The sequence below is a fragment of the Exiguobacterium sp. s91 genome, assembly GCF_018618915.1.
In the GTDB taxonomy this organism is placed as follows: Bacteria; Bacillota; Bacilli; order Exiguobacteriales; family Exiguobacteriaceae; genus Exiguobacterium_A; species Exiguobacterium_A abrahamii.
This window is the reverse complement of the sequence record NZ_JACSMZ010000004.1, coordinates 115,343-172,376: the sequence shown is the minus strand read 5'-3', so window position 1 is coordinate 172,376 and position 57,034 is coordinate 115,343. Positions and strand designations below refer to the sequence as shown.

57 protein-coding genes, 2 tRNA genes and 1 riboswitch (2 of these 60 cut by a window edge) are annotated in these 57,034 nt (G+C 44.7%); of the genes, 35 read left to right on the top strand and 24 right to left on the bottom strand.

Annotation, left to right across the window (positions count from 1 at the left end; genetic code table 11):
* Positions 1-822 carry the 3' portion of an alanine racemase gene (alr, locus tag KNQ06_RS15335; RefSeq protein ID WP_215148720.1) on the top strand. The gene continues 237 nt to the left of window position 1, outside the view, so the window shows 822 of its 1,059 coding nt (coding positions 238-1,059); the start codon falls outside the window, past its left edge; the stop codon is at positions 820-822.
* A 13-nt stretch (positions 823-835) separates the two neighbouring features.
* On the top strand, positions 836-2,152 hold the full coding sequence (gene lysA / locus KNQ06_RS15330; RefSeq protein ID WP_215148718.1) for a diaminopimelate decarboxylase: 1,317 nt from the start codon (positions 836-838) through the stop codon (positions 2,150-2,152).
* Between the two features lie 127 nt (positions 2,153-2,279).
* On the opposite strand, the gene KNQ06_RS15325 is transcribed toward lysA, so the two are convergent.
* A complete protein-coding gene (locus KNQ06_RS15325) occupies positions 2,280-3,275 on the bottom strand; it encodes a LysM peptidoglycan-binding domain-containing protein (protein WP_214772470.1) in 996 nt (331 codons plus the stop codon).
* Positions 3,276-3,467: 192 nt separating this feature from the next.
* Between KNQ06_RS15325 and KNQ06_RS15320 the strand changes: the two genes are divergently transcribed.
* Positions 3,468-4,595, top strand: coding sequence for an ABC transporter ATP-binding protein (locus KNQ06_RS15320; RefSeq protein ID WP_087682099.1), 1,128 nt, complete (start codon positions 3,468-3,470; stop codon positions 4,593-4,595).
* The gene (locus KNQ06_RS15315; RefSeq protein WP_029340779.1) at positions 4,592-6,175 is read left to right on the top strand and encodes an ABC transporter permease/substrate-binding protein; all 1,584 of its coding nucleotides are present in this window, start codon (positions 4,592-4,594) and stop codon (positions 6,173-6,175) included. Before KNQ06_RS15320 ends, KNQ06_RS15315 begins: the two co-directional genes overlap by 4 nt.
* 145 nt (positions 6,176-6,320) lie before the next feature.
* Here the strand turns inward: KNQ06_RS15315 and KNQ06_RS15310 are convergent, their stop codons facing one another.
* Positions 6,321-6,506 (bottom strand): hypothetical protein, encoded by a 186-nt coding sequence (locus tag KNQ06_RS15310; protein ID WP_050678068.1) that lies wholly within the window; start codon positions 6,504-6,506, stop codon positions 6,321-6,323.
* 111 nt (positions 6,507-6,617) lie between these two features.
* Positions 6,618-7,157, bottom strand: coding sequence for a gamma carbonic anhydrase family protein (locus tag KNQ06_RS15305; protein ID WP_149426814.1), 540 nt, complete (start codon positions 7,155-7,157; stop codon positions 6,618-6,620).
* Positions 7,158-7,281: 124 nt separating this feature from the next.
* Here KNQ06_RS15305 and ade point away from each other — a divergent pair, with 124 nt between their 5' ends.
* Both ade and KNQ06_RS15295 read left to right on the top strand, forming a co-directional pair.
* Positions 7,282-9,015 carry an adenine deaminase gene (ade, locus tag KNQ06_RS15300; RefSeq protein WP_215148715.1) on the top strand — a complete coding sequence of 578 codons (1,734 nt, stop codon included), beginning with the start codon at positions 7,282-7,284 and terminating at the stop codon, positions 9,013-9,015.
* Positions 9,016-9,277: 262 nt separating this feature from the next.
* Entirely contained in the window at positions 9,278-9,535 is a 258-nt protein-coding gene (locus KNQ06_RS15295; RefSeq protein WP_023467133.1) for a hypothetical protein, read from the top strand.
* Positions 9,536-9,651: 116 nt separating this feature from the next.
* On the opposite strand, the gene KNQ06_RS15290 is transcribed toward KNQ06_RS15295, so the two are convergent.
* Positions 9,652-11,286 carry a peptide ABC transporter substrate-binding protein gene (locus KNQ06_RS15290; protein WP_029340783.1) on the bottom strand — a complete coding sequence of 545 codons (1,635 nt, stop codon included), beginning with the start codon at positions 11,284-11,286 and terminating at the stop codon, positions 9,652-9,654.
* A 109-nt stretch (positions 11,287-11,395) separates the two neighbouring features.
* On the bottom strand, positions 11,396-12,079 hold the full coding sequence (locus KNQ06_RS15285; RefSeq protein WP_149426816.1) for an MgtC/SapB family protein: 684 nt from the start codon (positions 12,077-12,079) through the stop codon (positions 11,396-11,398).
* A 110-nt stretch (positions 12,080-12,189) separates the two neighbouring features.
* Between KNQ06_RS15285 and KNQ06_RS15280 the strand changes: the two genes are divergently transcribed.
* Positions 12,190-13,587, top strand: coding sequence for a basic amino acid/polyamine antiporter (locus tag KNQ06_RS15280; protein ID WP_208796388.1), 1,398 nt, complete (start codon positions 12,190-12,192; stop codon positions 13,585-13,587).
* A gap of 57 nt (positions 13,588-13,644) precedes the next feature.
* On the opposite strand, the gene KNQ06_RS15275 is transcribed toward KNQ06_RS15280, so the two are convergent.
* The gene (locus KNQ06_RS15275) at positions 13,645-15,672 is read right to left on the bottom strand and encodes a sensor domain-containing protein (protein ID WP_149426818.1); all 2,028 of its coding nucleotides are present in this window, start codon (positions 15,670-15,672) and stop codon (positions 13,645-13,647) included.
* A gap of 186 nt (positions 15,673-15,858) precedes the next feature.
* Here KNQ06_RS15275 and KNQ06_RS15270 point away from each other — a divergent pair, with 186 nt between their 5' ends.
* The 3 genes from KNQ06_RS15270 to nagE all read left to right on the top strand — a co-directional run bounded on the left by KNQ06_RS15270 (position 15,859) and on the right by nagE (position 19,132).
* The gene (locus KNQ06_RS15270) at positions 15,859-17,061 is read left to right on the top strand and encodes an ornithine--oxo-acid transaminase (RefSeq protein WP_029340787.1); all 1,203 of its coding nucleotides are present in this window, start codon (positions 15,859-15,861) and stop codon (positions 17,059-17,061) included.
* Positions 17,062-17,212: 151 nt separating this feature from the next.
* The gene (locus tag KNQ06_RS15265; protein ID WP_149426819.1) at positions 17,213-17,410 is read left to right on the top strand and encodes a CsbD family protein; all 198 of its coding nucleotides are present in this window, start codon (positions 17,213-17,215) and stop codon (positions 17,408-17,410) included.
* Between the two features lie 213 nt (positions 17,411-17,623).
* Complete coding sequence (gene nagE, locus KNQ06_RS15260) at positions 17,624-19,132, top strand: N-acetylglucosamine-specific PTS transporter subunit IIBC (RefSeq protein ID WP_023467140.1); 1,509 nt, start codon at positions 17,624-17,626, stop codon at positions 19,130-19,132.
* A 21-nt stretch (positions 19,133-19,153) separates the two neighbouring features.
* Here nagE and KNQ06_RS15255 read toward each other — a convergent pair whose 3' ends face one another.
* The 4 genes from KNQ06_RS15255 to yhfH all read right to left on the bottom strand — a co-directional run bounded on the left by KNQ06_RS15255 (position 19,154) and on the right by yhfH (position 21,998).
* Positions 19,154-20,056: an EamA family transporter gene (locus tag KNQ06_RS15255; RefSeq protein ID WP_214772474.1), complete on the bottom strand. Its 903-nt coding sequence runs from the start codon at positions 20,054-20,056 to the stop codon at positions 19,154-19,156.
* 100 nt (positions 20,057-20,156) lie between these two features.
* Positions 20,157-20,798, bottom strand: coding sequence for a YkyA family protein (locus tag KNQ06_RS15250; RefSeq protein ID WP_214725346.1), 642 nt, complete (start codon positions 20,796-20,798; stop codon positions 20,157-20,159).
* Between the two features lie 15 nt (positions 20,799-20,813).
* A complete protein-coding gene (locus tag KNQ06_RS15245) occupies positions 20,814-21,440 on the bottom strand; it encodes a polysaccharide deacetylase family protein (RefSeq protein WP_353049204.1) in 627 nt (208 codons plus the stop codon).
* Between the two features lie 411 nt (positions 21,441-21,851).
* Entirely contained in the window at positions 21,852-21,998 is a 147-nt protein-coding gene (gene yhfH / locus KNQ06_RS15240; RefSeq protein WP_064505459.1) for a protein YhfH, read from the bottom strand.
* 185 nt (positions 21,999-22,183) lie between these two features.
* Between yhfH and KNQ06_RS15235 the strand changes: the two genes are divergently transcribed.
* The gene (locus tag KNQ06_RS15235; RefSeq protein ID WP_215148712.1) at positions 22,184-22,810 is read left to right on the top strand and encodes a nitroreductase family protein; all 627 of its coding nucleotides are present in this window, start codon (positions 22,184-22,186) and stop codon (positions 22,808-22,810) included.
* 140 nt (positions 22,811-22,950) lie between these two features.
* A tRNA-Val gene (locus tag KNQ06_RS15230) sits at positions 22,951-23,023 on the top strand.
* Positions 23,024-23,069: 46 nt separating this feature from the next.
* On the opposite strand, the gene KNQ06_RS15225 is transcribed toward KNQ06_RS15230, so the two are convergent.
* Positions 23,070-23,621: a YdhK family protein gene (locus KNQ06_RS15225; protein WP_133208512.1), complete on the bottom strand. Its 552-nt coding sequence runs from the start codon at positions 23,619-23,621 to the stop codon at positions 23,070-23,072.
* Positions 23,622-23,768: 147 nt separating this feature from the next.
* Here KNQ06_RS15225 and KNQ06_RS15220 point away from each other — a divergent pair, with 147 nt between their 5' ends.
* The 3 genes from KNQ06_RS15220 to KNQ06_RS15210 are packed head-to-tail and all read left to right on the top strand — an operon-like array spanning position 23,769 to position 26,353.
* Positions 23,769-25,118, top strand: a complete 1,350-nt coding sequence (locus KNQ06_RS15220) for a HAMP domain-containing sensor histidine kinase (protein WP_215148710.1) — start codon at positions 23,769-23,771, stop codon at positions 25,116-25,118.
* Between the two features lies 1 nt (position 25,119).
* Positions 25,120-25,770, top strand: a complete 651-nt coding sequence (locus KNQ06_RS15215) for a response regulator transcription factor (protein WP_023467148.1) — start codon at positions 25,120-25,122, stop codon at positions 25,768-25,770.
* Between the two features lie 16 nt (positions 25,771-25,786).
* Entirely contained in the window at positions 25,787-26,353 is a 567-nt protein-coding gene (locus KNQ06_RS15210) for a histidine phosphatase family protein (protein ID WP_214725338.1), read from the top strand.
* Between the two features lie 58 nt (positions 26,354-26,411).
* Here KNQ06_RS15210 and KNQ06_RS15205 read toward each other — a convergent pair whose 3' ends face one another.
* Both KNQ06_RS15205 and KNQ06_RS15200 read right to left on the bottom strand, forming a co-directional pair.
* On the bottom strand, positions 26,412-27,899 hold the full coding sequence (locus KNQ06_RS15205) for a phytoene desaturase family protein (protein ID WP_069940308.1): 1,488 nt from the start codon (positions 27,897-27,899) through the stop codon (positions 26,412-26,414).
* Positions 27,900-27,915: 16 nt separating this feature from the next.
* Positions 27,916-28,461: a methyltransferase family protein gene (locus KNQ06_RS15200; protein ID WP_244290090.1), complete on the bottom strand. Its 546-nt coding sequence runs from the start codon at positions 28,459-28,461 to the stop codon at positions 27,916-27,918.
* Between the two features lie 217 nt (positions 28,462-28,678).
* Here KNQ06_RS15200 and KNQ06_RS15195 point away from each other — a divergent pair, with 217 nt between their 5' ends.
* Positions 28,679-29,506, top strand: coding sequence for a M15 family metallopeptidase (locus KNQ06_RS15195; protein ID WP_149426824.1), 828 nt, complete (start codon positions 28,679-28,681; stop codon positions 29,504-29,506).
* Between the two features lie 65 nt (positions 29,507-29,571).
* The gene (locus KNQ06_RS15190; protein ID WP_023467153.1) at positions 29,572-30,048 is read left to right on the top strand and encodes a hypothetical protein; all 477 of its coding nucleotides are present in this window, start codon (positions 29,572-29,574) and stop codon (positions 30,046-30,048) included.
* A 60-nt stretch (positions 30,049-30,108) separates the two neighbouring features.
* Here KNQ06_RS15190 and KNQ06_RS15185 read toward each other — a convergent pair whose 3' ends face one another.
* A complete protein-coding gene (locus KNQ06_RS15185; protein ID WP_215148708.1) occupies positions 30,109-33,249 on the bottom strand; it encodes an efflux RND transporter permease subunit in 3,141 nt (1,046 codons plus the stop codon).
* Between the two features lie 185 nt (positions 33,250-33,434).
* Between KNQ06_RS15185 and KNQ06_RS15180 the strand changes: the two genes are divergently transcribed.
* Positions 33,435-33,507 (top strand) — tRNA-Val (locus tag KNQ06_RS15180).
* A 97-nt stretch (positions 33,508-33,604) separates the two neighbouring features.
* On the opposite strand, the gene KNQ06_RS15175 is transcribed toward KNQ06_RS15180, so the two are convergent.
* Complete coding sequence (locus KNQ06_RS15175; protein ID WP_029340800.1) at positions 33,605-34,627, bottom strand: PTS sugar transporter subunit IIC; 1,023 nt, start codon at positions 34,625-34,627, stop codon at positions 33,605-33,607.
* A gap of 360 nt (positions 34,628-34,987) precedes the next feature.
* On the opposite strand from KNQ06_RS15175, the gene KNQ06_RS15170 reads away from it, so the two are divergent.
* Positions 34,988-35,722 (top strand): metallophosphoesterase family protein, encoded by a 735-nt coding sequence (locus KNQ06_RS15170; protein ID WP_215148706.1) that lies wholly within the window; start codon positions 34,988-34,990, stop codon positions 35,720-35,722.
* Between the two features lie 35 nt (positions 35,723-35,757).
* Here the strand turns inward: KNQ06_RS15170 and KNQ06_RS15165 are convergent, their stop codons facing one another.
* Positions 35,758-36,036, bottom strand: coding sequence for a hypothetical protein (locus KNQ06_RS15165; RefSeq protein ID WP_195865882.1), 279 nt, complete (start codon positions 36,034-36,036; stop codon positions 35,758-35,760).
* A gap of 127 nt (positions 36,037-36,163) precedes the next feature.
* Between KNQ06_RS15165 and KNQ06_RS15160 the strand changes: the two genes are divergently transcribed.
* On the top strand, positions 36,164-36,799 hold the full coding sequence (locus KNQ06_RS15160) for a sterol desaturase family protein (RefSeq protein ID WP_215148704.1): 636 nt from the start codon (positions 36,164-36,166) through the stop codon (positions 36,797-36,799).
* 16 nt (positions 36,800-36,815) lie between these two features.
* Here KNQ06_RS15160 and KNQ06_RS15155 read toward each other — a convergent pair whose 3' ends face one another.
* From KNQ06_RS15155 to KNQ06_RS15145, 3 genes are all read right to left on the bottom strand, one after another.
* Positions 36,816-37,370 carry a TetR/AcrR family transcriptional regulator gene (locus tag KNQ06_RS15155; RefSeq protein WP_029340803.1) on the bottom strand — a complete coding sequence of 185 codons (555 nt, stop codon included), beginning with the start codon at positions 37,368-37,370 and terminating at the stop codon, positions 36,816-36,818.
* Entirely contained in the window at positions 37,357-39,675 is a 2,319-nt protein-coding gene (locus KNQ06_RS15150) for a YhgE/Pip domain-containing protein (protein WP_029340804.1), read from the bottom strand. The genes KNQ06_RS15155 and KNQ06_RS15150 overlap by 14 nt, the downstream gene beginning before the upstream one ends.
* A gap of 151 nt (positions 39,676-39,826) precedes the next feature.
* On the bottom strand, positions 39,827-40,792 hold the full coding sequence (locus tag KNQ06_RS15145) for a quinone oxidoreductase family protein (protein WP_215148702.1): 966 nt from the start codon (positions 40,790-40,792) through the stop codon (positions 39,827-39,829).
* A 104-nt stretch (positions 40,793-40,896) separates the two neighbouring features.
* Here KNQ06_RS15145 and yidD point away from each other — a divergent pair, with 104 nt between their 5' ends.
* Positions 40,897-41,181 carry a membrane protein insertion efficiency factor YidD gene (gene yidD / locus KNQ06_RS15140; protein WP_058703741.1) on the top strand — a complete coding sequence of 95 codons (285 nt, stop codon included), beginning with the start codon at positions 40,897-40,899 and terminating at the stop codon, positions 41,179-41,181.
* Positions 41,182-41,288: 107 nt separating this feature from the next.
* Here yidD and KNQ06_RS15135 read toward each other — a convergent pair whose 3' ends face one another.
* Both KNQ06_RS15135 and KNQ06_RS15130 read right to left on the bottom strand, forming a co-directional pair.
* Positions 41,289-41,678: a tautomerase family protein gene (locus tag KNQ06_RS15135; protein ID WP_029340806.1), complete on the bottom strand. Its 390-nt coding sequence runs from the start codon at positions 41,676-41,678 to the stop codon at positions 41,289-41,291.
* Between the two features lie 55 nt (positions 41,679-41,733).
* A complete protein-coding gene (locus tag KNQ06_RS15130; protein ID WP_023467170.1) occupies positions 41,734-43,218 on the bottom strand; it encodes an aldehyde dehydrogenase family protein in 1,485 nt (494 codons plus the stop codon).
* Positions 43,219-43,399: 181 nt separating this feature from the next.
* Between KNQ06_RS15130 and KNQ06_RS15125 the strand changes: the two genes are divergently transcribed.
* The 6 genes from KNQ06_RS15125 to KNQ06_RS15100 all read left to right on the top strand — a co-directional run bounded on the left by KNQ06_RS15125 (position 43,400) and on the right by KNQ06_RS15100 (position 48,035).
* Complete coding sequence (locus tag KNQ06_RS15125; protein ID WP_149426828.1) at positions 43,400-44,629, top strand: DUF2254 domain-containing protein; 1,230 nt, start codon at positions 43,400-43,402, stop codon at positions 44,627-44,629.
* A gap of 37 nt (positions 44,630-44,666) precedes the next feature.
* Positions 44,667-45,149, top strand: a complete 483-nt coding sequence (locus KNQ06_RS15120; protein WP_023467174.1) for a DUF456 domain-containing protein — start codon at positions 44,667-44,669, stop codon at positions 45,147-45,149.
* Between the two features lie 192 nt (positions 45,150-45,341).
* Positions 45,342-46,679, top strand: a complete 1,338-nt coding sequence (locus KNQ06_RS15115; RefSeq protein WP_047395079.1) for a hemolysin family protein — start codon at positions 45,342-45,344, stop codon at positions 46,677-46,679.
* 176 nt (positions 46,680-46,855) lie between these two features.
* Positions 46,856-47,290, top strand: a complete 435-nt coding sequence (locus tag KNQ06_RS15110) for an organic hydroperoxide resistance protein (protein WP_023467178.1) — start codon at positions 46,856-46,858, stop codon at positions 47,288-47,290.
* Positions 47,291-47,322: 32 nt separating this feature from the next.
* Positions 47,323-47,496, top strand: a complete 174-nt coding sequence (locus KNQ06_RS15105) for a hypothetical protein (protein ID WP_023467179.1) — start codon at positions 47,323-47,325, stop codon at positions 47,494-47,496.
* A gap of 26 nt (positions 47,497-47,522) precedes the next feature.
* Positions 47,523-48,035 (top strand): type 1 glutamine amidotransferase domain-containing protein, encoded by a 513-nt coding sequence (locus KNQ06_RS15100; RefSeq protein ID WP_029340809.1) that lies wholly within the window; start codon positions 47,523-47,525, stop codon positions 48,033-48,035.
* A 46-nt stretch (positions 48,036-48,081) separates the two neighbouring features.
* On the opposite strand, the gene KNQ06_RS15095 is transcribed toward KNQ06_RS15100, so the two are convergent.
* Entirely contained in the window at positions 48,082-48,492 is a 411-nt protein-coding gene (locus KNQ06_RS15095; RefSeq protein WP_149426829.1) for a VOC family protein, read from the bottom strand.
* A 263-nt stretch (positions 48,493-48,755) separates the two neighbouring features.
* Here KNQ06_RS15095 and KNQ06_RS15090 point away from each other — a divergent pair, with 263 nt between their 5' ends.
* From KNQ06_RS15090 to KNQ06_RS15060, 7 genes are all read left to right on the top strand, one after another.
* Positions 48,756-50,192, top strand: a complete 1,437-nt coding sequence (locus tag KNQ06_RS15090; RefSeq protein WP_215148700.1) for a murein hydrolase activator EnvC family protein — start codon at positions 48,756-48,758, stop codon at positions 50,190-50,192.
* A gap of 202 nt (positions 50,193-50,394) precedes the next feature.
* A complete protein-coding gene (locus KNQ06_RS15085) occupies positions 50,395-51,672 on the top strand; it encodes a murein hydrolase activator EnvC family protein (RefSeq protein ID WP_215148698.1) in 1,278 nt (425 codons plus the stop codon).
* A 63-nt stretch (positions 51,673-51,735) separates the two neighbouring features.
* Positions 51,736-51,846, top strand: a riboswitch (TPP riboswitch).
* A gap of 115 nt (positions 51,847-51,961) precedes the next feature.
* Entirely contained in the window at positions 51,962-52,765 is an 804-nt protein-coding gene (thiD, locus tag KNQ06_RS15080) for a bifunctional hydroxymethylpyrimidine kinase/phosphomethylpyrimidine kinase (protein WP_087682130.1), read from the top strand.
* Positions 52,746-53,513: a hydroxyethylthiazole kinase gene (gene thiM / locus KNQ06_RS15075; RefSeq protein WP_215148696.1), complete on the top strand. Its 768-nt coding sequence runs from the start codon at positions 52,746-52,748 to the stop codon at positions 53,511-53,513. The genes thiD and thiM overlap by 20 nt, the downstream gene beginning before the upstream one ends.
* The gene (thiE, locus tag KNQ06_RS15070; protein WP_215148693.1) at positions 53,503-54,141 is read left to right on the top strand and encodes a thiamine phosphate synthase; all 639 of its coding nucleotides are present in this window, start codon (positions 53,503-53,505) and stop codon (positions 54,139-54,141) included. The genes thiM and thiE overlap by 11 nt, the downstream gene beginning before the upstream one ends.
* An 11-nt stretch (positions 54,142-54,152) precedes the next feature.
* Positions 54,153-54,596 carry a hypothetical protein gene (locus KNQ06_RS15065; protein WP_353049205.1) on the top strand — a complete coding sequence of 148 codons (444 nt, stop codon included), beginning with the start codon at positions 54,153-54,155 and terminating at the stop codon, positions 54,594-54,596.
* Between the two features lie 55 nt (positions 54,597-54,651).
* The gene (locus tag KNQ06_RS15060) at positions 54,652-55,020 is read left to right on the top strand and encodes an ArsR/SmtB family transcription factor (RefSeq protein ID WP_050678101.1); all 369 of its coding nucleotides are present in this window, start codon (positions 54,652-54,654) and stop codon (positions 55,018-55,020) included.
* Positions 55,021-55,065: 45 nt separating this feature from the next.
* Here the strand turns inward: KNQ06_RS15060 and KNQ06_RS15055 are convergent, their stop codons facing one another.
* Both KNQ06_RS15055 and KNQ06_RS15050 read right to left on the bottom strand, forming a co-directional pair.
* Entirely contained in the window at positions 55,066-55,704 is a 639-nt protein-coding gene (locus tag KNQ06_RS15055; protein WP_214725318.1) for a CHASE3 domain-containing protein, read from the bottom strand.
* A gap of 193 nt (positions 55,705-55,897) precedes the next feature.
* Positions 55,898-56,764: a YitT family protein gene (locus KNQ06_RS15050; RefSeq protein ID WP_029340819.1), complete on the bottom strand. Its 867-nt coding sequence runs from the start codon at positions 56,762-56,764 to the stop codon at positions 55,898-55,900.
* A gap of 136 nt (positions 56,765-56,900) precedes the next feature.
* Here KNQ06_RS15050 and KNQ06_RS15045 point away from each other — a divergent pair, with 136 nt between their 5' ends.
* Positions 56,901-57,034, top strand: the start of a protein-coding gene (locus KNQ06_RS15045; protein ID WP_149426838.1) for a hypothetical protein. It continues 469 nt past the right edge of the window; 134 of the gene's 603 nt are visible here — the first part of the coding sequence; the start codon lies at positions 56,901-56,903; the stop codon falls past the right edge of the window.

The following is a 57,034-nucleotide window of genomic DNA, read 5'->3' as shown; positions in this document are numbered from 1 at the left end:
ATGAATCCGACGGAGGATTTTGAGACAGCACGACGTTTCGGAATCGCACTCGGTGTCTCATCGCTAGAATGGCTCGCCCTAAACAGTAAACAGCTGCAGGGAATCGAGTTACATTTGAAGATCAACGTCGGGATGAATCGTTTTGGTGTCAGTTCGCTTCAAGAGGCGGAAGCTGTTCTTGCGCTTGCGCAAGCAGATTCGCTCGCTTTAACAGGTTTATATACACACTTTCCGCTTGCCGATGAGCCGGATGCGGATCACGATGGACAAGTCGAACGTTTCGTCGCCATTGCCGATGTGTTACGAAAGCGCCATACGTTTACGTATATGCACTCGGAAAACAGTGCGACGATCGTCAAACACGATCCGCGTCTCGCATTTTGTAACTATGTCCGCCCTGGCATCTTCTTATTCGGCTATTCACCGATTGAAAAGATGGACTGGCTCGTTCCTTCGCTACGGATGACGACGGAGGTCGTTGAAATTCGCGAAATTGGACCGGGTGAACACGTTGGGTACGGGACGAACTTTACAAGTACAGAACCGATGCGGATTGCTATCTTACCCGTCGGATATGGAGACGGTGTAGTCCGTGGGCGTGCCGCGTTGCCTGTTCATATTAAAGAAAAACCTTATCCGGTCATCAATAAATTATTCATGAGTCATACGTTCGTCGCTGTCGATGGGACGATTGAGGTCGGAGACGAGGTCGTGCTATACGGGGATGGCGTTGAAATTGACGATATCACCCGGACAGGAGCAGCGAACAATTCAGAGCAGATGTGCGCCCGGTCGTGGCGTTTGACGCATCAGTATCTATAAGGAGGAACTTATTATGTATGGAAGTCAATACCTGACAGAAGAAAACAACACGTTGCACATCGATGGTGTCGCAGCGACCGATCTTGCAGCACAGTACGGAACACCATTGTACGTGATGGCAGAGCGGGAGCTGACGGATCGATTAGCGACCGTCCGGGAACACTTCCTTGATAAGTATCCGAACACGTATGCTTCCTTTGCTTCTAAAGCTCTGACGGTCAGTGCCGTATATGAACAAGTCGTGCGTCATGGTCTCGGAATCGATGTCGTTACGGGGGGAGAACTCTTCATCGCCCGTCAATCCGGGGTTCCGGCAGAACGGATCTATTTCCATGGTTCGAATAAATCGACGGCTGATCTTCAATATGCCGTTGAGCAAGGTGTCGGACGGATCGTCATCGATCACTTTGCCGAAATTGCACAACTGGAAGCCATCGCAGCGCAAGCTGGTCAAACGGTCCATGTCCTGATCCGGATCGTGCCACAAGTCATCGGGGGAGCGCATGCGAAAATCCAGACAGGTGGCGTCGATACGAAATTCGGTTTCTCAACACATGCGTCAGATTACTTGGACGCGATCGAGGCAATTTTAGCATCGGAACATCTGTCGTTACTTGGCATCCATTGTCATGTTGGTTCGCAAATCCAAGATCCGTCACTGTTCGAACAGACAGCTCTGACGATGATGGGCTTTGTCGAAACGATTCGTGCGCACCATGGCTTCACAGTCAGCGAAGTCAATGTTGGCGGTGGCTTCGGTATTGCCTATACACAGGACGATCAGCCGCTTGATTTTGAAGCGACGATCGCACGCGTCATGGACGTGATCGAGACGGAAACGGAGCGACTCGGCATCGAACGTCCACGAATCGGGATCGAGCCAGGGCGCTGGGTCGTTGCGAATGCAGGAACGACACTGTATACGGTCGGGGCCATCAAAGAAATTGAAGGCGTCAGAACATATCTTTCGGTCGATGGCGGAATGACGGATAACATTCGCCCAGCACTTTACGGTGCGGTGTATGAAACGGTCATCGCTAACCGGATGAGTGGCGAAACGACCGAAGTGACGGTCGTTGGAGCAGCTTGTGAATCAGGGGATCTCGTCGCTGAAAAAGCACAGTTGGTTACACCGAACGGTGGCGATACACTTGCTGTCTTTGGGACAGGAGCATATAACTTTTCGATGGCAAGCAACTACAACCAGTTCTTACGTCCGGCACTCGTTTTCGTTCGGGACGGGGAATCCCGTGAAGTCGTCCGTCGACAAACGTATGCGGATTTGATTCAGTGTGATCTTGGAATCAATGGGGTCCGATCAGAGTCGTAAGAGGTGCGGGGTCAAACTAGAGGACAAAAAAACCGACGCTATCGCGCCGGTTTCATGCATACGATCTAAAGCGATTCTTCTCTTGAATAGAGAGGGATCGTTTTTTTTTGTGTTGCGATTAGCATATTCAGTTTGGAATTTTTAAGACTTGTCCAACGAGCAAGAGGTTCGGATTCGTAATGTTGTTTGCCTGCATCAATGCTGTGACGGTGACACCATATCGTGTCGCAATCGAGTAAAGTGTATCACCGGCTTTAACCGTATAAGTCGTTGTTGGAATTTTCAAGACTTGACCGACGTTCAACAGATTCCAGTTCGTGATGTTATTCGCACTCGCGAGGGCAGAGACCGAGACGTTGTATTTGCGGGCGATGGAATAGAGTGTATCGCCAGCTTTGACGGTATACGTCGTACCGGTTGAAGTCGGTGACCGTAACAGTTCTGAAATCGTGACGAACGAATAGCCTTTTGCTTTTAGTTTTGAAATCATCGTCGGCAAGGCGGTCGGTGTTCCTTTCGCACCAGCACCGGTATGCATCAGAATAATCGATCCGGGAACGACTTTTGGTAATACACGATCCAAGATGGCTGTTGAAGAGATGCCTTTCCAATCCGTCGTATCGATATTCCATTGAATCGTTTTCGTATAACCTGCCGCCCCAACGGCACTCAATACGTTACTATTACTTGCACCGAACGGCGCTCGGAAAATTGGTTTCGTCGTTTTTCCGGTCAAGGACCGGATGAGAGATTCTGTTCGGGATAATTCACTCGTCATCTGGCTTGCTGTTAAGGTCGTAAAATCCGGATGCGAATACGAGTGATTGCCGATTTGGTGTGTAGGAGAGGCGGTTGTGATGTTCTTGATCGATTGAGGATGATTGTTTGCACCACTGCCTGTCAAAAAGAAAGTCGCTTTCACTTGGTTACTTTTCAAGATACTTAAGATTTTTGCAATGTTCGTCCCATCTGAACCGTCATCAAACGTCAATGCGACGACTTTTTGTGTCGTCGTTCCTTTCGTCACAAACGTAGAGCTCGCCGCATTAACCTGTGAAGGAATCGAAAGTGGACTAAGGAGAAGTAATCCGATCATCATGATGGTAGGTTTCTTGATGTTCATCGTCTAGTACCTCCTTCATCAAAAACATGCTTTACAAGTACTCTTTATTAAGGTATTCCCTTTATTTTAAAAAAAGAACTAAGAAATTCCCGTTTTGCAAAGAAATAAAACTAAATTACAGAAAATTTGTTTAAACCGTAATCTTTTTGGGAAACCATAATATATGGAAATAGTAAAAAGGAGTGAGAAGGAATGATCGAATTCAAAAACGTCGGTAAGCAGTTTAAGGACAATGTCGTCTTGAAAGGCTTATCGCTCGAGATTCAAAAGGGTGAACTCGTTGTTTTCATCGGACCAAGTGGCTGTGGGAAAACGACGTCACTTAAGATGATCAATCGACTGATCGAACCTTCTTCAGGCACGATTTTGGTCAACGGGAAGGACATCATGAAGACGGACACGATCGAATTAAGACGTCATATGGGATATGTCATTCAGCAAACCGGCTTGTTCCCTCACATGACGGTCCGGGAAAACATTCAATTGATTGCTGGGCTTGAGGGGAAGAACCACGATGAGATGGATCAACGGACAGAACAACTGTTGACGATGGTCGGGCTTGATCCAAAGCAATTCATCGATCGTTATCCAAGCGAACTCAGTGGTGGGCAGCAACAGCGTGTCGGTTTCGCGCGTGCTCTGATGAATGATCCTGATGTCATCTTGATGGATGAGCCGTTCAGTGCACTTGATCCCGTTACTCGTAACGATTTACAGGAAGAGCTCTTTAACTTGCAAGAAGAAGTGAAAAAGACGATCGTTTTCGTCACCCATGATATGGATGAAGCGATCAAGTTAGCGGATCGGATATGTATCATGCGTGATGGGGAGATCGTTCAGTTCGATACTCCAGAAGAAATCTTACGTCATCCAAAAGATGAATATGTCGAATCGTTCATCGGAAAAAATAAGATCTGGAGTAGTCCAGAATACATCAAGGCAGAAGACATCATGATCGAGGACCCGGTTTCAATCAGTGGCAAACGAACGTTGTTGCAGGGAATTGAAATCATGCGTGGACGCAAAGTCGACAGCCTGTTGATCACCGATCGTGACCGCGTCTTACAAGGGCTGATTAAGTTGAAGAACATCCAGACGATCCCGGATAAGAGCCAACGGATCGAAGAAGTGATGGAAGGCGAAATCATCGCTGTCAATGAACATGATTCATTACTCGATGTTCTTGAAGTCATGAATCAGGAAGAGACTGGTTATCTACCAGTAACGGATGCAACAGGAAAACTCAGAGGGTTGATTACACGTAGTAGCTTACTTTCCGTCTTGAGTGAGCAATTCATTCATGAGGAGGAAGTCCAATGAACGGATTCTTTGATTATGTAAAAAATAATACCGATCAGATCGGTGATTTATTGCTAGAGCACTTACAGCTGACGGTCTTTGCCGTCGTCATCGCGGTCGTTCTCGGAATTCCGATCGGGATTTTGATCACCCGTTACCAAAAGTTCGCGAAGCCTGTCCTTGCGCTGACGAGCGTCGTGCAAGCCGTTCCGAGTCTTGCTTTACTCGGTTTCTTGATTCCGTTCATTGGTATCGGGTCGACACCAGCGATCATCATGGTCGTGCTTTATTCACTCTTGCCAATCGTTAAAAATACGTACACGGGTCTGTCGAGCATTCCAGGGGATACGCTCGAAGCAGCTAAAGGGATTGGTTTAACGGATCGACAAATCCTCAGTAAGGTTCAGATTCCACTTGCTTTGCCGATCATGATGGCAGGGATTCGAATTTCAGCCGTTACAGCTGTTGGTTTGATGACGATTTCAGCATTCATCGGTGCCGGCGGTCTTGGTTATCTCGTCTTCTCGGGTATTCAAACGGTTGATAATAACCAGATTCTCGCCGGAGCAATTCCAGCCGGTATTTTAGCTCTTGTCATCGACTTCGTCGTCAGTCGGATTGAATACTCCGTGGCGCCAAATGGGATTCCACTTGCAGATGGTCGAATCAAGAATAAGGCACGGAAGCGTCGCAAGGCGATGCCAGCTGGACGTAAGATCGCGATCGCAAGTATCGTCTTCTTGTTAATCGGTGGAACGGTCGCGTACTCTTTCCTCAAGGAAGATAAGATTGTCATCGGATCGAAGAACTTTACGGAACAATTGATTCTCGGAAATATGTTAGCGGATTTAATCGAAGATAAAACGGATTTAGAAGTCGAACGTCAATTGAACCTCGGGGGGACGAAAGTCGCTTACGGGGCGCTTGAAAAAGGGGAAATCGACGCGTATGTCGAGTACACAGGTACTTTGTTGATCGACGTGCTCAAGCAAGACGTCGAGACGGATCCAGAAACAGTTTATGCCAAAGTCGGGAAGATGATTCCTGAGAAAAGTCAGGTCGACGTCCTGGACCCAATCGGTTTCAACAATACGTATGCCCTCGCCATGACGAAAGAAGATATCGAAAAATATGACTTGAAGACGGTATCAGACATGTCAAAAGTCAGTGATCGTTTGATTCTCGGATCAACAATTGAATTTGCGAACCGGGAAGATGGTTATCTTGGTCTGAAGAAAAAGTATCCGGACATGAAATTCCAAGATGTACAACCCGTCGATGGAGGACTCCGTTATACAGCATTGACGAATGGTCGAACGAACGTCATCGATAGCTTCTCAACAGATGGTTTGTTACAAAAATTCGATTTAACAGTGCTAGAAGACGATAAAAAGTTCTTCCCACCATACTATGCGGTACCGCTTGTTCGTCAAGAAACACTTGAAGAACATCCGGAGCTGAAGAAAGTCCTCAACACGTTAAAAGATAAGATTACGGATGAGAAGATGCAAGAATTGAATTACAAAGCAGATGTCGAGAAACAGCGTCCTGAAAAAGTCGCGCGTGATTTCTTGATCGAAGAAGGATTAATTTCAAAATAAACAGATAGAGCCGAGGCGGGAATCCGCTTCGGCTCTTTTGGTATGCGCGCTGACGCGCTATATCGTTTTGGAAAATACGTAATCAAGTGATTAAATTATTTTTTGATGCGACTAGCGAGCCAAGCGCGAACAGTGCGTTGCTGAATCATACACGTTCTTCCTCTCGGTTTAATGTTCCAAGGCGGTGCTCGGCATCTTTAACGATACGTGCTTGGATCTCGACTGTCAACCAATCCGTTTCCGATTCGGGTAACGTCGGCAAACCGTAACTTGGGTTATTCGTAGATGAAAACAAATCAGACATAATGCGTTCTTCGTATACTGGAATCATGTAAAATCCCCTTTCTGTGTCTTGATTCATCTCTTACACCTTTAGTGTACGAAAGAATTGTAAAGACGGAAGAGGGGAGGTGTTAAGAACCCGTGAACTTTGTAAACGTTCTCACAAACTTGTCAAATCCTCTGTGATGGCTTCACAACTGTCAGCATACTGCTGCCCTCGTTTCACGTATTTTCGGACTGTCCGTTCCATGATGAATCGATCATGGTCACTGATATCGCGGACGATTTTTGCAGGAACACCCATGACCATCGCGCCGGCAGGTACCTTCATTTTTGGCGGCACAAGACTCCCTGCAGCAACGAATGCCCCTTCTCCGATTTCGGCTTCATCGAGGATCGTCGCCGACATTCCGATTAACGCTCCTTTTCGAATGATTCCGCCGTGAACCATCGCCATATGACCAATCGTCACTTCATCTTCAATGATGGTCGGATACCCTTCATACTGATGAATCATTGAACCATCTTGGATGTTGACGCGTTCCCCGATGTGAATCGGACCTTCATCTCCCCGGATGACCGTATTGAACCAGACAGATGAGTCTTTTCCGATCGTGACCTCTCCGATGACTTTAGATCCGTCCGCTAAATAAACGGATGGATCGATGTTTGGAACAAGTGAACCGACACGATATTTCATGCGTTTTTCCCCCTCAGGCATTAAATCGATACTCTTTCATCTTGACGTTACAAAAAATAAATTGCAACAGCTTCCAAACTAATTGTAAGATGGTAAAAATACGCTTACAACAGGAGGAGACAGGATGGAACAAACAGTGCGTGAACGATTGATCGCGATTGCTGCAAAAAAAGAGAAGGCAGCCGTCGTCTATCAGAATATTTCAGTCATTGATGTCATGACACGTGAGACATATACAGCAGATGTAGCGATTGATTCAGGTTATATTGCTGCTGTCGGAGAGGGGTATGAGGGAATCGAGAATCGTCCGGGAGAAGGACTTTTCATCGCACCAAGTTTCGTTGATGCCCACGTCCATATTGAATCATCGATGGTGCCACCGAGTGAGTATGAACAAGCGATTCTACCGTTAGGTGTCACGACGATCATCGCCGATCCGCATGAGATCGCGAATGTCAAAGGAGCAGAAGGATTATCCTTCATGCTAGACGATGCTGAAGATCTCGCGCTTGATGTCCGGATGATGCTACCGAGCTGCGTACCGGCGACTTCGTTTGAACACGCGGGAGCATCACTTGATGCGGCGGCACTTGCACCATTCGTCAATCATCCTGGTGTCCATGGTTTAGGAGAAGTCATGGATTATCCAGCGGTCGAACGAGCCGATCGCGATATGCTCCAAAAAATTAAACAGATCGAAGACGCAGGAAAACTGGTCGATGGTCATGCTGCGGGACTTGGACCACGCGAAATTAACATTTATGGTGTCGCCGGAATTCGAACGGATCATGAATCTGTCAGTAAGGAAGATGCGATCGCCCGAGCGCGTCGTGGTCTGTATGTCGAAGTGCGGGAAGGATCAGCTGCCCGAAACTTGAAGGAAGTACTCGATGCCGTGACAGAGAGCAATGCGAGCCGTTTCCTCTTCTGTACGGACGATAAACATTTGGATGACACGTTACGAGAGGGTACGATCGACTATAATATCCGCTATGCGATTCGTCATGGAATTAAACGCGAAACAGCGTATGCGATGGCATCGTTGCATGCGACGAATGCGTATCGTTTAGACGATCGGGGAGCCATCGTACCAGGACGCCGGGCGGACTTCGTCTTGTTATCCGATGCCGATAACGTCGTGATTGACGAGGTGTATATTCAGGGGAATTGCGTCGCGCGATCTGGGAAAACGATTCGACCTATTCGACGTGCTTATGTGCCGGAGTCATTACGTGGAACCTTGAATACAAAACCGATTACACCAGAAGTATTTGCCCTTCCACTTGAATCAGCACGGGCGCATGTCATCGGAGTCATTCCAAAAAGCATCGTCACCGAGCACTTGATTCTCGACGTTCCACTTCAAGACGGGCATTTCATGCCTGTGCCGGAGCAGGATCTCTTAAAGATCGCTGTCATTGAACGGCATCACGGCACATCCTTCTCGGCAGTCGGGATTGTCAAAGGTTTCAAGATGAAACGCGGAGCGATTGCGGCGACTGTTGCCCATGATTCGCACAACCTCGTCATCGTTGGCGCGTCGGATGAGGAAATGCAACTGGCTGCGGAACGTCTCGTCCAAGCGGGTGGAGGAGTCATTGCTGTCAATGGGCAAGAGGTACTTGCTGAGTTACCGCTTGAAATCGCTGGACTGATGACGAATCGTCCCTTCCAAGAAGTTGGAGATACACTCGAAGCATTGAATGATGCCCTCGATGTGTTAGAGGCGGATCGCTCCTTTAATCCCTATTTGACGATGTCATTCCTTTGCTTACCGGTCATTCCGGAGTTGAAGCTGACCGACAGTGGATTATTCGACGTAAAACACTTTCAGCATATTTCAGTACAAGCAGACTGATGTCCGTCGCGAGTCTGAGTCTCATTCCGGGACTCAGACCGTTTTTCTATCAATCGAGTTACGATAAAATCAAAAAAAGCCACTTTACAAAACAGCTAAAATTCCTTAATGAAACTTAATAGTTTGGATGTTGAATCATTTTGGAAAGCTTGTTATAGTAAGTTCTATATCGTTTGTGAGAAATCTCACTTTCTATGAAACTTTTATCTAGAAGGGTCGTAGAAAACAGTAGGACAACAAGATTAGAAAGGAGATCATCATTATGGATAAGACCTATTTTGAAGGGCATGAAGCTTTGATTGCGGATGTCTATCGTTCATTCACGCGTCAATTTCATGCCCTACCGACACATCGACGAACGAAACGTCAGTTGCGAAATCTTGCATTCTCCGTCATTCGTCAAGCTCGACCGACATATGAGGAACGCACCGTTCTTTATGCATACTTCGCTGAATTCTTCCGAGCAGTTGAGGAAGGACAGGATGAAGAGATTGCTTTTTACAAACAAATTGCACAGTAAAGACCCCCGATGGCTCCGTCAGAAGGGGTCTTTGTTGTTTTTTGAGAATGTCGTCTGGAAATAAAAAAACAAGTAGGGAACGAGGTCCGCTACTTGTTCATCAATGTTCTAAAGGGTTATTTTACTTCCATCCATTTAAAGCTCATATCGGCACCGAATGGGTGACGGTACAATTTATCAATGTTTGTCCGTTGTAAGTAAGCTTCCCCTTTTTGGTAGATTGGTGCGATGGCGTAGTCTTCTGTCAACAGCATTTTTTCAGCTTCTTGCATGTCCGACCAACGTTTCGCTTCATCTGCTTGTTGTTTTGCTCCTTTAATGAGATCATCGAACTTTTTGTTCGAGTATTCCATCCGGTTGAAGCTTCCATCCGTTAACCACATATCGAGGAACGTCATTGGATCCTGGTAGTCAGGTCCCCAACCAGCCGCAGAGATATCGTAATCTCCCTTCGATTCGAGTTCGAGGAAGTTTTTGAATGGTTGTTGTTTGATTTTGATCGTCAAACCAGGCAGGTGCTTCTCAAGATCTCCTTTTAAGTACTCAGAAACCTTCTTGAAGGCATCTTCATCTCGTGAGAGCATGCTGAGTTCAACTGTTTTCACACCAAGTTCCTTCAAGCCAGCATCCCAAGCTTTTTTCGCGGCGTCAGCATCGTAGCTTTGAAGATCTGGATATTTCGCGCGGAAGTCTTCCCCATCTGGTGTAAACGTGAAGTCTTTCGCGACGATGAAGTTTGCTGGTTTTGATCCATCGTTTAGGATGACATCTGTAATCCCTTGCTTTTCAAAACCAAGCGCGAGCGCTTTTCGGATGTTCTTATTTTTCAAAGCTTTATTCTTTTGGTTAAAGCGAAGGAAGTTGATCCGAGCATCTGGACGTGTCTTGTAATCATCTGATTTTTCATACTGCGAAACGAACTCAGACGTAATTGGTGCGAAGTCGACTTCTTTCGCTTCGAACAGGTTGACGCCAGTTGAGATTTCTTTGACGACCTTGACATCGATTTTATCCATCTTGACATTCGCTTTATCCCAGTAATCTGGATTTTTCTTGTATGTCCAGCCAGCATTTGCTTGCCACTTATCGAGGACGAAAGGTCCGTTGAAGACCATTGTATCAACACTTGTCGCGAACTTATCGCCTTTATCTTCGACGAATGATTGTTTTAATGGTAAGTAAGTTGGGAAACTTGTCAAACCAAGGAAATAAGGTGCTGGAGCTTCAAGTTGGACTTCAAGTGTTTGATCGTCGACTTTCTTGACACCGAGCTCATCAAGTTCAGCGTCGCCAGCCATGATTTTGTTGGCGTTCTTTAAATCTTGTAAAATGTACGCGTATTCTGCTGCTGTCTTCGGATCAAGTGCGCGTTTCCAAGCATAGATGAAATCATCTGCTGTGACGGCTGATCCATCTGACCACTTCGCATCTTTACGCAGTTTGAATGTGTATGTTTTTTTATCTTCCGACACTTCGACGCTTTCCGCGATTCCAGGTGTTGGTTTGTTATCTCCATCAAGACGATATAGCCCTTCAAAGACGTTGTTCGTGACGATGATGGAAGTCGAGTCCGTCGTTTTCGTCGGATCTAGCTGAGGTACATCCGTCGTCGAAACGAGTGTGACTTCCTTTTTTTTGTTTTTCGAATCTGATCCGCTTGTGTTTTCGTCATTTCCTTGCCCGCATGCAGCGACAGCAAGAAGCGCGATGCTGGAAAGTCCAGCAAAAGCGATTTTCGATGGTTTATTCATGGAACGATGACCCCCCGAGAGTTAGTGTTAAATATTTCAGAAAAATGTGAACATATTGTTAATTTAAGTGAAAGTGATTAAAAATGCAACATAAATTTTCAGATAATTCTCACTGATCAAGGTCTATATCCTCAATTCCAAGCGATTTCAAATAGTCATAAAGTAGGAATAAGGTCAGCTTATGCGGGGAATACATTCGTAACGTCAATCGAACGGGATTACCACGTAAACGCATATTCGTAATACGGACACCTTTACGCTCAAGAGCAAGAACGATGTCCGTCGGATCAAGTCCGGAAGGAAGTAAGAGATGCGCAACGAGGACATTTGCTTCGAACCGACTATTGTTGATACGTCCCATCATCCGAGTTAAACCTTCCAGTAAGAGGAAGAGAAAGAGAACGAGAAAAATCGACTCCCAGATGAAACCTGCACCGACAGCGATTCCAATCCCGCTTGCACTCCAAATAATAGCGGCAGTCGTTAATCCGCTGACGATATCATGCGGTCGACGTAAGATGACACCAGCGCCGATAAAACCGATTCCGGTAATGATTTGGGCGACGAGACGCATCGGATCCATCTGAACATTCGTCGCCATGTCATGGTAGAGTAAGACCGATTTGATGGAAACGATGGTTAACAAGCAACTGATCAGGGTAATTACGAGGCTAGTGCGTATACCAACCGGTTTATTTTTGATTTCACGCTCGAATCCGATGAAAATTCCAAGCGTAGCGGCTAACAGGAGTTTTAGAAGGTCTTCGAGCTGAAATACATGAATCCAGTTCATTTGTCTCAAATCCTTTCTTTACTTTAAAAGGTGATTTGTTATAATGACTTTTGTGTCTTTCGAATGAATATACGTAAGATGTAATAGATATACGAAAAAGGAAGTGTCTCATCATGAATCAACAAAAAATCGGATTCTTTGCGCTCGCTGCAATGGTCATCGGTTCCATGGTCGGTGGAGGAGCTTTTAACCTTCCTGGTGCAATGGCCCAAAGTGCAAGTGCAGGGCCTATCCTCATCGGGTGGAGTATAACGGGGATTGGCATGATCATGCTCGCGCTAGTATTCCAACATCTCGCCAATAGTAAACCAGAGCTTGAAGGCGGTATCTATGCCTACGCGCGTGAAGGGTTCGGACGTTTCGTCGGTTTTAACAGCGCTTGGGGATACTGGGTATCGGCGTGGATCGGAACAGTTGCGAATATCACGCTCGTGTTCAATGCGATTAGTTATTTCTTCCCGATTTTCGCAGCAGAAAATCGAATATTCCTTCTTTTGATGAGTATAGTCGTCATCTGGGGATTGTTCTGGCTCGTCTCGAGCGGAATCAAGGAAGCGACGCTGGTCAATTTGATTACGACGATCGCAAAGCTCGTTCCAATCTTGATTTTCATTCTTCTAGTAGGAATTGCTTTTAATATCAAAACGTTTAATTTGGATATCTGGGGAGAGGGAACAGAACTCGGTTCGATTTTTGATCAAGTAAAAGGAACGATGCTCGTCACGCTATGGGCGTTCGTCGGTATCGAAGGTGCTGTCGTCTTATCAAGCCGTGCCAAAAACCGAAGTGATGTCGGGAAGGCGACAGTAACAGGACTTGTTGGCGTTCTTGTCATCTATATCTTAATTTCCGTTTTATCACTCGGAGTGCTCAGTCAAGAACAACTAGCTGGATTAAAAGAACCGACGATGGCGTATGTATTAGAGGCAGCGATCGGACCGGTCGGTGCGACGATCATCATGATTGGTTTGATTATCTCACTATCCGGCGCACTTCTCGGATGGACGATTCTCGCATCGGAGATTTCGTATCTCGTTGCAAAAGACGGCGCATTTCCGAAAGCATTCGCAAAAACGAACCGGAAAGGTGCTCCAGTCGGTGCGCTGTTGATTACACAAATCGCGACACAGGTCGTCGCTGGAATCGCACTCTTCTCAGCACAAACCTATCTTGTCCTGTCGAGTATCGCTGGGATTTGTGCGTTATTGCCATATTTATTGTCAGCGTTGTATAGCATTCGGACATCGCGAGAAGAGCGCAATCAGAAAATGTTACTTTTCTCTGTCATCGCATCAGCGTATTCAATTTGGCTCGTCTATGCGTCGGGTATCTGGTACATCGTCATCGCGGCATTAGTCTATGCGCCAGGGATTCTCGCATATGCGTTAGCAGAGCGAGAACAGCAACGGACGGGCATGTCACGTTATGAGTGGATTGCCAGTATGATTCTCGTTGTCTTAGCAGGAGTAGCTGTTTACGGAATGGTTGTAGGAGAAATTCAATTGTAAGAAACGCTATGCAAAAGAAGTCACGGTGATTGTTATCCACCGTGACTTCTTTTTTGATTAAGGTGTTAAGAATCTCTTTTCGACATCCTGTACAGATAGAGGTTCAGAGAAAATAAATCCTTGCATATGCTGACATGATGTCGTTTTTAGATAATCTAACGCGTGTTCTGTCTCAACACCTTCAGCGACAAGATTCAACTCTAGATTGCGACCGAGTTGAATGATGGAATCGAGCAAAGCGTGGTCATTTGTCGCCAGACCATCAATGAATACTTTATCGATTTTTAATTCGTCGATTGGAAAAGCACTGAGATACTGTAAAGAAGAATAACCAGTACCGAAATCATCGATTGATAAACGGAAGCCGAGCGACTTGATGAGGTGCATGCGTTCGACTGTTCGTTGTGTCTGTAAGATCGCGATATTCTCTGTCATCTCCAGCGTAACGGAAGATGGTGAAACGAGTCGCTCCGTTACGATATGTTGCAGCGTTCGAATAAAGGAGTCGCTTTGGAACTGATGCGGTGAGATATTGATTGCGATCGTCAGTTCAGGGTCAATCGTCTGTTGCCATTTTGCGAGCTGTTCACATGCTTCGATGATGACCCAGTTGTTGATAGGTGTGATCAGTGAAGCTTCTTCAGCGAGTGGGATGAACTCATCTGGTGGAATGCTCCCGAGTGCCGTGTGATTCCAGCGTAATAACGCTTCGAAGCCTTTGACGGCTTGTGTCTGAAGTTCAATGATTGGTTGATAAGCAAGATAAAGGGATTGATCTTCGAGTGCTGTGAAAAGGGAGCGCTCGAGTTGGATTTTCCGTGTGAATTGTGTGTCCATCTCGTGCGTTAAATACTGGATCGTTCCAGTACCAATCGATTTTCCTGCGTATAGAGCTGTTTCCGACCGGCGATATAAATCTTCCAATGTTTTGGCTTCGGACGGATAGACCGTGATCCCGAACGTACAAGAAACGATCAATGAATGACCGTTGATATAATAAGGACGCTGCAGTGCTTGTTGTAGTTTTCGAGCATATTGGAAAAGCAGATTGCTCGACGGTGCAGGTAACAAGACACCAAATAGATCACTCGTCGGATGAAAGGCGAGTACACCTGTCGTATGTTGCAAAAGGCGTGTTGCCATCGCTTGAAGTAGTTGATCGCCGACATGTGTTCCAAACGAATCGTTGATGACTTTGAAACGATCGATATCGAACAAGATGAGCGCAATCGGATCATGCGACGCGGCAGAACGGAATAATGCTTCGCCTTCGCGTAAAAATCCTCGTTTATTTAATAAATGCGTCATCTCATGATGATGTACTAAAAAATCGAGTTCTTCTTCAAGTGCTGTTGTTTCCGTGATGTCGTTCCCGATGAACAAATGTTGGAAGCGAACGCCATTCGCATCATAGATCGGAATGAGCGTCGCTTGGAGATGTTTTCGTTCGCCCGTTTGCGAAGTGAGGCTAAGGCGACCAGACCATGCTTTTCGTTCACGAAGTTGTGCACGAATCCCCGAAACGACGGGACTGGATGGATCTAGGATGAGTGACCAAGGCTGGTTGAGAAGCATCTCAGAGCAATATCCTGTCACATCGATGAGTTGATCATTCACGTACGTGATCGTTCCTCGTGCGTCGAAGACGGCGACAGAAGCAATCTGATCGAAGGCATGACGCAAATCCATCAATCCTTGGAAGAGTGGTTTCATATTCGTTTGTTGCTCAGCTGAAGGGATACAGCAAGCAAAAGCGGCAATGACAGTTCCTGTATCATCAAGTAAAGGAGACAAAAGGAGAGTTGACGTTACAGAAGTGCCCGTCTTATGCAATAAGGAGGCATTCGGTAATTGGACGGATTGACGGCGCTCCAAGAAGGCATGCCAAATCTGCTGGCTGAATGCCATGTCTTCCCGTTCAAGAAGTGGAACAGTCTGACCCACGACTTCTTGTTGTGTCCAGCCCCATTGCTGTGCGGCTAGCTCATTCCAAGAGCGGATGGTCAAGTCAGTATTCAATATGAAAGCGGGTAAAGGGAATTCTTGAATGACGACTTCATAGGAATCAATGGTCGAACGGTCCATTACGTGCGCACGCTCCTTTATATTGAAAAGAGATGACGGTTCACTTCTCTTGTCTTTTCCCAATATATTCAATTCTTACGCATTAGAATCCTTTCGCTCGGATACTTTTTAGATGAAGATTCTGTGAAAGAATCTGCTATAATAACATTGAAAGCGTTTTCTAAAGAGTTATGAGGGGGAATTTCGATGAATCAAACAGAGAAAATCATTCAACAGACAGAACAGTTCGGAGCACATAACTACCATCCACTCCCAATCGTCATCTCAGAGGCTGAGGGTGTCTTCGTTACGGATCCTGAAGGACGTCGCTATATGGATATGCTAAGTGCCTATTCAGCCGTTAACCAAGGACATCGTCATCCAAAGATCATCGACGCCTTAAAACGTCAGGCAGACAAGATTACATTGACGTCACGTGCTTTCCACAATGATCAACTGGGCTTTTTCTATGAAAAAGTAGCACAATTGACGGGTAAAGACATGGTGTTACCAATGAATACAGGTGCGGAAGCTGTCGAGACAGCAGTAAAAGCAGCACGACGCTGGGCATATGAAGTCAAACAAATTCCAGGTGATGCTGAAATCATCGTTTGTGAAGGAAACTTCCATGGTCGGACGATGACAGCCGTCTCGATGTCGACGGAAGCAGAATACCAACGGGGATTTGGACCGCTTCTTCCTGGAATCAAGACGATTCCATATGGCGATCTTGAGGCATTAAAGCAGGCAATCACTGAAAATACAGCGGCATTCATCTTGGAACCGATTCAAGGCGAAGCGGGCATTTTAATTCCTTATGATGGTTTCTTGAAGGACGCGCAAGAAGTCTGTCGTGCGCAGAATGTTTTGCTCGTATCGGATGAGATTCAATCTGGACTCGGTCGTTCCGGTAAATGGTTTGCTTCTGATTGGGACGAGGTAACACCAGACATGTACATTCTTGGTAAAGCACTGGGTGGTGGTGTATTCCCAATCTCATGTGTTGCTGCGAATAAAGATGTCCTTTCCGTCTTCAATCCAGGTTCACACGGCTCGACGTTTGGTGGCAATCCGCTCGCTTGTGCCGTCTCGATTGCTTCACTTGAAGTATTAGAAGACGAAAAGTTACCGGAACGTTCACTCGAACTCGGTACGTATTTCATGGAAAAATTAAAACAAATCAACAACCCGATGATCAAAGAAGTACGTGGTCGTGGATTATTCATTGGTGTTGAGTTGACAGAAGCAGCGCGACCATATTGCGAAGCGTTGAAAGAAAAAGGCTTGCTCTGTAAAGAAACACATGAGACAGTCATTCGATTTGCACCACCGCTCGTCATTACAAAAGAAGAATTGGATTGGGCGTTCGAACGGATTGAACAAGTGTTAGGTGTTTCCGTCGCCCAGTAAATGAATAGATTCATCGAACAACAGTGGACGAGATGTTCACTGTTGTTTTTGTTTGGATGAGTGTTGGTTTTTCTTCAGGAAACGTTTGAAAATCAGTGACAAGGGAACAGACAACTATCGCAAAAAAAACTTTTAAACGGGGGTAATGGTTATGTCAAACAACAGTGGTCTCAATAAAAAAGCAGATGGTCTCGTCGATAAAGTAGCAGGTAAAGCGAAAGAAGCGCTCGGGAAAGCAACAGGTGATAAATCAACAGAACGCGAAGGTAAAAAAGATCAAGTAAAAGGCGAGGCGAAGAAAACAGTCGGTAACGTCCAACAAAATTTTGAAGATACAAATCGCCGCTAAGACCGTTGAAATTAAATAGAAAAACCGGACTGGAGAATGACTCTAGTCCGGTTTTTAGTGTCTGCTATAATGAATTTTTATATCAATAAAAAAAGATAATGAATAATTTGTATAAAGGTCTAGTCATTTAGATATTTATATGGAATAATTAAAAACGTAAAAGCGTTTACATTGTTCTGTCATTATCGTTTTATTCAGGAAAGGGTGAAAGGTATGTTGCAGTTTCTACAACGAATTGGTAAAGCCTTGATGCTACCAATCGCAGTATTACCGGCTGCGGGGATCGTGCTCCGGTTAGGTTCGGCGGATATGCTTGATATTCCGTTGATGGTAGCAGCAGGAGGGGCTATTTTTGATAACCTTCCACTGATTTTTGCCATTGGTGTCGCGATTGGTCTATCGATCGATGCGAGTGGGGCAGCGGGTCTTGCCGGGGCCATCGGGTATCTCGTCTTAAAGAATGGCGTCGACTCGATGAACAAGGATTATTCCAGCGCACAGATTCAGGCGAAGTATGATGCGATCGCTGCGATCGTCAATGATTCCTCGACCAAGGTCGACGGAGCGACACTTGGTTCGATCGCGAATCAGGCGACACTCGGTTCGACCGTTAATATGGCGGTATTCGGTGGAATCATCGCGGGTATCGTCGCAGGACTTCTATACAATCGGTTCTATAACATTAAGTTACCGGATTGGTTAGCATTCTTTGGTGGTCGTCGTTTCGTTCCAATCATTACATCAGCGGTCATGCTCGTACTTGCTTTCATCTTTGGTTATGTCTGGCCGTTCATCGAGCAAGGCATCAACGGTGCTGGTGAATGGATGGTTGGTCTTGGTGCAGGAGGCGCTGCTCTGTTTGGATTCTTTAACCGTCTCTTGATTCCTGTCGGCTTACACCACGTCTTAAATAATATTTTCTGGTTCGTCTTCGGTTCATATGAAAAAGCAGATGGTACGGTCGCGAACGGTGACATCGCGCGCTTCTTCGCTGGAGATCCGACAGCTGGGATTTATCAAGCAGGCTTCTTCCCAATCATGATGTTCGCCTTACCGGCTGCAGCTTTTGCGATCGTTATGGCTGCGCGTAAAGAAAATCGAAAAGCAGTTGCTGGAGCGATGATTGGTCTTGGACTGACGTCCTTCTTGACAGGGATCACGGAACCAATCGAGTTCTCGTTCATGTTCTTATCACCTGTTTTATATGTCATTCATGCGGTTTTAACTGGTCTATCGATGGCAATCGTTAACTTACTCGGTATTTTACATGGCTTCTCCTTCTCGGCTGGTTTCATTGATTACGCCTTAAACTTCGGGATTGCCACAAAACCATTACTTCTCATCCCGGTTGGTCTCGCGTTCGCGGTCGTCTATTACTTCCTGTTCTACTTCATGATCACGAAATTTGATCTGAAGACACCAGGTCGTGAAGATGAATCGCTCGTCACAGACACGGGAGTCGTTTTGACAGATTCAGACGATAAATATGAGCAACAAGCAGCACGCATCTTTGCGGGACTAAAAGGAACAGAAAATGTCACGTCGATTGACAACTGTGCGACACGTTTACGTCTTCAAGTCAAAGATCCAAGCATCATTGACGAAGCAGCGATTAAAGCGGCTGGAGCAAAAGGTGTCATGAAGATGGGGGCGACTAGCGTGCAAATCATCATCGGCACGGACGTCGAGTTCGTTGCGGATGCGATGAAACGACAGAAGTAAAGAAAACGACCTTTCCTGAGCTCAGGAAAGGTCGTTTTGCTGTACGTTCGCAACAGCTGCTGTTTTGCTTGAGCGATAGATTGGATAAAAGATTCCGATCAAGATGATGACGATCCCGATCCATTGGGAACTCATCAGATGTTCTCCTAAAATTAAGACAGAACAGATGACTGCTGTCGGTAGTTCAGCCGCTCCAAGTAAAGAAACGCTTGCTGGGGAAAGATGAGGTGCGCCAGCAGCAAATAAGAGTGGTGGTAAAATCAACGCGAACAGACCGAGCGGAATCGCGTATAACAGAAGTCCATTTTCGAAGTTCGCAGAGGACAAGAATGTCGTCGGTGGATACATGGTCATGACGAAAGCAAGACCACCTGTCATCATATAAAAACTTTTCTTGATGACGGGTAAATGATTGGCGATGCGTCCACTAGCGAGTAAGAAAATTGAGAAGCTGACAGCTGCTCCAAGACCGAATAATGTTCCACGTAAATCGAGTGGACTCGAGTAAGCGGCACTCGCAAGAATGGCTCCGCCAATCAGTAGAATCGCGGACAGGAAATGCGCGCGAGTAGGTAAACGTCTGAATGCGAGCGCATCGATGACGACACCGATCCAAGTAAATTGGAATAAGAGAATGATCGCAACGGATGCGGATACAGTCTGAAGACTTTGATAGTACAGATAACCGGTTGTACCACTTGAGATACCGATCAGCATGAGCAGACCAGCTGTCTTGAGATCGAGACGAAGATTTTTCGTAAATAAGGCAAGTCCGAAAATCATGAGCCAGCCGAAGAAAAATTGACTACCTGAAACGGCTGCTGAGTTAAATCCAGCGGCATAAGCGAGTTTGACGATCGTTGAGAGGACACCATAACTGATAGCGCCAATCAGAACGAATAAGGTTGCTTTTGAACGATGCATGAATAAATTCCCTCCATTTTTAATAAAAACCACACAAAAAAGGTTGCAACAGGGCCTTGTCCAGGTTTTTTGGACAGGGTTTGGTTGCAACCTGTGTGATTTATTGAGTTGATGTGTCGAGCAAACGATACAGCTGGGTTTTCGTTTGATTATACTGAACGGTCAGCGCATTCCACTTCTTTAATGACGCGGTAGCTTTCCGTGTTAAACGATTTAAATCCGCTGTTGACTCATCAATCTTAACGAAATCCGGTTTTTTCGTCAAGCGTGAAAGCACTTTCTTTTCAGCGTCCATCGCTTGTCGATACGTTTTCGAGAACGTTTGAAATGTCTGCTGGCGTTCCTTGATGATTGTCACTAAGGCAGTTCCTTCTGTTTTTGCTTTACCATCAAGTTGGTTGACAGCATCCTTCAATTCTTCAAGATCGAGTGCAGCGTACGTTTCCTTACGTAACGTTTCTTCTTGTTTCAATAAAGCAAGCCGTTCGTCATTTAAGGCTTCTAATTCCTCTCGTTCATTTTGAGAGCGTTTGATTTCTTCAGCACCTGCATCAAGAACGGCTTGGTACGTATTAACTGAAATTTCATCCTTACGAGCACGTTGATCAGCTAGCGTGAATGCCTTCTCTTCACCTTTCACTTGTTGCTCTAGCTGTTCATGAAGAGAGGCTGGTGAATCGTTGGAACAGGCAGCGAGTCCAAAGCTCGACAGGAACAGTACTGCTACGAATGTTTTTTTCATCTGGATAGTAACTCCTTATAAATTCGAGTGTTGCGCGAAGTTGTACGGAATATGGAAATCTTCATCATAAATCGCGAATTGATAGCCTTTTTTCTGAAGTCCGGCAACAATGGCTGGAAGTGCCTTGATGGCTTGTGGTTGTTCATGTAAGAGTATGATTTCAAACGGACGCTCTGCTCGCCGAATGACCGTATTTGCTACTTCTTTTGCACTATCTTTGTAATACCAGTCCATTGAATCGATTGACCAGTCCCACACACGGAAGTCTGCTGAATGAATGGCAGATGCCATTTTTTTCGTGATGCCGGGATCAGAGCCATAAGGTGGTCGTGTCAAATGTGGTGTTAGCTTCGTCAACTCATGGATTTTCTTCTGAACACTTTGCATCTCTGAGACATACTTTCCTTTTTCGTACAATGTATCGTAATCGTGTGTTTCCCCGTGTAATCCGATATAGTGTCCAGCTTTAGCAGCAGCTTTGACTTCTTGCGGAAAAGCATCTACTTGTGATCCGAGATAAAAGAAAGTGGCACGAGTCTGAAGTTGATCCAATGTTCGAAGTAAGTCCGGTGTTAATGCGGATGGACCATCCTCGAATGTTAAATAAGCGACTTTTTTCGTCACACCATTCCATTTTTCCACGCGTGCTTTTTCCATATTGACGACAGGTACTTCAGTAATGGATTTACCTGTCGTAATGGATTGCTGTTCAGGAGTAAAAACGTATCGATAAGCGACATATCCCCCAACTCCGAGAAAAACAAGTGTGAGAAGTAAGAAAAATCGAGGGAAAAACTTTCTTTTTTTTGTACGCGGTCGTGGACCGAGTTCGCTAGCGTGGCTTGAGGTAAATGGATCCATCGTTGTCTGTCGCTCCTTTTGTCAAAAAATATCATATACAGATAATGTAACATTCTGACTGTTTCTTTTGTAACAAACAGATGACAAAAAGATGACGGAAAATCGATTTTTCTAAAAAATATCGATTTATTTAGAAAGAGTTTAAAAGAAATAAAAAAACAACCACTAAGTAAGTGATTGTTTCATGTGTTATTAGTGTTCTGTTACAGCACACTCATCGCATTCCGTTTGATAGGATTCACATTGTTCATCCATCTCTTTTCCGCAATGGGCACACGTCTTGACGGGAAGCTCACGATAGAATGCAGCAGATGCTTCTTGGTAAAGGGGTTGTTCCATGTGTTTTTCCTCCTTCAAAGTAAACGCAATGATCTTTTTTCTTGATTTTATTGTATTAGTACAGAAATCGAATGTCAACTATTGTTTTATAACAGTTAATTCATTTGAAGTACTGATAGAGGACAATGAAAAAGAGACATGCTACGATATCTAAGTAATCTGATAATGATAAGGGGGATTTACACATGACACAGGCAACACTTGATACAATGCGTGTCTTAACAGAAAGACGTTCCGTTCGTCATTACGACGAAACGTTCAAGCTTTCAAAACAGGAAGTAGAAGAACTATTAGAATGGACGACAGCCGCGCCGAGTGCTTGGAATTTGCAACACTGGCATTTCACGGTCTTTCATTCGGAAGAAGTGAAGCAGCAGCTTGCACCGATCGCATACAATCAGCCGGCTATCACTTCGGCTTCAGCAGTCATTGCGATCTTAGGTGATGTTCAAGCTAATCGAAACTACAATCCGGTGTACGGGCCAGCAGTGGAAGCAGGTGGCATGACAGAGGATCTGTTTGATTCGATCAAGGCACAGGTAGAAGGCGCTTATCAAAGTGAGGCGTATGGACGCGACGCGGCTATGTCGAATGCGAGCCTTGCTGCGATGCAATTGATGCTTGCGGCAGAAGCGCGTGGATTATCAACACTCGCAATGGGTGGATTTGATCATCAACGTTTTGCGGAAACGTTCATCACCGAGTCACGGTATGTACCGGTCATGCTAATTGCTGTCGGAAAAGCGGTTGAAGATGCGAAAAAACGTCCGGCACTACGTTTACCGATTGATCGAGTATCAACCTTCCTGTAAGTCATTCAAAATGGGGGAAGCGGGGTTGATTCCCCCATTTTAAATTTTTTTATTTTTTTTTCGGAAAAAGACTTGTCAGCCTTTTAGTTTCTTGATATATTAATACATGTCCTAGCAAGTACATAACGTACTGCAAACATGATTCTGTAGCTCAGCTGGGAGAGCGCTACCTTGACAGGGTAGAGGTCGCTGGTTCGAGCCCAGTCAGAATCATACCGAAAGCCCGCTTTTCCTTTATAGGAAAAGCGGGCTTTTTTTATTATTTCTTTATCTCATCCTCTGTGACCCATTTATGGTTTTTCACCATCTCTCCACCGTCCGTCGGTTCATAGTTCACCATGTAGACCGTCGTTTCCTTTACTTCATCAATCGTCGCTTTTGCTCCATCCATACCTTTCATATGATCCGCTTTGACAGTCGTTTCATCACCAACTTGCAGTGGTTTAGTTGGAACGGGATCGAGTTCTTCCTGAATGACCCATTTATGATTTTTCACCATCTTTCCACCAGTAGTCGGTTTGTAACTGATCGCATAGACGACGGTATCGTAAGCTCCCGCAATCGTTGCTTTAGCTCCGTCCATACCGTCCATATGATCCGTCGTCAACGTGACGTTGCTTCCTTTCGGATAAGTCGGATCACTGGCTTCCTTTAAACCGGATGGTAGCTTTCCGTCGCTCGAATGCATCATATCTCCATGAGACATATCGTGTGAGTCACTATTACTTCCATCGTTATTGGCGGATCCACATGCACCGAGCCAAAGCGTAGAACTAAGAGCAAGTGCGGTTAATGTCAATGATTTTTTCATATAAAACCCTCCTGAAGTCACTAGTCTTCTTTACTATACCCAGCGTATATGCAAATCGTGTGCAGATGAGGTGACAGTTTCGTTTGCCTGCGTCGATCGCGTTTTTTTTAGCTATACTAAAAGTGGAGAGAAAAAGGAGGAATCGTCATGCGTCGTATTTCATACTCAGTCGGAGGAATCGTGCTTGCGGCATTTTTAATTTGTGGCAGTGTGTTGTTTGGGACATTGTATTATCAGTTGTCTCAAACACGAACGCAGGAAGTAGTAGACGGTTTACTGAACCGAGGAAATACACACCGTGATGTCCTTGTCGATTCCTATGACCAAACGACGATGCGCCATGTCAGCATGATGGAAGCAGATTCATCGTTTACTGTGGTGATCACTGATGCAGATGGAAAACAACTCGAAGCGTCACGACCTTTGTCGAATGAGATGAAGAGCATGTTAGAGCATACGGATTTTGATTACCGTCAACAAGGAAAAATCGTGACGATGCGTGACTTTTTAATGACGGACAGTCCCATCAACATTGACGGGGAACATCGTGGTCATGTCTTCATGTTCGCTTCTAAAGCAATCGTAGATCACGTACTTGATCCGTTGAAACAGCAGTTTCTCCAAGTGGGTCTGCTAGCGCTTTTATTAGCAGGTGCGGCAAGCATTTGGACGACCCGACTCATTTCTCGTCCGTTGATTCAGATGGAAAAAGCGACAGCGCGTCTATTGGATGGGGAAGGTGGAGAGTTGCCGATTGATCGAAAAGATGAACTGGGACAATTGGCGCGTTCGATTCAGCAATTAAAACAAGATCTCGATTTTTTGAATCGGGAACGATCCGAATTTTTAGCAACCGTATCTCATGAACTACGAACACCATTGACATATATAAAGGGATACGCGGATATTCTCGAACGCCAAACGTTGACGCCGGATGAACAACAACGCTACATTACGATCATTCGAGAAGAAAGTCAGCAAATGAATGAATGGATTGAGCAATTGTTTTGGCTAGCACGAATTGACGCCAATGCTTTTATGATGGAGCGAAAACCTGTCGATGTCGAAGACTTGATTCATCAAGTGATACGATTGATGCGCCTGGACATCGAACAAGAAAATGTTTCGTTCGAGATAGAAGGTGAGCGATTAGAAGTGATGGGTGACGCTCAGCAGCTCCGTCAGATGATCGTGAATATCATTGAAAATGCACGGCGACATACGACGTCGGGAAAAATTATCGTTCGTTATGGTGTCAACGCAGTAGGGGCTTTCATTCAAATCGAAGATACAGGAGAAGGGATCGCTGCAGAATCTTTACCTCATGTAACGAAACGGCTCTACCGAACGGAAGCATCTCGTTCTCGAAAACATGGAGGAACTGGAATCGGACTCTCCATCGTTGAAGCAATTGCTCAGACACATGGTGCAGAATTGAACATCAAGAGTCAACTTGGACATGGAACACAAGTGACACTGCAGTGGAAGGAGAAATAAAATGCCGCATGTACTGATCGTAGATGATGAACCAAGAATGCTTGAACTGCTCAAACTGTATATTCAGCCGTATGGGTACACGTGTCAGCTTGTGGATTCTGCGCAACAAGCTCTTGATCTCTGCCGTCAGCACGTATTCGACCTGATTTTACTAGATGTCATGATGCCGGATATGGATGGCTGGACATGTTGTCGTCTCATTCGAGAACACTCTAACATCCCGATCTTGATGGTTACGGCTCGGAATCAACGGGAAGACATCATTCGGACACGAGAAGTAGGAGCGAATGATTACATATCAAAACCGATTCAAGAAGGGGAACTGATCGGGCGAATGGAAGTTTTATTACAGCAACAGTATGATGGTCTATCCTATGACCGGGAAAGCTATCGTTGTAGTTACCTCCAACAAAAGATTTCGTTAACGAAAACGGAATTTGAGTTGTTAGGTGTATTTTTAGATTCTCCACGACGTGTTTGGACGCGCGATCAACTAACGACGATGTTATGGGGAGCGGAAGCGTCTGTAGACGAGCGGACGATCGACTCGCATATCAGACATTTAAGAGAAAAACTACGTGTTTGCGGTTTTCCGATTGAACAGCATCTCGAAACAGTTCGCGGAATCGGATACCGCTGGACACACCAATAAAGGGGAAAATCAAAACATGACGACACTCTATTTCGTACGGCACGCACACTCGACATATTCACCAGATGAACGGAAGCGGTCACTTTCCGATGCAGGACAGGCAGATGCGATACGTTTACTTGAAACGTTTAAAGGGATTCCAATCGACAGATTCTACAGTAGCCCGTATCAACGGGCAATCGAGACGATTGCACCGCTCGCGGAGGCACGTCAACAACCAATCATTGAGGTAGAGGAACTACGAGAGCGATTGTTGGCACCGGGAGAGCTTGACGATTTTCAAGGAGCGGTCACATATGTATGGCAACATCCGAATGAAAATCCGTATGGAGGCGAAACGAACAAAGAAGCGTCGCAACGCATTCGACCATTCATCGACGGACTAATGGAGAAGCATCCTGACGAAACAGTCGTTCTTGGAACACATGGAAATATCATGGTGCTACTCTTAGAAACATTTGATCCGACATTCGATTACGCATTTTGGAAGTCCTTACCGATGCCAGCCGTATGTCGAATGGATGTGAAATCAGGAGAAAAGGCGGATATTCACGTCGTACCACTTTTGACGAATACAAAGTAAAAAAGAGACGGAACTGATGCGTGAATCAGTTTCCGTCTCTTTTGTAATTGGAGAAATCTTAAGGTGTAGGAACAGCACCTTCATGTTTTCGGATCAAGTCCGCCGTCAGTTGACCGGACAATGTGACCATCGGTACACCGCCGCCTGGGTGTGTCGAACCACCGACGAAATAAAGTCCTTCGTACAAGTCACTCTTCGATGGAATCTTGAATCCACCATTTTTCTTCCGGTCGGCTGCGACACCATAAATCGATCCACCGTTTGGACCGTATAATTCCTTCAAATCTTCTGGGGTAAAGCGATATTCAAACTCGATCGATTCTCGAAGTCCATGAAGTCCCATCCGCTCCAGTTTATCGAGAACGACTTCACGGTACGCATCCCAGTCGACCTCACCTTTTTGAAGTGTTAGCGGTGGAACGTGTGTCAAGACGAATAAGTTATCCTTCCCTTCAGGAGCTTGGGAGGCGTCGGATTTTGACGAGACTCCGACGTAAATCGTCGGATCCTCAGGAGGGGTACCTTCTTTGAACATTTGGGCGAATTCACGCTCTGGATTTTCCGAGAAAAAGAAATTATGATGCGCTAGCCCGCGATACTCACGATTTACACCGAGCAGTAGGACAAGACCTGAAACGGAAGGGGCAAACGACGCTTGTAATTTTTTTGCCTGTTTCCGGGCTTTTTTCTCCGGTACGATCCGTTCGTAAGTCGGGATGACCTCAAGGTTTGAAACGACGATGTCGGCTGCATGAAACGTTCCGTTTGATAAGACGCCAACCGCTTTTTTATTTTCAAGGACGATTTGTTCAACGGGTGAGTTGAGATGAACCGTGACACGGAGCTCATCAAGCAACCGTTTCATGGCACGCGCGATTTGGTACATACCACCTTTGACATAATAGATGCCGAGTCCCATTTGAACGTAAATCATCTGATTGAAGACAGCAGGTGCCTGATACGGATTGGAACCAACATACATGACCATATAGTTGAATAGCTGTTCGAGATACGGATCATTGAGATGTTTCTTTGTTCCGGTCGCGACCGTATTCATCGGGTCCATCTTTAATAAATCAGACATCGTATGGTATTTTTTTAAGTCCTTTAAATCTTCGAGACTGTATTTATAAAAACTGTCGAGGCACAAGTCGTACATTTGTTTGGAGTACCGGAACAATTCAACGAAATCAGCCCGTGACGAGACTTGTTCGACTTCTTCAAGCATTCCAGGTAAGTCACCTTTGACATCGATTTTTGTTCCATCCTCAAAGAATGTACGCCATTGCGGTTCAATGCGCTCGATTTCTAAGTAATCATCCAAGTTACGATGAACGCTTGAGAAGAGTTGTTCGAGTACCCAAGGCATCGTTAAGATGGAAGGACCGGTATCGAAAGTAAATCCCTTTCCACTCCGTTGATTCAGTTTCCCTCCGACGTTTGCATTCTTTTCAAGCATCGTGACTGCATAACCATCTCCAGCCAAACGAATGGCGGCAGACATACCAGCAAGACCTGCTCCAATGACAATTGCGCGTTTCTTCAAATGAATCACTTCTCCTTTAGTAGATGAATGGAATCAATCGTTTTCGTTTCGCAGCCCATACCGTATAGGCAGGTCCAAAACCTTTCGTTAACATCGCTTCCTCGATTCGAATCCGGTAGAGCAAGAAAATGAACATTAGAAGTCCAGAGAGAATGAAGAGTCCGGACTGACCGGTGAACAGGGGGAAGCTCATCGTAATCAACAACAATCCACTGTATAACGGGTGACGTAAAAAGCGATAAGGACCGCTACTGACGAGCTGATCACCAGACGCCACGACGACATGACGAGTGAACTGTTGCTTTAAGTGGAGAATTCCCCATAAGCGCAAGGAAACACCACACCATAACAAAATGCATGAAAAGATGCGCATGACAGAAGAAACGGTTTCATTCGCAAAGAGGAAAGCGCAGACGATCGTTCCGCTTAGGACAAGGAAAATCAAATAAAAACTCACTTGTTCTGCTGCGCCTGACTTAGACTCGGAGCGATTCCGGAAACGAATCATCTCACCAATCCAGCAGATGCTACCAATACTGAAAATCCATTCCCAAAGTGACACGTACGCTACTCCTTTCTACATCAGAATCATGTTTCGAAAACGCATACATCGTTATTTACCCATTGTAATTCGTCCTTAAGCTACATTTAGAAAACTTCAGAAATACTTCATTTTCATGACAAGCATTCCGAAAGAACCCTGTTTGAAAAAAAGAATGGTATTCTAATCTAAAATATGGATGCAGATTAGAACATGCATTAAAGGAGATATACGATTCATGAAATACATCACGACACTCATCACGACGTTGACATTAACAGCGGCCTGTACATCAGTGTATATACCAACAGTCGAAGCATCGACTTCTACTTATCGGCAAGCAAAGACATCTCTTCATTTGCGTAAAGGAGCATCGATTGATCAACCGAGTCTTGCGGTTATTCCGACGGGAATCTATGTGACGGAACTTTCAAAAGTCGGTACGTGGTCAAAAGTACAATATGGTACGAAGATTGGTTATGCGAGTACGAAGTATCTACTGACGGATGAACAAATCGGTGGGAAACGGATCGGTAAGACCCTCATCGCGAATAAGAACTTAGCGCTCCGCGCGACGTACGCTCCTGGTGAGAATCAACAAGCAAGAGCAGCGTTTGAGAAAATGCGTGTAGCGGCTAAAAAAGAGGGAATTACGCTCGTTGCGTTTAGTACATATCGCTCCTATGCCTATCAAAAAACGTTGTTTGATAAATATGTTGCGCGGGATGGTTATGAGAAGGCGAGTACGTATAGTGCAGAACCTGGGAAAAGTGAACACCAAACAGGTCTTGCGTTTGATATCGGAGGCGCTGATTCAACAAAATACGCCACGTTTAGCTTTTCCAAAACAAAAGAGGCAAAATGGTTGTTTGCGAATGCTCACCGCTACGGTTTCCATCTCCGCTATCCATCTGGTAAAGAATCTTGGACGGGGTATACGTATGAGAGCTGGCACTATCGGTATGTCGGAGCAACGCTTGCCGCTCGTCTAAAAGTCAGTGGATTAACAATGGAGGAGTATTTCCACCTCGCACCATGGAAACCAGTAAAGGTTTCGACTCCTTAAAAACATGGTAAATAGAGGATGTTGGCTTAGTCGGTTATTCGTCTCAGGTGAAAGAGGTGGAACGAATGGCAAAAAAAGATGCGAAACATCACATCATGACGTTTACGTTCAAAGAAGAAGCGACATCCTATCAAGTGTTCAGTGAATTGAAGAAATATCATGCGCGAGGTCAAGTCGATTTCGAACAGATTGCCGTCATCAAGCGAAATGAGAATGGTGCTTTTTCGTTTGAAGATGCTGTAGACCTAAGTGGATCGAATCGTGCCGTCAAAGGTTCATTGATCGGAATGGCCGTTGGTATCTTAGGTGGACCGTTTGGCATCTTGCTTGGTTCGATGACGGGTATGCTGATTGGTGGATCGAAAGACATGAAGGAAAATCAAGAAATCCAAGAAACATTCAAACGAACACTCGGCGTCATTCCGCCTGGGCAAACAGGAATCATCGCGATCGGTGAAGAGTTTGAACCATCCGTCCTCGACGGATTAGTGGCGCAACATGATGGTACGTTGGAACGAACGGATGAACAGTTAGAGTCGTAAGCCTGATAGAATGAAAAGAAGCCTATCGCGATCCAAGCGATAGGCTTCTTTCATGTGCATTTACTTAGTCGTACGTTCTTTTTTTGCTTTTTTGAAGAAGAACAATTCATAGACGACAGGAACGATGATAAGTGTCAACAACGTAGAGGTCGTTAATCCACCGATGACCGTCAAGGCAAGACCTTTTGAGATCAATGTTCCTGAAGAAGTGGTTAATGCGAGTGGTACCAATGCCATGATTGTTGCAAATGCGGTCATCAGGATTGGGCGTAATCGCGTTTTACCAGCTTCAATCAATGATTCGCGAATCGGCATACCACGTCCGACGTTTTGACCGATGCGGTCTACGAGAACGATTGCGTTCGTGGTGACGATTCCGATCAACATCAGGAAGCCGATCATGACACTGACAGACAATGGTTCATTCGCAAGGAAGAGCGTGACGAGTGAACCGATCGGAACAAAGATCAGAGAAGACAAGATGATGAATGGAATCCGAGCTTTTCCGAACGTAATCAACATTGTCAGGTAAACAAGTCCGATTGCAACGACGATCGCAATTCCAAGTGATTGGAAGATTTCAACCGTATCGTCATTTCCGCCACCACTTGTCAATGAGACACCGTCTGGTAAATCGATTTTTTCGACGTCAGCTTTTACGGCATTCGATACGTTTTGAACGTCGTCTCCTTTGACTTGTCCAGATACGCGAGCATATACTTTTCCGTCGAGTTTCTGAATCGATGTGAAAGTCTCGACTTCATTGACGTTCGCGACATCTTTCAATGCGACAGGACCGTTTGCTGAGAAGAGTTGGACGTCTTCGAGATCTTCTTTCGAGACGAGTCCTTCTTCATAAGATAATTGTACGTCTTGATCCTTATTGTCGAGATTGAGCGTTCCGACCGTAACTGGCTTCGTTTGATCGTTAACGGTACCGAGAATCTGGAAACCAGATAGTCCGCGATCACTTGCTTTCTCAGGATCGATTTCTACGAGATACTGCTTTTGTTTTTCGCTGAAGTTGTTCGTGATATATTTCAAATCATTATTTTTCGACATGTTATCCTCGACGAGTTTTGCCGCCTCTTGAAGGGCTTCGAGGTCGTTCGAGAACAAGTCGACATCGACGTTGTTATTCGACGGAGGACCACCTGTTGATAGTTCAGCCACACTGATTTTGACATCGACGTTTTCATCTTGAGCGATGTCTTCCATCTGTGTTTCAAGTGACTTGATCGTTTTCTCGACGTTTACACCGTCTTTTAGATTCAAGAAGTAACTTGCTTTATTATCGAGACGTAAGCCTGTCGTGAAGTCACGCGCTCCGACAGAAGTCGTCACGTCAGCAATGGCTTTTTCTTTATCAAACATTTTTTCCATCTCAAACGAGACGTCACTTGTTTTTTCAAGTGATGTGGCAGCCGGAAGTTCAAGCGATGCCGTCAAGGTCTTCGATGCTTCGTTCGGAATGAACGTAAAGCCGAGACGCGGTACGATCGCAAGGGAACCACCGAGAAGGATGAACGATACGACCAAGATGATCGCCTTGTGCGAGAGTGATTTTTCAATCAGCTTGCCATACCAACGTTGGAGAGCGCCTTCTTTTTCTTCCGCTGGTACCTTCTTGAATGCAAACTTCGCGAGAATCGGTACGATCGTGATCGCAACGAGTAGTGAAGCAAGTAATGAGAAAATAATCGTCAAAGCGAACGGTAAGAAGAACTTACCAGTAATACCACCGACAAATCCAATCGGTAGGAAGACGACGACGGTCGTCAGCGTAGATGACGTGATTGCTTTTAGAATCTCTTTTGTCGATTGTTCGATGATCTCATCCGTCATACCGGATTCGGATTTTCGGACGCGCCGGAAGATGTTCTCGATGACAACGATACTATCATCGACAACACGACCGACTGCAACAGCCATCCCACCAAGTGTCATGATGTTCAGGGAGATATCTTGCCAGTTCAAGAAGATAGCGGCGATGAGTAATGATAATGGAATCGAGACGATGGCGATGATCGTCGCGCGGATATTCCGCAAGAATAACAGAACAGCGAGTGATGCGAAGAGGGCACCAAGTAATCCTTCTTTGACGAGTGTCGCAACGGACTCCTCGATATCCTTCGCTGAATCAATCCCAATCGTATAGTCGACTTGGTCGTCATATTTATTGAGAATCTTCGTGACTTCATCTGCGATTTCGACTGTATTGGCATCTTGTTTTTTCGTGATTGCCATCGATAAGGAATCTTTTAAATCGTAACGCGTTTTTTCACTTTGTTGTGAGACGGCTTCGATTTTTGCGATATCCTCTAGGCGAATCGGTTCTGCAGGTTCAGACGCCTGATCTGCAGTTGCTCCACCTGTTGTACTTGGTGGACCTTGCGTTGCACCTTGTGGTGGACCGCCAGCAGATGAACCACCTGTTTGACCGTTACTTGATGAACTAGTCGCACCTGCAGCAGGTGTCAATTGTAGATTTTTGAGTTTATCTAGATTTTCTAGTTTTTCCTCAACGCGAATCGGAATTTTCGAATCGTTTTCTGATAGCTGACCAGATGGGAACGAGACATACTTTCCATTGATTTGTTCCTTGATGCTCGAGAGCGAGAGACCCGCTTCCGTCGCTTTCTCCTTATCGACGGTGATTTGAACGAGATCATCCTTATAGCCACCAACCGAAACGCTGTTGATTCCTGGAATCTTATTAAGTTCAGGTTCGATATCTTCCTTTAGGATTTTTTCGATGTCTTTACCATCCTTGCTAAAGAAAGAGATGTTATAGATCGGGAATGAACCAAATGACAAACGATTCAATTTCGTCGTTGCTTCCTCCGGTAGATTCGCATCTTGGATGGCAGCATCGATTTGTTGTTCGACCTTATCCATATCAGTATCGAACGGGAATTCGATGTTTAAGATACCGATACTTTCATAAGAAGAACTTGTTAGCTTGGTAGCCCCTTCAATTCCTTTTAGAGAAGTTTCAAGCTTTGAGACGACTTGTTTATCGACATCGTCAGGTGATGCACCAGGGTAAACCGCTTCGATTGAAATCTGAGGAAACTCGATTTCCGGGAACTGGTCGACTTTTAATTGTGAGAAGGAATACACGCCTCCTAAAATCAATAGGATTGCAATGATGAAGACAGCAACCGAGTTCTTCAAACTAAATCGGGTTAAAAAGTTCATATGAACGCTCCTTTCTTTTTATATGTGCTTATTTACATAGTAGAGGACACTCATAGAACCCGCAACTTTAAAACTGTTTTTATTTAAAAAGATCTTTTTGAAAAAAGATAATTTTTTTATGAAAAAGGCTTTACACTTTTCGATATGCTGCTATAATAAAAACATACCCAGTAACAACACAGCATGATTCTGTAGCTCAGCTGGGAGAGCGCTACCTTGACAGGGTAGAGGTCGCTGGTTCGAGCCCAGTCAGAATCATACCGAAATCGTTCCTTTTCGAAGGGGCGATTTTTTTTGCGTTAAAAAAACTATTCCCGAAATCAATCAGGAATAGTTGGAAGGGAGGTAAATTGTTTTATTGAATTTCGAGATGAAGATCGCCACGCTTCGTCCACCCTGCGACAGTCGTCAATCGATAGAAGACGAGCGTCAAGACACCAGGTAGAACGACACCAGTCAAGAAGAAAACGAGGAACGCCTGAGGACCTTGGTTGACGAAGATATTGAGTGGGGCAATCATCGAATTTAATCCAAGTCCTGCGAGTTCGTACGGTACTTTCAAAGAGAGTAGAAGCGTCGCGACAGGAGCTGAAATCATCGCTGCGAGAAACGGTGCAACGACAAGACGTGGATTTTTAACGATATTCGGGAATTGTACTTTAGGTGTTACAAAGAATGAAGCAATCAAACCACCTGGATCCGTCTGACGGTATGCCATCAACGTAAAGCCGACGAATTGAGCGGAACAGCCAATCAGTGCAGCGGCACTTGCTACAGGATCAAGTTGCAAAGCGATAGCGAGTGCAGCGGACGAAGCAGGAGACATCAATAAGACACTAAAGATGAGTGCAATGACAAGAGATGTAGCAATAGGAGAAGACTCGACTGAAGCCGTGATCATGGCACTGAATTTTGTAAGGAGTGGTGTCGTGACGGCAGCAGCACCGATTCCAGTCACGCCACCAGCAAGGACAGCACTCATCGGGATCACCATCATGTCAAATTTCGTTTTTCCAGTCATGCGTTTTCCGACGTATACAGCGACAGCAGCTGCGAGTAACGCACTGATTGGCTGACCGGGTACAAGAACGAGTCCAGAAGCAGTCGATTGAAGAGCGGCACCACCAATCGTCGCTGCGATCATCGCGCTGAACAGGACAAGTGTGTTTCCTCCGAGCTGAAAGGCAATACCGGCACCAAGCGCAGGGGCGAGTAGTACTTTTGCGACACCACCAATCGTCAGTAGCATTTGGATATGTAGAAGATTTCCGAGCGTCTCAATCAGGAGTCCGACACCGAGTGTTACAAGAACGGCATTTGCCATTCCAGCTGATACTTTTACCATTCGATCCATCGCATATTCTTTCAACGTTGTCATCCTCTCTATCTATCTCTATTTTTTGCCATGAAAAAAGCCTATCCGTTTTTGGGATAGGCGCCACTCATTCTGTGCGGGCGCCTCATTCGATGCATCGAAAGAAGGGCCCAAAAATCATTTCCGTTTCATCATCGGAAAAGTTTTCAGTCCCTCATGCATAGAATAATCAGTCGGCCGGCTTGGTTAAATGGCTGTTGCGTCGGAATCATTCGATCGTGCCCCTCTCTGTGAATTTTTCTAAGCCTAACACGCTCTTGATTAATAATCAATATTTTCTGACAATTTATTTTTTCCTGAAATCTGACAGGAATTCACGGTATCATCGGGAAATCCTAATGTACCAACAATGGAGGCGTTTACATGAAAGTGATGCTTTTTACAGATATTCATGGCAATGCATCAGCATTACGTGCGGTATTGTCCTATCTTGATCAACAATCAGATATCGATGCCGTCTATTGTCTCGGTGATCTTGTCGGCATTGGACCAGAGCATAATGAAGTCATTGATCTATTGAAGCAACGACCTGATATTCAAACGATTTCTGGGAATCATGATGAATGTGTCCTTGCTTTAATCCATGGGGAGACATATCCCGATAGTTACCGCCATGCGAAAGAGCACCATCAATGGATCGCGGATACGTTGACGCAAGAAAATCAAAAGTATTTGGAACGTTTACCGCGTGTCTTAAATATCATGCATCAGGAACAAACGATGCACCTGACGCACTATGCTTATGCCGACCAGACGAAGAAGATTGGTGAAGAGCCGTTAAAGCAAGCGGTGGATGGAACGAAAGAAAACTTATCTGTCCTGTTTGCTGGAAGTGAGGCGCGGATCATTGGTTTCGGTCACCATCATCCAGCGCAACAAGTCGAGACAGGACAAACACTCTTTATTAATCCAGGTGCACTTGGATGTCAGAAGACAGCCATCGCCCCAGTAGCAATTATCGATTGGGAGAAGGACCAAGTCTATTCAGAAATCCTGAAGCTTTCATATGATGATCGACCATTTTTAGACGTCCTCAATACGACGGAGATGCCGGAACGTGAATTGATGCGCCGTCTCTTCTTCGGTAGTAGGACATGAAAAAACCTTCATGAGTAGTTCATGAAGGAAGTCGATTAAGCAGATAGCTTCGTCATAATTGAGATGAGGCACACGACAATCAGTAACACGATACCGATGTTTCGTTTCAATGGATGGCGTGACCAGTAAAAGAATAGCGCAAGGACAGGGGCCACAAAAAAGGCAACGATGAGACTGATTAATGTTGCAAGAAATAATACAAACATCCAAAGCTTGCTAGTTGTCCGATATACCTGCCACATGTCGTAGAGCGACATGAGTGTATAGGCGAGTAACACGAAGATGATTCCGGTCGATAAACTCAAAGCGATCATCACTCCATTCCCTATTTAGTATAAGGGAAAGAGTGAGAATGATTACACGACTTGAAGTAAAAAAACATGACGAATCAATGAACGTATGATTAGACGCTGTAACGAAAAAAGAAAGGAGAGGGCATCTATGTCAGACATCTATCGCCGTTTTTTTCTATTTCCGGATATTTTGATCATGCTCGTAATACTGATTGCGGTCAGTAGTTATGTCCTTGCTCAGCCGTTTCATTGGTCGATTTTACTGTTCTTTTGTCTTGGACTGATCGTCTTTAGTTTCAGTGAATACTTGACGCATCGTTTTTTGTTCCATTTACCACCACCTAAAAATGCGCTTGGACGAAAATTGTTGAAACGACTTCATTACGATCATCATGCGCATCCGAATGAACTGCATCTGTTGTTTTTACCTGTCTGGTATTCCTTGCCGAACCTTGGTTTCTTTGCGGCTCTGACCTATCTTCTGACACAATCTGTCGTCTCGACAGCTGCAGCCGCGAGTGGATTGATCGTCATGTTGCTTGTGTATGAATGGAAACATTACGTGGCACACGTTCCGCTGAAACCGAGAACACGCTTTGGAAAATGGATGAAAAAGACGCATCTATTACATCATTTCAAAAATGAACACTATTGGTTTGGTGTATCGAATCCGGTAGGGGATTGGTTGTTTGGCACACTGAAGGATGAAAAAACAGTTGCTTCTAGTCAAACGGCACGGAATTTAGAAAAAAATCGAGAATATGAAAAACCGCCAATCAGCTGATCGGCGGTTTTTTGATTCATAAAATGCGTAGCATGGCACGACGAATCGTATCTAATTCTAACGGTCGAGCAATCAATGGCCATTCGGCAATTAACGCAATGTACGTCCGGAAAATCAGAAAGGCGGTGACATCGACTGGTACGTCACGATCATCTTGTCCAAGGCGAGTCTCGAGTAGCGTTTTAAGATATTCGACGACATGCCGTTCGATCCGTGTCCGTAGTTCTTGCATTTCTTGTAATTTGAGATTACGTGTTTCTTCGATGATTTGAAGAATGAACAAATGTTGTTGCTGATGATAGACGATAGCGTCGATCATTGCTTGCTTATTTTCTTCTACCGTCGCATGTTCGACGTAAGCGCGTTCTGCTTCTTCTTTCATCTCTTGCAGCACACGTGTTACGAGTGATTCGAACAGGTTGAGTTTACTTTCGAACAATTGATAGACGGTCGGTTTCCCGACATGAGCGCGTCGGGCGACACGCTCAATCGTCGTACCTTTATAACCAAGTTCAGAAAAACAAGCCATCGCTGAGTCCAGTATCAATGTTTCTTTATCAGACTGTGTCATGTTGTTTTCGTCTCACTTTCGTTGAGAGTAAAATTCGCTTGGCTCCGAGCCCTCCAACGAAGCTGATGATCAACGCGACGACTAAGATGGTCGCAAGGACTTGACTGTTTGAGATGAGGGCGTCTGTCACACCAAGTCCAAGAGCTTCACGGAATCCGCCGACTGAATACGTCATTGGTAAGAACGTATGGATGGCTTGGAAGAAGCTTGGCGTCATCTCGACTGGGAACGTACCACCACTACCGCCGATTTGAAGCAGAAGTAGTAGGAAGGCAAGGAACTGTCCGACGCGACCGAGTAGCATCGCGAGCGTGAACAGAATCGTAATGAACGTCATACCTGTTAAGGCAGCGAATCCATAGAGCGCAGGAACACTCGCGACATCAGCATCCAGGACATAAACGATGGCTGTAGCCGCTGCGACACCTTGTAAGGCTCCAATCGGTAAGATGAGTGATAATTTACCGACAAGGAAGCGCCATGTCAGACTTTCACCATGTTCTGGACGAATCTGATAGACAGACGAGAACATCAAGGCACCTGCGAATAAGGCAATACTAAGGATATAAGCTGATAAACCAGAACCGTAGTTGTTGACCGTCGAATAGTCATGTTCTTTTAAGACGACGGGTTCTGCGAGCATATTATCCCGCTCTTTCGTCGGCTTGACGGTTGCATCCTTAGCCCCTTTGCTGAGCTCATCCTTCAATGTTTTAGCACCATCTTCAAGTTTTGTGTTGGCATCCGCGATTTTCGAAGCCCCATCGGTCGTTTTGCCGATTCCGTCCGTAATCGTAGTTGAACCAGAAGCCAACTGTCCTAACCCGTTATTTAACGCGCTAGCACCTGTTTGGAGTTGATGTGTGCCATCTGAAAGCTGATTAGCCCCGTCAGCCAGTTGTGCGCCACCTGTTGCGGCTTTATGCACACCTGCAGTATATTGACCGAGTTTTTCATTGAATGTTTGTTGACCACTTGCTAATTGTTGTGCACCAGACTCGACTTGTTTCGCACCGTCGACGAGTTTCACTTGACCTGCGTTCAGTTGTGATACAGCTGATTCGACTTGTTGACCACCTGCAGCCAGTTGACCAATTTTTTTCGTCGCGTCCGTTGCTTGAGCAAGACTCTGATCAATCGCGCCTTCTTGGGCGGCGAGATTTTGGATGTTTTCTTCTAATGAACCGATAGAACCGAGTAACGTTTGTTTTTCTTCATCCGATAACTGTTCAGAAGCAGAAATGACTTCTTTTAGTTGCGCAACGTTTGCTTCAAGGGCTTCACGACGTGCTCGTAAATCTTGTTTCGCTTTTTCAGCATCTTGATTAAGTTGCGTTAAAAAGGCGTTGGCAGCTTGTGCTTTTTCATCCAATTGATTTAATCCATCCGTCAATTGAGGGATTTTTTCATTAAGCTGAGCCGTACCTGCAGCCAGTTGTTCTGCCCCTTGACGGACTTGTGTCGAGCCACCGCTGAGTTTCGTTGCTCCGTCTTCTAGTTGTGCAGCACCGGCTTGTAATTTGCCACCATTTTCGTCTAGCGTGTTCAACCCAGAAGACAACTCACCCGTTTTTTGGGCGAAGAGGGCAGTCTTTTCGTCGAGTGTCGTGACGCCGTCACTGAGTTTTTTCGAACCTTGATTGGCTTCGCCAAGTTTTTCGGACAGTGTCAGACTTCCATCCGCAAGTTTTCCAAGATTCGTTGCTAGTGTTTTGGCACCATCCGCTGTTTTATGGTTGCCATCTTCTAGTTTAGAAGAACCGTCCGATGCCTTTTCCATACCGTTTGCGATTTTCTTTAACGCACCGAAGATCGCACTACTGTATTGTTTCGTCACGGATTTTCGGATCTTTTCGTTTAATTGTTTTGCAGCCGTACTCGAAATTTGTGTGCCCGAGTAGTTTTTGGCTGGATTCAAGTAATACTCCAACTCAATCTTCTTCGGATGATCATCGAGTAGTGTCGTTGCATTTTTAGAGAAGTTCTTCGGGATGACGACCGTCATATAGATTTTGCCGTCACGTAATTCTTTTTCGGCTTTGTCCTTAGATAAGAACTGCCAATCAAAATCATCATTTTTTTTGAGTTTGTCGACGAATTGATCCCCGATGTCGACTTTCTCTCCTTTAAACTTCGTCGCCTTGTCTTCGTTGACGATAGCGACCTTGATATCTTCTGTTTGACCGTATGGGTCCCAGAATGCAGATAAGAAGATGGAGTTGTAGAGAAACGGTACGAGGATGAGGGCGAGAATGACAACAATCATCATCGGACTCTTCAATTTCTTCCATTCTGAGCGAAACATAAATACAAATCCCCTTTCTAAAACTCAAAACTTATTTGGGTTTTAGGTTTTGATGAGATTTACTTTACTCTCTTCATTAAAAAAAATCAATCGATAATTCTAATTTCACATAAAAAAGACGACTCGCAGGGAGCCGTCTTGGAAAAACGAGTTAAGGAAGCAAAAGTAGTTTTCCTGTACTGCGTCGACTTTCTAAAAAGTCATGTGCTGCTTTGCCATCAGATAATCTGAATGTTGTAGGAGAAGACAGGGTGAGATGATTGGATAGAATCCAATCAAATAATTCACCAGATCTACGGATTCGTTCTTCAGAAGATGTTAATACGTTCCAAAGGTCACCACCCGTCAATGTTTTGGACGTATCCATCAAAAAGCGAGGATCGACAGATACGGGATCGCCGCCTGCCATACCATAGAAGACAACCGTTCCATGGACTTTTGTCACATGGAAACTATCCATTAAGGTAGAACCAATGGATTCGTAGACCACATCAACTCCTTTACCAGAAGTTTGCGCGAGCACGTGCTCGACCCAGTTCTCAGAATATAAATAGACAGATTCACAGCCCGCAGTTTTAGCGATCTGTGCTTTCTCAGGAGAAGACGTCAATCCAATCGGAGTTGCGCCAAGTAAACGAATGAGCTGTGTCAACAACTGACCAACGCCACCGGCAGCTGCATGCACTAAGACGACATCTCCCGGTTGGACATGATAGCTATCTCGAGTTAAATAATGCGCTGTTAACCCTTGTAATAAGACAGAAGCTGCTGTTTCGTATGAGATACCATCAGGAAGCGGAATCAATTTATCGACGGGTGCTGCGACGTACTCCGCGTTCGCAAGCGGAACGTCCGCAAAAGCAACTCGTTGACCTACGTGGAACGTTGAAACAGCAGCACCGATTGCGGTGACGACTCCTGCACCTTCATACCCTAAAATATAGGGAGGCTGTCCTTCTAAATGATAGTTTCCTTTTCGGCGATAGATGTCTGCAAAATTCAGACCGATCGCTTTCATTTCAATCAGAACTTCCTGTTCAATGATTGTTGGCGTTGGTACGTCTTCGAAGCGTAATACATCAGAACCTCCGAATTCGTGGAAAGTTAATGCCTTCATCTCAGCACATCCTTCTTTTAAATCTGCTTTTAGTATAAGGCAGAACATCTGAAAATGATGGACAGATGCGTTACACTAGAAAAAAAGACGAAAGAAGGGACAGTATGAAGCGTGTCTTAATGGGAGGAATTCGTTTTTATCAAAAAGTCATCTCTCCCATGAAACCAGCTACATGTCGATTCTATCCAACATGCTCCCATTACGGGATGGAGGCGATTGAACGTCATGGTGCGGTAAAAGGTAGTTATTTGACGACGCGTCGATTGTTACGGTGCCAACCGTTCCATCCAGGAGGCCTTGACTTCGTTCCAGAACCCGATCAATTTAGTTGGAAAGCACCGCTGCAACGGGAAAATCCACGGGAGAAGACGGAAGAAACGAAGGAGTAAGTCATGTGAAGATTCTCTCTTGTTTAATGAAGTAAGAACAAATAAAGGGAAGTATGTTACCGGAAATTACCGATAACATACTTCCCTTTTGTTCTACTTACAGACGATCATAGTTTACCCGTTAAAAACTGTGCTTCGCCAAGACCGAAGCTCCAGTCGGCTGCATCATTTTCGACGATCGACACCATCAAATCAGTCGGTGCGAGTCCGCAGTTTGCTTGTAAGCGTTCGGCGAGTAATTGGTAGAGACGTTGTTTTTTCTCTTCCGTCCGCGTTTTACTCGTCACACTAATAAGAACGATATCTTTACTCCGTTCAAATCCGAGTCCTGTATCTTGAATGACCATCTCATGTGCTTTATGCGTATGCACGATTTGATAACGATCGCGCTCCGGCACATCAAATGCTTCGACCATCGCATCGTGTGCGGTATCGAGTAACGTTTTTAACTCTTCTTCTGAACGTCCTTCAATGACGTCGAATCGTAATAACGGCATGTGAAATCACTCCTTCACAAAATTATGTAGAGTAGGGAAAAACCCTACTCTTATATTACTCAAAGAATGGTTTGTATTGACGACGATCGTGCATGACAGATAACCATTGGACAGTCGAGAATTCTTCAAGTACCCACTCGCCGTTAAAGCGACCGAGCCCTGAATCTTTTTCACCACCAAATGGCATATGTGGCTCATCGTTGACCGATTGATCGTTGATATGAATCATACCTGTCTCGACTTCAAGCGCAAAGGCAGTCGCGCGTTCAATAGAAGAACCATGGACAGCGCCGCTCAATCCGTACGGAAGCGAGTTCGCGATTTCAAGTGCCTCTTCATCCGTATCGAACGGGATGATGACAGCGACCGGTCCGAAGATTTCATTTTTAGCGAGTGGCATATCATTCGTAACACCAGTGACGACAGTAGGTGCGATGACGTTATCTTTTGCTTCGCCACCGACACGAACGGTTGCACCCGCAGCTTTTGTTTTCTCGAGATCTTCAAGAATCCGTTCAACTTGTGATTGGTTGATGAGTGGTCCGACTTGTGTCCGATCATGTGATGGATCACCGTATTGTAGCTCTTTTACACGAGCGACGTATTTCTCGACGAATTCATCATGAATCGAAGAAGCGACGAGAATTCGGTTCGTCGACATACAAATTTGACCTTGGTGATAGAACTTGCTGTAGACAGCAGATTCGACCGCACGATCGAGATCAGCATCATCAAGTACGACGAAGACGTTGTTTCCGCCAAGTTCAAGCGCTGTTTTCTTCAGGTGTTTACCAGCAAGTTCACCGATATGACGACCAACTTCAGTGGATCCTGTGAATGAAATCAAGCGTGGTACAGGATGTTCGACGATAGCATCACCGATTTCTGAACCGCGACCGACGATGACATTCAAGACACCTTTTGGCAATCCAGCTTTTTCAAATAGACTAGCAAAAATCAATCCACCTGAAACAGGTGTGTCCGTAGCCGGTTTAACAACGACTGCGTTCCCGATGGCAATGGCAGTAGCGATCGACCGTACAGCTAAGTGGAACGGGAAGTTCCATGGACTGATGACACCGATGACACCAAGTGCTTTACGGTAAATCCGGTTTTCTTTGCCTGGTACGACCGATGGACGAATTTCACCGTGCATCCGAAGTGGGAATGTCGCAGCTTCCTTGACGATCAAGACAGAAGCAAGGAATTCACCTTCTGCTTTGATGCGTGTACTTCCGGACTCTTTGATCAACCATTCGATGATCGTTTCTTTCTCTTCGTACAAGACTTTCAAGAAGTTTTCGATGAGACCTTGACGTTTTAAGGCAGGAACTTTCGCCCAGTCTTTTTGAGCGACTTGAGCCGCTTCATAAGCGTCATCTAAATCTTGTTGATTCGCTGCAGAGATTGTAAAGAGCTCTTCACCTGTGAAAGGATTCGTGTTCGTCATGTTGCTGTCACTTGCGCCTGTGCGCCACTGACCATCAATGTAAATCTTCGTGAAATCTGTATGCAATGTTGCTTCGTTTTGTTGAGCCATATCATTTCATCTCCCATTCGTTTTCATAACAATTAAGTTATTCACGTTATGAAAAGAAGTAAAACACATCCGTGCACTTCGACCAAACATATTGCTCAAAGTCAGTCAGTCAGATGGGTTTTAAAGCGCTCTAAATCAGGAATTCAATCAATATAGTGCTATAAAAAGGAGGAATTTTATTTTGAAGAAGCTGAAAGTCCTGTCTCGAGAAATCAATTGGTGGTGGCCATTGTTATATGGTCTCATTGGGATTGGTTTGACGGGAATCGTGACGTGGTTAGATGTGTATATATCAAACTGGTTTCCAAAAGACTGGCAAACGACGCTTGGCTTAGCGCAGACAATCCATAGTTCTGTCTTTACCGGACTGCTCGCCATGATGACGTTCACATTCTCAACCATTCTTGTCGTATTGACGACCTATTCATCACAATTCTCACCACGGACATTGCCTAACTTCATCGAGAATCGGCAAGTGCAACACATTTTCGGCATATTCATTGGAGCGGTCAGTTACTCGATGACGATGCTCTTTTTTCTTCGTCCGGCGTTGAAGACGAGCGTCGTCGCTTCGACAGTAGCCGTTCTCGTCGTGTTGATATCGATCGTGGCATTCGTCGCATTCATTCATATCGTCAGTCAGTCGATTCGCGTGACGACATTACTCGATCGATTACACGAAGAAGGGAACGAATTATTGAAACGACAAGTCGAACATCTAGGATCAGGAGAACAAAAGATTACTGAAAGAAAGATGACGACAAATTATCCACATCTTATTCAGGCAACTCGAACCGGATATATTCAAGCAGTCGATTATGATGTTTTTGATCAGAAAGACCGCGTGTATATTGATCGAACGGTCGGCTCATTCGTAACAGAGGGAGAAGCCATCGGACGGGCAACTTGCCGGGATATCAATGAAAGTATCTTGATTGGACCGACGAAATCTTCAGAACAGGATTTTGCATTTGTTCTTGAAAAATTAAGTGAAGTTGCTTTACGTGCGATTTCTCCAGGAATCAATGATCCGAATACAGCGAGACATGCGGTCCGGATTATTGGTGACTTAATGCGACAGTATGCCGTAATACCAGATGGTGTGCTAGTTGTTGGAAAGGACCAGCAACACATCGTCGTCAGGGAAACTTACCAACAATTGTTATACACGACGTTTTATCAACTACGACATTACGGAGCAGAAGATATTTCAGTTCTCGCGACGATGCTTGAGTCGCTTGGAACGATGAAGCGGCAAGCCTTACCAGCTCACTATGAAACGATTCAACGGTTCATTCCATACATCTGTTCGGAAGTACGTTTTGAAACAATGAACGACTGGGATCGTGATTTTTTACAAAATCAAATCCATCGGGCGTTGAATGAAACTTTTGTCTCCCCTTCGACGTAAAAAGGGCAAGAGAATCAAAAGAAGGGAGGAATAGAAAGTGACAATCTTGTTATGGAGTCTGATCGTCGTCTGTTTTCTAGTCGCTTTTGCAGGTCTCGTGTATCCGATCATCCCAAGTGCGCCGATTTTAGTAGTTGGTTTTTTGATTTATGGATTCGGATTTGGGTTCTCTGAACTATCGATTAGTTTTTGGGTGATTCAAGCGATTTTCATCATTCTCTTATTTACACTCGATTATCTCGTTAGCGCCTACACCGTCGATCGACGGGGAGGCTCACAAGCGGCTAAGATTGCAACGACAGTCGGATTGATTGCGGGACCATTTATTTTGCCGGGTATCGGATTATTAATTTTCCCGTTTGTCTTTGCCATCTTGACGGAAAAAATCATTAGTAAAAAGACGTGGCAAACCTCGGTTTCAGTTGGGATCGGAACAGTCCTTGGTATCTTATCAAGTGCCTTGTTAAAGGGAATCGCGATGTTACTCATGATCGTAATCTTTATTCTCTATGTCGTCTGACGGTCTGAAATGATGTCTTCAAGTACACATTTTATGAAAGTTCCGTTATAGTATGAATATGAAAAAGTAGGGAAGCTTTGAAAGTCTGAAGCTTCTTTTTGCTGTAAACCACCAGATGCCTCGGCATCTGGCTTTATATTAATGGAGGTGAATCCCCTTTCTTCGGGGAAACGATTGGACAGTACACACTCAATGGAGACATTCGACACGACGACGATCATCATTCGGCTACTCGTCATTGCACTACTCATCGTCTTAACCGCTTTTTTTGTAGCTGCCGAATTTTCGGTCGTCAAAATGCGAATGTCTCGAATCGATCAGTTGATTACAGAAGGAAGCAAGACTGCGAAAGTGGCGAAGAGGCTACTTGAGAATTTGGATTATTATTTATCGGCCTGTCAACTTGGAATTACCGTGACAGCGCTTGGTCTCGGGTGGTTAGGAGAATCAACGGTAGGTGCGATTCTCGGTATGTTGTTCGAAGAGATTGACATTCCGAACTCCGTCTCGACGATCATTTCGTTCGTTCTTGCATTCTCGATTGTAACGTTTCTTCATGTCGTGCTTGGAGAACTTGCTCCAAAATCTTTAGCGATTCAAAAAACGGAAGCGATCACGATGTTACTCGCGCCACCACTATATTGGTTCGGTAAAATCATGAAACCTTTCATCTGGACATTGAACGGTTCAGCACGAATCATTCTTCGGTTGTTTGGCGTCGAGCCAGCGGGACACGAAGAAGTCCATTCTGAAGAAGAGATTAAAATCATCATGACACAGAGTTATAAGAGTGGAGAAATCAACCAGACTGAGCTTTCCTACATGCAGAACATCTTCTCGTTCGATGAGCGGATCGCGAAAGATATCATGTTACCGCGGACGGACTTAATCACGATCTCGAACGATGCATCGATGGAGGACATCATTCGTCTCGTTGAAGAGTATCAGTTCACACGTTACCCAGTAGCGGAAGAAGGAGATAAGGATAAAATCCTTGGCTTCATCAATGCAAAACAATTATTTACGGATCATATGGCTAACAAAGGAAAAGCATTAAGCTATTACATCCACAACTTGCCGATTGTATCCGAGTATTCACCGCTTCAAGACGCTATGTTGAAAATGCAGGTGGAACGGACGCCAATGGCACTCGTCATTGATGAGTATGGTGGTACAGCCGGTGTGATTACGATGGAAGACATATTGGAAGAAATCGTTGGAGAAATCCGAGATGAATTCGATAAGGATGAGAAAGCAGATATCGAACAAATTCATGAGCGATTATACCGGATCTCAGGCCGTGTCTTGATTGATGACCTAAATGAACGCTTTAACCTAGGAATCGAAGAAGAAGACATCGATACGATTGGTGGCTGGGTCATGGCACAGGATACGGAAGTGTCGAGTGGCCAAGAATTCCGCTATCAGGAATACACGATCAAAGTCATGGAAGTCGATAATCATCAAGTCAAATCAATTTATCTTCAATTGCCTGATCGAGAAGAAACTGCAACAGAAGAGATCGGATAAGAAATAGAATGTGCAAGACGATGGACTTCGAGTTCATCGTCTTTTTTTGTCTACTAAAAAAATGAATCAGCTAAGGTGATAGACACATCTTGTGTTTATCTCCCTCACTGACGGGTATTACTGTCTATGTGGCAAAAAAGCATTTTTCAATTCAACAGGAAAAGGGGTTTTTTATTATGTCAAACGTCATTCTTACTTCACGTGCATCTGCAGTCGGTGGTCGCGACGGGAAAGTCGCTTCAGACGATAACGTCATCAATCTCGATTTAGTCATGCCAGGAACAAAAGGCAAAGAAGACATTCCGACATCAAACCCGGAACAGTTATTCGCAGCAGGATATGCCGCTTGTTTTGATGGTGCCTATAATTTGATGGCGCGCCAAGCAAAAAAACGAGTCGAGACGCGGACGAATTCAGAAGTCAGCCTCTTACAGGACGAAGCGGATAACGGTGTAAAAATTGCAGCGAAACTCGTCGTCGAGGTCGTCGGCGTATCGCAAGAAGAAGCCGAAGATTTACTAGAGAAGACACACAATTTCTGCCCGTACTCGAAAGCGACACGTGGCAACATTGATGTCGATCTTTCTGTTAAAGTCGTCGATTCACTATAAGCATAATCGACGAATCATAAGGAGGGTTTTCCATGGCACCGAAAGAAACCGATCGTCCAAATGAAGAGTTTGAAGATGAACGGGATCGTCTGTCGGATAAAGAACGGAAACTGACAGAGGAGCAACAAAAGGAAATCCTAAAAGGAAAAGACGAAATGCCAGATGATACGGTTTCTCCACGAGATCGCGGAGAAGATCCGATTTAAATCAAACAACTTGGGGGATGAATCACATGTCTAAAAAAGTAGCAGTCGTACTCGCCGATCATTTTGAAGATGTAGAATTCACAGGACCGGTTGATGCATTAAAAGAAGCAGGGCACGAGATCACGGTCATTGGTGCTAAGAAAGGTGCAGAACTCGTCGGCAAACAGGAAGAGGCAAAAGTAAATGTTGATCTCTCGATTGATGAGACTTCAGCAGCAGACTACGATGCTCTCCTGATTCCAGGCGGATTTTCACCAGATTTACTTCGAGAAGATGAGCGTTTCGTCTCATTCGTCGAAGAATTCGATATGTCGAAAAAACCGATTTTCTCGATCTGCCATGGACCACAATTGATGATTAACGCAAAAATCGTCAAAGGAAGAAAAATGACAGGTTATAAATCAATTCGAATTGATTTAGAAAATGCTGGTGTGGACTTTGCAGATGAAGAAGTCGTCGTTGACGATAATTTCGTCTCAAGTCGTCAACCAGATGATATTCCTGCATTCAATCGGGAAATCGTTGCAAAACTTGGCTAATGGTATAGAACAAAAATCAGCACTGCGATAACGCAGTGCTGATTTTTTATAGATTTTCTGGATAATCACAGAGTTCCGTAATGACGCCGTGTGAATGACGAGGATTCATATAAATCAATCGTCGTCCGAATGGCGTCGTTCGATACGTATCTTCTAAAAATGTTAAGCCTTGTTGTTTTGCTTCTTCAATCGCTTGATCTAAATTCTCTACACGATAAGCAATGTGGTGGACACCTTTCCCACGTTGTTTCAAAAAACGAGCGATCGGACTATCCGGACTTGTTGGCGTTAACAACTCGATGTGCGCATCATCGAACTCGATGACCGCAATATTGGAAGCGACACCAGGCGCAGGATTCGAGTACTCTTTTGTTAAAATTCCTCCAAGTACGTTTGTATAAAATGAAATGGCTTCCTGCATGTCGCGAACGGCAATTCCAGTGTGGTCTAATTTCATATGATATCCTCCTTCTGTTCGCTTCAGTTTCCCAAAAACACTCCAAAGTTGCAACGATGAGTTACCTTCCAAATGTTTCTATTACATAGAAGAGGAAAGATTTATTTAAAATGAAATATCACTGAAATATTATGGAAGAGGAATGAATGCTATAATCAAAAACGTTCTTATAAAAAAGAAAAACTATTACAGAATTTAAATTTAACTTAAATACTCTACGATAAATCATAAAACATACACTACAGAAAAAGAGGGAATACTACATGAAAAAAACGTTCGCGTCGCTCATCGTTTCCGCACTGGTTCTTTCATCAGCACCTCATTTTGCAGCAGCTGACGATTTAAGTGAACAGAAAGCCAAAAACGAACAACAGCAACAAGACAATGCTAAAAAGCAAAAAAACTTAGAGTCTTCTGTTAATCAAGAAGGTCAAAAAATCTCTAAAACACAACAAGAAGTCAATCGACTAGACGAAGCTTTGAACGAAAAAATCTTTGCTGTCGAAACAAAAGATCGTCAAATCAAAGCAACAGAACGTGAAATCGTTGAACTTGGAAAAGAAATCGAGAAATATAAAGCGAAACTAAAACGCCAAGAAAAACTACTTGGTGATCGTCTTCGTGTAATGCAAGAGAATGATGGAAACTCAATTAAATGGGAAGAAGTCATCTTTGGCTCTAAAAATGTTGGTGACCTCGTAAGCCGTGTCATGGCAGGGAAATCCATTTCAAAACAAGATGATAAAATGATTACGGATTATCAAAATACGCAAAAGCAATTAGCGGATGCGCAACAAAAAGTAAAAGAAAAGAAAGCGCAGTTGGTCGTTGAGAAACAAGAATTAAAACGTCAACAAGCAGATCTTGAATCACAATTAAAAGAGCGGAACAAACGCTTAAAAGAACTACGTAAGAAAAAAGAAAAGTTCGAAACACAATTGATGGATGCAAAAGAAGTTCAACAAATTCTGATTGCGCAAGAAAAAGCGATTGCTGCTGAAAAAGCAGCGCGTGAACGTGAAGCGCGAATCGAAAAAGAACGTCAAGCTCAAGCTGCACGTGAAGCAAAAGCACGAGCAGAAGCTGAAGCAGCGCAAGCAGCAGCTCAAAAAGAAGCAGAAGAGCAAGCCGCTAAAGAAGCAGCAGCTCAGCAAGCAGCTCAAGAGAAAGCAGCACAATCGGCAAAACCTTCTGGTTCGACGAAGCAATCGGCACCAAAACCATCTACACCAGCACCAGCTGCGCCTGCTCCAGCGCCAGCTGCACCAAAACCAGCACCATCATCAGGTGGTCTGTTCATTCATCCAACTGCCGGAACTGTTACACAAGGGTATGGTTCTGCAGGTGGAGAGAACGGATATACGTTCCATAACGGAATTGACTTTGGTGGTCCAGTCGGTACGCCGATCATGGCAGCTGCAACAGGTACAGTCATTACAGCATCAGGTGGTGGACCTTACGGAAACCATGTCATGATCGCTCACCAATTAAACGGGAAGACATATACGACAGTATATGCTCACATGAGTTCACTCAATGTTCATGCTGGTCAACGTGTCAGCCAAGGTCAACAAATTGGCGCGTTAGGTAGTACAGGAAATTCAACAGGACCACACCTACACTTCGAAATCCACGTCGGTGGATACAGCTATAGTGCAACTGGTCCAGCTAATTCAGTCAATCCATTGTCAATGCTTTAATCGTAAAGAATCGTTGCGTATGCAACGGTTCTTTTTTTTGTCATTTTCAAAAAACAAATCGTATATTACAAAAAACCGTTTTCATTTGAAATGTAAATGAAATTTTTTTGAAACGATTACGGTGCTATAATCTATTTCAGATATGAGAGAAACTTGAATACTATAATAAAATATGAAAAAACATAAGTGAGGAAAACGATATATGCTAAAAAAACTAATTTCTACCATTGTTTTAGGAGCATTACTTATAACAGGAACGCAACCGATCGCAGCAGCGACAATTAAAGAAAAAAAGGCTCAAAATGCTGCTGAACAACGTAAACTTGAAAAAGCGATCAAAAAACAAGAGGCTAAAATCTCAAAAGAGCAACGTCAAATCAATCAAATTGACGCAGCAATCAACGAAAAGATTTTCCAAGTCTCTGAAAAAAATAAACAAATCGAACAGTTGAACGTTCGAATCGATGAGTTAAAGGCAGACATCGTCCGTTATGAAGAAATGTTACAAAAACAGGAAGAACTACTCGGTGATCGCTTACGTGTTTTCCAAGAGAACGATGGAAACTCGATTAAATGGGAAGAAGTCATTTTTGGATCGAAGGATTTAGGTGATTTATTCAGCCGTGTCATGGCGGGAAAAAAAATCGCTGAGCAAGACGATAAAATGATTTCGGATTACATCGCAACGCAACAAAAATTAGCAGAAGCAAAACAAGCGCTCGTTGAGAAAAAAGCCGAGCAAATGCAGGAAAAGAAAGTATTGATTGAACAAAAGAAAGCGTTAAAGCTTCAAATGAAAGAACGTAGTGCTACGCTGAAGAAATTACGAAAAGGGAAGACGAAGTTCACGACAGAACTGTTAGACGCAAAAGAACTTCAAGCGACTCTCGAAGCGCAAGAACGTGCAATTGCGGCAGCGAAGGCAGCCGCTAAAGCAGCGGCTGAAAAAGCAGCAGCGGAGAAAGCAGCAGCTGAAAAAGCCGCTAAAGCGAATGCTCAAGTAGCAAAACAAGCAGGTAAGAGTTCGGAATCAACTGATTCTGTTGCCCCGCCCGTTGTTTCGAGTGGAGGGAAATTCGTTCGACCATCTTCTGGTGGAGTGTCGCAAGGATTCGGACCAGCAAGCGGAGTGAATGGTTATACGTTCCACAACGGTGTTGATTTCAGTGGTTCGGTCGGGTCTCCAATCGTCGCTGCAGCAGCTGGAACGGTCATTACAGCATCAGGTGGTGGACCTTACGGCAATCATGTCATGATTTCTCACTTCCTCGATGGGCAAGTGTACACGACCGTCTACGCACATATGAGTTCATTATCGGTTCGTGCAGGACAAACGGTCTCTCAAGGTCAGCAAGTCGGAACACTTGGTAGTACAGGGAATTCAACAGGACCACACTTACATTTCGAACTACATGTCGGAGGCTATCAATACAGTGCTTCTTCTCCTCTGAATGCAGTCAATCCATTGGCATATCTGTAATCAAAACGGGCTTCGGCTCGTTTTTTTTTCTTCTCTATGCTACAGTTAAGGCGAAACGAATACTTGAGCAACTAGGGGAGCTGGAGGAATCCGGCTGAGAGGAAAACCAATCTGTTTTCGACCCTATTACCTGAACTGGATAATACCAGCGTAGGAAAGTTGAGCCGAACGGATACCGGAATGCGTGTATAACGCTTTCGTATAGCGTCGACTGCTTTTTTACAGCGGTCGACGCTTTTTTTGTCGGTCACGACTCCCTTACATTGCTCGATGGGAAGGTGAAAAGAACATGAAACACGTACTGACGATTGCAGGATCCGACTCCGGTGGTGGAGCTGGGATTCAAGCAGATTTAAAAACATTTTCAGCTTTAGGCGTTTATGGAATGAGCGTCCTGACAGCCGTCACGGCGCAAAATACGTTGGGTGTTCAAGCGGTGGAAGAGTTATCCCCAGAAATCGTAGATGCCCAGTTAACGTCGATTTTTTCAGACATTCGTGTCGATGCGATCAAAATCGGAATGGTCTCGAATGCGCAGACGATTCGTGTCATTGCTACACATCTCCGCAAACAGACAGTTCCGATCATATTAGATCCCGTCATGGTCGCTAAAGGTGGTCATGCCCTATTGCGGACGGAGGCTGAACAAGCATTGATTTCAGAACTTCTACCACTTGCGACACTCGTCACACCGAATTTACCGGAAGCGGAGCGTTTAACAGGACGATCAGTGACCAATCTAGAGGAAATGCGATTGGCGATGCATCAATTGGCTACACAGACAGGTGCAGTATTACTAAAAGGTGGGCATCTCTCGGGAGCTGCGACGGATTTGTTGTTTGATGGGGAAGTGGAACACCGCTTCACATCGGAACGGTTAGACAATCAACATACTCATGGAACTGGTTGTACCTTATCTGCGGCGATTGCGGCGCGGATGGCGCTTGGAGAAGATTTAACAGATAGTGTAAGACAGGCAAAGAGCTATGTCACAGAGGCAATTCGTCATGGATTTGCCCTCGGACAAGGTATTGGACCGACACATCATTTTCATTCACTTTGGAGGGATACACATGTTTACGACCATTCTTGAACACAAACCACTCATTCACCATCTGACGAACACGGTGACAATCAACGACTGCGCAAACGTCACACTCGCTGTTGGAGCATCACCCGTCATGGCGGAAGACATTCGCGAAGTAGAAGAGATGGTTAGACTCGCGCAAGCACTTGTCTTAAACATTGGTACGATCGATGCAGACATGCAAGCAGCTCAACGACTTGCATCCCGTGAAGCGGGACGTTTGAATGTCCCAATCGTTCTTGATCCAGTTGGAGCAGGGGCAACGACATTACGTACTGCCTTCTCTAAAGAACTGATCGATCTCGGGTGTACGGTCATTAAAGGAAATGCTTCTGAAATCAAGACGTTACTGGGGGAAGATGGGCGAACTAAGGGAGTCGATGCTGCGGGAGATGCAATGATGGATCGAGAAAGTATTCGTGCATTCGCTCGCAAACACAAATCTGTCCTCGTCGTGACAGGTCCGAACGACTATATCACGGATGGAACGCGCGAAATGGAATTACATGTAGGAACACCTCGTCTAGGAGATATCACGGGTACTGGCTGTATGACGGCTTCCTTGATTGCGAGCTTCCTCGGTGCAGGATATACAGCGTTTGAGGCGGCTGTTCACGGAACATTCGTCATGGGAAAAGCAGGAGAACAAGCAGCCTCCGCGCAAGGTCTTGGTGATTTTAAACGAGAGTTGTTCAATGCCATCAGCCTCATGACGGTACAAGATCTTGTGGAGGTGACAGAACGTGTCAATTGATTACTCCATCTATGCAGTGACGGATCGTCGGTACCATCCTGGAGTCGCGATCGAGACGGTCGTTGAGGAAGCCATTTTAGGTGGTGCAACGATCGTGCAACTACGGGAAAAAACAGCGCAAGGAAAGGAATTCTTCGATCAGGCAGTTCGGTTGAAAGCACTCGCGGATCGACACGACATCCCTTTAATCATCAATGATCGGATTGATATCGCGTTACTCGTCGGAGCTGGTTTGCATATCGGACAAGAAGACATTCCTTTAACCGCAGCACGTCGCCTTTTACCAGATGCCGTGATTGGTGTGTCGGTAGCAACCGTTGCACAAGCGATTGAAGCAGAACGAGACGGAGCCTCTTATTTAGGGGTGGGGTCTCTATTTGCGACGTCATCCAAAGCGGACGCTGAGTCCATGTCGCACACGATGCTTCAGGCGATTCGGGAAGCTGTACGATTACCCCTAATCGGTATTGGTGGAATCACAGCAACGAATGTCTCTTCTCTGCCTATCCCGCTAGAAGGGTATGCCGTCATCTCAGAAATTTTCGCTAAAGAAGATCGGCAACTCGCTGCGCAGCAAATGACAGATGCTGTACGAGAATGGCATCAATCACTTCAGAACAGGGTATAATCCGTTCAGAGGTGATTGTATTGAAATGGCAGACGATCCGTTTTCGCGGCTATTGGATTCGATATCGATTAGAACCACAAATCATTCGAGTCGATAATCAGGGGATCTACCATCTAGGAAAAGTCTTATTTCCACATCCTAATCGTATATCTTATGAGATGGCCCTTTTATTGAAAGAAAAGTATGAAAGACGCTACAAACGTCCGTTGTATATTAAAACGAGCTCGATTGCGACGGAAATTTGGGGACATACTCATTTAGATATTTATTACCGGGCACTTCTTCATCTACCGATTCCGACGCGACTTCGTCAACGTTATACGAATCGATTAGAAAGCACGAAAGTCATTGACATCGGCGTACGCGCTGTCGATCAAAATCGAATTGTCTGGGATATTGGAGATTACGTAGGAGGATGGTTCGTGTTTTGGCTCATTCGCAGACGAATGCGCTGAACTTGCAATGTCCCGTTTCTCATGGTGCAATATAAGTAGAAACGAGGTGACGGACATGGACATTCCCCGTTGTGAAACGATTGCGATTGATGAACAACGTGCGTCTGAAATCGGACATATCGTTGATACGATTCCGACGCTTGAAATCGGAAAGCTATTTAAGATTCTTTCGGATGCGACACGACTGCGAATCGTTTATGCGCTGACGATCGAAGAAGAACTATGCGTTTGTGATGTCTCGGCCTCTGTCGACTGTTCGATCGCGACAGCGTCGCATCATCTTCGATCTTTGTTGAAACAAGGACTCGTCAAGTTTCGAAAAGACGGTAAAGTCGTCTATTATTCCTTGGATGACCATCATGTGTCATCGCTTGTACATATGGCGATGGAACATGTACAAGAGGGAAAAGCAATGCCTGAATGAGTCTTTAGAATAAACGAAAAGCGCAGCTTTAGCTGCGCTTTTCGTTTATTCTAAAGACGATTGTTCTGATCCTTTTGGAGCGAAGTGGTGGAAGAAAAAGACCGTGGCACTAATCAATAAAAAGGACAGGATGGAGAGAGCGAGACACATCCATTTATATGTAGCGATTAAAGTATCTGATTGTTGTAATTTGGCTTGAAGCGTTTTATACAAATCATCTTTCACACGGGATAAGTCTTCGAGAATCGTTTGAGTCGTCTGAGTCGACTGTCTAGCAAGACGTTTTGCGGCTGTTGGACTTTGACGTTCATAGACAACAAACACGCGTTCAATCTCGGACTCCCAGACATTGTTGCGGCGAAGAAGATCTTTAATCGTCCCTGGAGTAGTCGACGATTGGTTCAGACTATTGCGCAAATCATGGATTTTAGACGTTGAAAAGTAATATTGTTCGATATAACGATTATCTTCATACAATAAGAGACCACGAACCGCATTAGCACGATCTCGATTGTGTTCGACCAACTGATCTACCTGATTGATTAACGGTATATCATGATCCTTCATTTGCTCGGTCATCGTTGCAATCGTCCGATAACCGGATAACGCATAGATGATCGGGATAGAGGCGAATAAGCTGACCAAGAAAATCAGCAGAATACGCTGACGCCAAAGAGAGTGCATGCAATCATTCCTTTAAATAAAAGACATGTCATAAGCTTAACTACTATCGTAAAAAAAGTGAAGCCTGTCTATTTTTTGAATAGGGATAATGACTGAAAAAGTGAATAATACTCATAAAAAAGCAGGAAAGATGATGCAATACGAGAAGCTGTTTTAAGAAGATGAAAAAAGCACAGCTAAGCTGCGCTTGGTGTTAAAACGAATACGAATGTTCCTTGTAATTGCCGAAGACAGTGTGGATTTCCGAGAATGTAACGAATGCATTCGGTTCGACAGAAGAGACGATTTCTTGCAAACGGACGATTTCATTATTTTGAACGACGACATATACCATTTTTTTCGTTCGGTTGGAATATCCTCCACGTGCATCGAGAATCGTGACACCACGACCGAGTTCTTTTGTAATGACTTCATTGATTTCATCTGCTTTCTCACAAATGATGATACATTGCTTAGAAGCAGAATAGAAACTGTAAACCGTCTGAAGGGCTTTGGCACGAACAAAGCTCATGATGAGAGCATACATAACGTGTTTAAGATCAAATACCCACCATACAAGGATGTAGATGACAAGATCTTGCATCAGAAATATACGAGGAAGTGGCCAGTTATGAAAACGAGCAAAGAAAAACTTTCCGAGAATATCAAGCCCTCCAGTTGAAGCACCACCGAAGAAGATCAATGCCATTGCAAGACCAGAGACTAGACCAGCAAAGATGGAAGCGACGAGTGGATCGTTTAAAGATTCCGGAACGATTTGAGTCGGAATCCAGTCAATTAAAAAGGAAGAAGCAATGACGATAATTCCAGATAAGAACATGAATCGTTTGCGTAGGAAACGGAAACCTAAAAGGAAGAGGGGAATGTTTAAGAGCAATTGCGTTAATCCAATTGGCGTGTGGAAGAGCTCTTGAATAATGAGCGTGATCCCCATGATACCGCCTGATCCGATATCATTTGGAGATAGTAGTAGGCTGATGTAAAGGGAATACAGCAACGTACCAATGATTAAGAAACTGATTTTTTCAACTCTCTTTTTCTGTGGGTGTGTTGTAGTCATGGCAATATGATGAGTGACCTCATGCTCCTCCTTCTGTGAGTATCTGCATGCAAGAGTACGCTCATATGCATAAAATTTCAACCCTTCTTATGAAAAAAGATGAAAAAGGGTACGTTTTTTTAGGAAGGTGATGAAAATGAAGAAAATGTTATGGATTCTTGGTTGTATCTGCTTAGGAATACTAGTTGGGATTCGTCTTTTCGAACAACCCAATGAAAAAAATCAATCATCCATTTGGCATGATGGTGATCTTGTAGCGAGACAAGTAGG

Excerpts from the sequence above, each read along its gene's own strand:
- thiD (WP_087682130.1), top strand. The coding sequence starts at position 51,962 with ATGAAACACGTACTGACGATTGCAGGATCCGACTCCGGTGGTGGAGCT.
- KNQ06_RS15325 (WP_214772470.1), bottom strand. The coding sequence starts at position 3,275 with ATGAACATCAAGAAACCTACCATCATGATGATCGGATTACTTCTCCTT.
- KNQ06_RS15165 (WP_195865882.1), bottom strand. The coding sequence starts at position 36,036 with ATGATCGCTTTGAGTTTATCGACCGGAATCATCTTCGTGTTACTCGCC.
- KNQ06_RS15155 (WP_029340803.1), bottom strand. The coding sequence starts at position 37,370 with ATGACACAGTCTGATAAAGAAACATTGATACTGGACTCAGCGATGGCT.
- KNQ06_RS15290 (WP_029340783.1), bottom strand. The coding sequence starts at position 11,286 with ATGAATAAACCATCGAAAATCGCTTTTGCTGGACTTTCCAGCATCGCG.
- KNQ06_RS15320 (WP_087682099.1), top strand. The coding sequence starts at position 3,468 with ATGATCGAATTCAAAAACGTCGGTAAGCAGTTTAAGGACAATGTCGTC.
- nagE (WP_023467140.1), top strand. The coding sequence starts at position 17,624 with ATGTTGCAGTTTCTACAACGAATTGGTAAAGCCTTGATGCTACCAATC.
- KNQ06_RS15170 (WP_215148706.1), top strand. The coding sequence starts at position 34,988 with ATGAAAGTGATGCTTTTTACAGATATTCATGGCAATGCATCAGCATTA.
- KNQ06_RS15285 (WP_149426816.1), bottom strand. The coding sequence starts at position 12,079 with ATGAACTGGATTCATGTATTTCAGCTCGAAGACCTTCTAAAACTCCTG.
- KNQ06_RS15250 (WP_214725346.1), bottom strand. The coding sequence starts at position 20,798 with ATGAAAAAAACATTCGTAGCAGTACTGTTCCTGTCGAGCTTTGGACTC.
- KNQ06_RS15135 (WP_029340806.1), bottom strand. The coding sequence starts at position 41,678 with ATGCCGTTATTACGATTCGACGTCATTGAAGGACGTTCAGAAGAAGAG.
- KNQ06_RS15145 (WP_215148702.1), bottom strand. The coding sequence starts at position 40,792 with ATGAAGGCATTAACTTTCCACGAATTCGGAGGTTCTGATGTATTACGC.
- KNQ06_RS15190 (WP_023467153.1), top strand. The coding sequence starts at position 29,572 with ATGGCAAAAAAAGATGCGAAACATCACATCATGACGTTTACGTTCAAA.
- KNQ06_RS15160 (WP_215148704.1), top strand. The coding sequence starts at position 36,164 with ATGTCAGACATCTATCGCCGTTTTTTTCTATTTCCGGATATTTTGATC.
- KNQ06_RS15215 (WP_023467148.1), top strand. The coding sequence starts at position 25,120 with ATGCCGCATGTACTGATCGTAGATGATGAACCAAGAATGCTTGAACTG.
- KNQ06_RS15090 (WP_215148700.1), top strand. The coding sequence starts at position 48,756 with ATGAAAAAAACGTTCGCGTCGCTCATCGTTTCCGCACTGGTTCTTTCA.
- KNQ06_RS15095 (WP_149426829.1), bottom strand. The coding sequence starts at position 48,492 with ATGAAATTAGACCACACTGGAATTGCCGTTCGCGACATGCAGGAAGCC.
- thiM (WP_215148696.1), top strand. The coding sequence starts at position 52,746 with ATGTTTACGACCATTCTTGAACACAAACCACTCATTCACCATCTGACG.
- KNQ06_RS15305 (WP_149426814.1), bottom strand. The coding sequence starts at position 7,157 with ATGAAATATCGTGTCGGTTCACTTGTTCCAAACATCGATCCATCCGTT.
- KNQ06_RS15255 (WP_214772474.1), bottom strand. The coding sequence starts at position 20,056 with ATGCATCGTTCAAAAGCAACCTTATTCGTTCTGATTGGCGCTATCAGT.
- yhfH (WP_064505459.1), bottom strand. The coding sequence starts at position 21,998 with ATGGAACAACCCCTTTACCAAGAAGCATCTGCTGCATTCTATCGTGAG.
- KNQ06_RS15310 (WP_050678068.1), bottom strand. The coding sequence starts at position 6,506 with ATGATTCCAGTATACGAAGAACGCATTATGTCTGATTTGTTTTCATCT.
- KNQ06_RS15220 (WP_215148710.1), top strand. The coding sequence starts at position 23,769 with ATGCGTCGTATTTCATACTCAGTCGGAGGAATCGTGCTTGCGGCATTT.
- KNQ06_RS15060 (WP_050678101.1), top strand. The coding sequence starts at position 54,652 with ATGGACATTCCCCGTTGTGAAACGATTGCGATTGATGAACAACGTGCG.
- KNQ06_RS15225 (WP_133208512.1), bottom strand. The coding sequence starts at position 23,621 with ATGAAAAAATCATTGACATTAACCGCACTTGCTCTTAGTTCTACGCTT.
- KNQ06_RS15105 (WP_023467179.1), top strand. The coding sequence starts at position 47,323 with ATGGCACCGAAAGAAACCGATCGTCCAAATGAAGAGTTTGAAGATGAA.
- KNQ06_RS15275 (WP_149426818.1), bottom strand. The coding sequence starts at position 15,672 with ATGGACCGTTCGACCATTGATTCCTATGAAGTCGTCATTCAAGAATTC.
- KNQ06_RS15130 (WP_023467170.1), bottom strand. The coding sequence starts at position 43,218 with ATGGCTCAACAAAACGAAGCAACATTGCATACAGATTTCACGAAGATT.
- KNQ06_RS15315 (WP_029340779.1), top strand. The coding sequence starts at position 4,592 with ATGAACGGATTCTTTGATTATGTAAAAAATAATACCGATCAGATCGGT.
- KNQ06_RS15100 (WP_029340809.1), top strand. The coding sequence starts at position 47,523 with ATGTCTAAAAAAGTAGCAGTCGTACTCGCCGATCATTTTGAAGATGTA.
- KNQ06_RS15115 (WP_047395079.1), top strand. The coding sequence starts at position 45,342 with ATGGAGACATTCGACACGACGACGATCATCATTCGGCTACTCGTCATT.
- ade (WP_215148715.1), top strand. The coding sequence starts at position 7,282 with ATGGAACAAACAGTGCGTGAACGATTGATCGCGATTGCTGCAAAAAAA.
- KNQ06_RS15235 (WP_215148712.1), top strand. The coding sequence starts at position 22,184 with ATGACACAGGCAACACTTGATACAATGCGTGTCTTAACAGAAAGACGT.
- KNQ06_RS15085 (WP_215148698.1), top strand. The coding sequence starts at position 50,395 with ATGCTAAAAAAACTAATTTCTACCATTGTTTTAGGAGCATTACTTATA.
- lysA (WP_215148718.1), top strand. The coding sequence starts at position 836 with ATGTATGGAAGTCAATACCTGACAGAAGAAAACAACACGTTGCACATC.
- KNQ06_RS15110 (WP_023467178.1), top strand. The coding sequence starts at position 46,856 with ATGTCAAACGTCATTCTTACTTCACGTGCATCTGCAGTCGGTGGTCGC.
- KNQ06_RS15265 (WP_149426819.1), top strand. The coding sequence starts at position 17,213 with ATGTCAAACAACAGTGGTCTCAATAAAAAAGCAGATGGTCTCGTCGAT.
- yidD (WP_058703741.1), top strand. The coding sequence starts at position 40,897 with ATGAAGCGTGTCTTAATGGGAGGAATTCGTTTTTATCAAAAAGTCATC.
- KNQ06_RS15050 (WP_029340819.1), bottom strand. The coding sequence starts at position 56,764 with ATGACTACAACACACCCACAGAAAAAGAGAGTTGAAAAAATCAGTTTC.
- KNQ06_RS15150 (WP_029340804.1), bottom strand. The coding sequence starts at position 39,675 with ATGTTTCGCTCAGAATGGAAGAAATTGAAGAGTCCGATGATGATTGTT.
- KNQ06_RS15195 (WP_149426824.1), top strand. The coding sequence starts at position 28,679 with ATGAAATACATCACGACACTCATCACGACGTTGACATTAACAGCGGCC.
- KNQ06_RS15270 (WP_029340787.1), top strand. The coding sequence starts at position 15,859 with ATGAATCAAACAGAGAAAATCATTCAACAGACAGAACAGTTCGGAGCA.
- KNQ06_RS15055 (WP_214725318.1), bottom strand. The coding sequence starts at position 55,704 with ATGCACTCTCTTTGGCGTCAGCGTATTCTGCTGATTTTCTTGGTCAGC.
- KNQ06_RS15295 (WP_023467133.1), top strand. The coding sequence starts at position 9,278 with ATGGATAAGACCTATTTTGAAGGGCATGAAGCTTTGATTGCGGATGTC.
- KNQ06_RS15175 (WP_029340800.1), bottom strand. The coding sequence starts at position 34,627 with ATGACAACGTTGAAAGAATATGCGATGGATCGAATGGTAAAAGTATCA.
- KNQ06_RS15210 (WP_214725338.1), top strand. The coding sequence starts at position 25,787 with ATGACGACACTCTATTTCGTACGGCACGCACACTCGACATATTCACCA.
- KNQ06_RS15185 (WP_215148708.1), bottom strand. The coding sequence starts at position 33,249 with ATGAACTTTTTAACCCGATTTAGTTTGAAGAACTCGGTTGCTGTCTTC.